Origin of the sequence: Bacillus sp. AFS031507 (assembly GCF_002584635.1) — a bacterium.
Taxonomy (GTDB): domain Bacteria; phylum Bacillota; class Bacilli; order Bacillales; family Cytobacillaceae; genus Neobacillus.
In genome coordinates this window covers 288358-346028 of the sequence record NZ_NUOW01000003.1, presented here as the reverse complement: position 1 = coordinate 346028, position 57671 = coordinate 288358, and the positions used below count along the sequence as shown (strand labels likewise).

At 37.3% G+C, this 57671-nt stretch carries 57 protein-coding genes, 1 other RNA gene and 1 pseudogene (1 of these 59 running past the window's edge); 17 read left to right on the top strand and 42 right to left on the bottom strand.

Going from position 1 to position 57671, the window contains the following annotated elements; all coding sequences use genetic code 11:
* Positions 1-885, bottom strand: the 5' portion of a protein-coding gene (locus tag COE25_RS05640; RefSeq protein WP_098931744.1) for a YceG family protein. It extends 753 nt beyond the left edge of the window; only the first 885 of its 1638 coding nucleotides appear in the window; the start codon lies at positions 883-885; the stop codon falls past the left edge of the window.
* 241 nt (positions 886-1126) lie between these two features.
* Between COE25_RS05640 and COE25_RS05635 the strand changes: the two genes are divergently transcribed.
* Positions 1127-1339: a hypothetical protein gene (locus COE25_RS05635; protein WP_142292196.1), complete on the top strand. Its 213-nt coding sequence runs from the start codon at positions 1127-1129 to the stop codon at positions 1337-1339.
* Position 1340: 1 nt separating this feature from the next.
* Here COE25_RS05635 and COE25_RS05630 read toward each other — a convergent pair whose 3' ends face one another.
* From COE25_RS05630 to COE25_RS05565, 14 genes are all read right to left on the bottom strand, one after another.
* The gene (locus tag COE25_RS05630; RefSeq protein ID WP_098931742.1) at positions 1341-2141 is read right to left on the bottom strand and encodes an HAD family hydrolase; all 801 of its coding nucleotides are present in this window, start codon (positions 2139-2141) and stop codon (positions 1341-1343) included.
* The gene (locus COE25_RS05625; protein ID WP_256942449.1) at positions 2138-3259 is read right to left on the bottom strand and encodes a cysteine protease StiP family protein; all 1122 of its coding nucleotides are present in this window, start codon (positions 3257-3259) and stop codon (positions 2138-2140) included. Before COE25_RS05625 ends, COE25_RS05630 begins: the two co-directional genes overlap by 4 nt.
* Complete coding sequence (locus tag COE25_RS05620) at positions 3240-4616, bottom strand: phosphoribosyltransferase family protein (protein ID WP_179195907.1); 1377 nt, start codon at positions 4614-4616, stop codon at positions 3240-3242. Before COE25_RS05620 ends, COE25_RS05625 begins: the two co-directional genes overlap by 20 nt.
* Positions 4567-5754, bottom strand: a complete 1188-nt coding sequence (locus COE25_RS05615; RefSeq protein ID WP_098931740.1) for an HpcH/HpaI aldolase/citrate lyase family protein — start codon at positions 5752-5754, stop codon at positions 4567-4569. The genes COE25_RS05620 and COE25_RS05615 overlap by 50 nt, the downstream gene beginning before the upstream one ends.
* 76 nt (positions 5755-5830) lie before the next feature.
* Entirely contained in the window at positions 5831-6610 is a 780-nt protein-coding gene (locus COE25_RS05610) for a TerC family protein (RefSeq protein ID WP_088088707.1), read from the bottom strand.
* Between the two features lie 207 nt (positions 6611-6817).
* A complete protein-coding gene (locus COE25_RS05605) occupies positions 6818-7399 on the bottom strand; it encodes a TerD family protein (RefSeq protein ID WP_088088708.1) in 582 nt (193 codons plus the stop codon).
* A gap of 102 nt (positions 7400-7501) precedes the next feature.
* Positions 7502-8095, bottom strand: a complete 594-nt coding sequence (locus COE25_RS05600) for a YpjP family protein (RefSeq protein WP_098931738.1) — start codon at positions 8093-8095, stop codon at positions 7502-7504.
* A 162-nt stretch (positions 8096-8257) separates the two neighbouring features.
* Positions 8258-8692 carry a BrxA/BrxB family bacilliredoxin gene (locus tag COE25_RS05595; RefSeq protein WP_088088710.1) on the bottom strand — a complete coding sequence of 145 codons (435 nt, stop codon included), beginning with the start codon at positions 8690-8692 and terminating at the stop codon, positions 8258-8260.
* A 63-nt stretch (positions 8693-8755) separates the two neighbouring features.
* On the bottom strand, positions 8756-9889 hold the full coding sequence (locus COE25_RS05590; protein ID WP_098931736.1) for a conserved virulence factor C family protein: 1134 nt from the start codon (positions 9887-9889) through the stop codon (positions 8756-8758).
* Between the two features lie 107 nt (positions 9890-9996).
* Positions 9997-11886: an ABC-F family ATP-binding cassette domain-containing protein gene (locus tag COE25_RS05585; protein WP_098931734.1), complete on the bottom strand. Its 1890-nt coding sequence runs from the start codon at positions 11884-11886 to the stop codon at positions 9997-9999.
* Positions 11883-12530, bottom strand: a complete 648-nt coding sequence (locus tag COE25_RS05580; protein WP_088088713.1) for an HD domain-containing protein — start codon at positions 12528-12530, stop codon at positions 11883-11885. The genes COE25_RS05585 and COE25_RS05580 overlap by 4 nt, the downstream gene beginning before the upstream one ends.
* Positions 12531-12823: 293 nt before the next feature.
* Complete coding sequence (locus tag COE25_RS05575) at positions 12824-13672, bottom strand: DegV family protein (RefSeq protein ID WP_088088714.1); 849 nt, start codon at positions 13670-13672, stop codon at positions 12824-12826.
* A 134-nt stretch (positions 13673-13806) separates the two neighbouring features.
* Positions 13807-14325 (bottom strand): hypothetical protein, encoded by a 519-nt coding sequence (locus COE25_RS05570; RefSeq protein ID WP_098931732.1) that lies wholly within the window; start codon positions 14323-14325, stop codon positions 13807-13809.
* A 99-nt stretch (positions 14326-14424) separates the two neighbouring features.
* Positions 14425-16128 carry a formate--tetrahydrofolate ligase gene (locus COE25_RS05565; RefSeq protein WP_373605339.1) on the bottom strand — a complete coding sequence of 568 codons (1704 nt, stop codon included), beginning with the start codon at positions 16126-16128 and terminating at the stop codon, positions 14425-14427.
* Between the two features lie 225 nt (positions 16129-16353).
* On the opposite strand from COE25_RS05565, the gene metA reads away from it, so the two are divergent.
* On the top strand, positions 16354-17262 hold the full coding sequence (metA, locus tag COE25_RS05560) for a homoserine O-acetyltransferase MetA (protein WP_088088717.1): 909 nt from the start codon (positions 16354-16356) through the stop codon (positions 17260-17262).
* 128 nt (positions 17263-17390) lie between these two features.
* Positions 17391-17603 carry a DUF3892 domain-containing protein gene (locus COE25_RS05555; RefSeq protein WP_088088718.1) on the top strand — a complete coding sequence of 71 codons (213 nt, stop codon included), beginning with the start codon at positions 17391-17393 and terminating at the stop codon, positions 17601-17603.
* Positions 17604-17637: 34 nt separating this feature from the next.
* Here COE25_RS05555 and mntR read toward each other — a convergent pair whose 3' ends face one another.
* The 3 genes from mntR to COE25_RS05540 all read right to left on the bottom strand — a co-directional run bounded on the left by mntR (position 17638) and on the right by COE25_RS05540 (position 20966).
* Positions 17638-18060, bottom strand: a complete 423-nt coding sequence (gene mntR / locus COE25_RS05550) for a transcriptional regulator MntR (RefSeq protein ID WP_088088719.1) — start codon at positions 18058-18060, stop codon at positions 17638-17640.
* Between the two features lie 93 nt (positions 18061-18153).
* Positions 18154-20322 (bottom strand): DNA topoisomerase III, encoded by a 2169-nt coding sequence (locus COE25_RS05545; RefSeq protein ID WP_098931727.1) that lies wholly within the window; start codon positions 20320-20322, stop codon positions 18154-18156.
* Positions 20323-20681: 359 nt separating this feature from the next.
* Positions 20682-20966 carry a hypothetical protein gene (locus tag COE25_RS05540; RefSeq protein WP_088088721.1) on the bottom strand — a complete coding sequence of 95 codons (285 nt, stop codon included), beginning with the start codon at positions 20964-20966 and terminating at the stop codon, positions 20682-20684.
* A 274-nt stretch (positions 20967-21240) separates the two neighbouring features.
* On the opposite strand from COE25_RS05540, the gene cspD reads away from it, so the two are divergent.
* The gene (gene cspD, locus COE25_RS05535; RefSeq protein WP_026563856.1) at positions 21241-21441 is read left to right on the top strand and encodes a cold-shock protein CspD; all 201 of its coding nucleotides are present in this window, start codon (positions 21241-21243) and stop codon (positions 21439-21441) included.
* Positions 21442-21515: 74 nt separating this feature from the next.
* On the opposite strand, the gene COE25_RS05530 is transcribed toward cspD, so the two are convergent.
* Both COE25_RS05530 and COE25_RS05525 read right to left on the bottom strand, forming a co-directional pair.
* Entirely contained in the window at positions 21516-21701 is a 186-nt protein-coding gene (locus COE25_RS05530; RefSeq protein ID WP_088088722.1) for a zinc-finger domain-containing protein, read from the bottom strand.
* 20 nt (positions 21702-21721) lie between these two features.
* Positions 21722-22378 carry a reverse transcriptase-like protein gene (locus tag COE25_RS05525; RefSeq protein ID WP_088088723.1) on the bottom strand — a complete coding sequence of 219 codons (657 nt, stop codon included), beginning with the start codon at positions 22376-22378 and terminating at the stop codon, positions 21722-21724.
* 201 nt (positions 22379-22579) lie between these two features.
* On the opposite strand from COE25_RS05525, the gene COE25_RS05520 reads away from it, so the two are divergent.
* Complete coding sequence (locus tag COE25_RS05520) at positions 22580-22987, top strand: reverse transcriptase-like protein (protein WP_088088724.1); 408 nt, start codon at positions 22580-22582, stop codon at positions 22985-22987.
* 6 nt (positions 22988-22993) lie between these two features.
* Entirely contained in the window at positions 22994-23923 is a 930-nt protein-coding gene (locus COE25_RS05515; RefSeq protein WP_098931725.1) for a DMT family transporter, read from the top strand.
* 34 nt (positions 23924-23957) lie between these two features.
* Here the strand turns inward: COE25_RS05515 and COE25_RS05510 are convergent, their stop codons facing one another.
* Together COE25_RS05510 and COE25_RS05505 are read right to left on the bottom strand one after the other, a co-directional pair.
* Positions 23958-24239, bottom strand: a complete 282-nt coding sequence (locus COE25_RS05510; RefSeq protein ID WP_179195908.1) for a DUF6123 family protein — start codon at positions 24237-24239, stop codon at positions 23958-23960.
* A 28-nt stretch (positions 24240-24267) separates the two neighbouring features.
* On the bottom strand, positions 24268-24759 hold the full coding sequence (locus COE25_RS05505; RefSeq protein WP_088088726.1) for a divergent PAP2 family protein: 492 nt from the start codon (positions 24757-24759) through the stop codon (positions 24268-24270).
* An 84-nt stretch (positions 24760-24843) separates the two neighbouring features.
* On the opposite strand from COE25_RS05505, the gene sspL reads away from it, so the two are divergent.
* Positions 24844-24981, top strand: coding sequence for a small, acid-soluble spore protein L (gene sspL / locus COE25_RS05500; RefSeq protein ID WP_088088727.1), 138 nt, complete (start codon positions 24844-24846; stop codon positions 24979-24981).
* Positions 24982-25029: 48 nt separating this feature from the next.
* Here sspL and COE25_RS05495 read toward each other — a convergent pair whose 3' ends face one another.
* From COE25_RS05495 to COE25_RS05485, 3 genes are read right to left on the bottom strand one after another with little or no spacing between them, the layout of a single operon-like run.
* Positions 25030-26052, bottom strand: coding sequence for a YheC/YheD family endospore coat-associated protein (locus COE25_RS05495; RefSeq protein ID WP_180247418.1), 1023 nt, complete (start codon positions 26050-26052; stop codon positions 25030-25032).
* Positions 26053-26065: 13 nt separating this feature from the next.
* On the bottom strand, positions 26066-27289 hold the full coding sequence (locus COE25_RS05490) for an ATP-grasp domain-containing protein (RefSeq protein ID WP_098931721.1): 1224 nt from the start codon (positions 27287-27289) through the stop codon (positions 26066-26068).
* Between the two features lie 24 nt (positions 27290-27313).
* Positions 27314-28399, bottom strand: coding sequence for a YheC/YheD family protein (locus COE25_RS05485; protein ID WP_098931719.1), 1086 nt, complete (start codon positions 28397-28399; stop codon positions 27314-27316).
* A 175-nt stretch (positions 28400-28574) separates the two neighbouring features.
* On the opposite strand from COE25_RS05485, the gene COE25_RS05480 reads away from it, so the two are divergent.
* Positions 28575-29741, top strand: coding sequence for a glycosyltransferase family 4 protein (locus COE25_RS05480; RefSeq protein WP_098931716.1), 1167 nt, complete (start codon positions 28575-28577; stop codon positions 29739-29741).
* Between the two features lie 42 nt (positions 29742-29783).
* On the opposite strand, the gene COE25_RS05475 is transcribed toward COE25_RS05480, so the two are convergent.
* The 9 genes from COE25_RS05475 to COE25_RS05435 form a co-directional block, all read right to left on the bottom strand.
* Complete coding sequence (locus tag COE25_RS05475) at positions 29784-32117, bottom strand: YheC/YheD family endospore coat-associated protein (RefSeq protein WP_098931713.1); 2334 nt, start codon at positions 32115-32117, stop codon at positions 29784-29786.
* A gap of 94 nt (positions 32118-32211) precedes the next feature.
* Positions 32212-32796: an AarF/UbiB family protein gene (locus tag COE25_RS05470; RefSeq protein ID WP_098931710.1), complete on the bottom strand. Its 585-nt coding sequence runs from the start codon at positions 32794-32796 to the stop codon at positions 32212-32214.
* Positions 32797-32869: 73 nt separating this feature from the next.
* Positions 32870-33580 (bottom strand): serine/threonine-protein kinase, encoded by a 711-nt coding sequence (locus COE25_RS05465; protein WP_256942586.1) that lies wholly within the window; start codon positions 33578-33580, stop codon positions 32870-32872.
* Between the two features lie 145 nt (positions 33581-33725).
* Positions 33726-34619: a 5'-3' exonuclease gene (locus tag COE25_RS05460; protein WP_088088735.1), complete on the bottom strand. Its 894-nt coding sequence runs from the start codon at positions 34617-34619 to the stop codon at positions 33726-33728.
* 71 nt (positions 34620-34690) lie between these two features.
* The gene (locus tag COE25_RS05455) at positions 34691-35518 is read right to left on the bottom strand and encodes a sulfurtransferase (RefSeq protein WP_098931708.1); all 828 of its coding nucleotides are present in this window, start codon (positions 35516-35518) and stop codon (positions 34691-34693) included.
* A gap of 30 nt (positions 35519-35548) precedes the next feature.
* Positions 35549-39199, bottom strand: a complete 3651-nt coding sequence (locus COE25_RS05450) for a dynamin family protein (protein ID WP_098931706.1) — start codon at positions 39197-39199, stop codon at positions 35549-35551.
* A gap of 155 nt (positions 39200-39354) precedes the next feature.
* Positions 39355-39513 carry a hypothetical protein gene (locus COE25_RS30530; protein ID WP_180247417.1) on the bottom strand — a complete coding sequence of 53 codons (159 nt, stop codon included), beginning with the start codon at positions 39511-39513 and terminating at the stop codon, positions 39355-39357.
* Positions 39514-39542: 29 nt separating this feature from the next.
* On the bottom strand, positions 39543-40112 hold the full coding sequence (locus tag COE25_RS05440; RefSeq protein WP_098931701.1) for an isoprenylcysteine carboxyl methyltransferase family protein: 570 nt from the start codon (positions 40110-40112) through the stop codon (positions 39543-39545).
* A 1-nt stretch (position 40113) separates the two neighbouring features.
* The gene (locus COE25_RS05435; protein ID WP_098931698.1) at positions 40114-41202 is read right to left on the bottom strand and encodes a type III polyketide synthase; all 1089 of its coding nucleotides are present in this window, start codon (positions 41200-41202) and stop codon (positions 40114-40116) included.
* A gap of 734 nt (positions 41203-41936) precedes the next feature.
* Between COE25_RS05435 and COE25_RS05430 the strand changes: the two genes are divergently transcribed.
* From COE25_RS05430 to COE25_RS05420, 3 genes are read left to right on the top strand one after another with little or no spacing between them, the layout of a single operon-like run.
* A complete protein-coding gene (locus tag COE25_RS05430) occupies positions 41937-42086 on the top strand; it encodes a cytochrome c oxidase subunit 2A (protein ID WP_098931696.1) in 150 nt (49 codons plus the stop codon).
* A gap of 21 nt (positions 42087-42107) precedes the next feature.
* Positions 42108-42584: a cytochrome c oxidase subunit II gene (locus tag COE25_RS05425; RefSeq protein WP_088088742.1), complete on the top strand. Its 477-nt coding sequence runs from the start codon at positions 42108-42110 to the stop codon at positions 42582-42584.
* Positions 42584-44251, top strand: coding sequence for a b(o/a)3-type cytochrome-c oxidase subunit 1 (locus tag COE25_RS05420; protein WP_098931694.1), 1668 nt, complete (start codon positions 42584-42586; stop codon positions 44249-44251). The genes COE25_RS05425 and COE25_RS05420 overlap by 1 nt, the downstream gene beginning before the upstream one ends.
* 224 nt (positions 44252-44475) lie before the next feature.
* On the opposite strand, the gene COE25_RS05415 is transcribed toward COE25_RS05420, so the two are convergent.
* The 3 genes and pseudogenes from COE25_RS05415 to COE25_RS05405 form a co-directional block, all read right to left on the bottom strand.
* Entirely contained in the window at positions 44476-45993 is a 1518-nt protein-coding gene (locus tag COE25_RS05415; protein WP_373605338.1) for a carboxypeptidase M32, read from the bottom strand.
* A gap of 232 nt (positions 45994-46225) precedes the next feature.
* Positions 46226-47160 (bottom strand): annotated as a pseudogene (locus COE25_RS05410) (transposase).
* Between the two features lie 429 nt (positions 47161-47589).
* On the bottom strand, positions 47590-47823 hold the full coding sequence (locus COE25_RS05405) for a DUF2249 domain-containing protein (RefSeq protein WP_098931689.1): 234 nt from the start codon (positions 47821-47823) through the stop codon (positions 47590-47592).
* 117 nt (positions 47824-47940) lie between these two features.
* Here COE25_RS05405 and COE25_RS30525 point away from each other — a divergent pair, with 117 nt between their 5' ends.
* On the top strand, positions 47941-48093 hold the full coding sequence (locus COE25_RS30525; protein ID WP_179195911.1) for a hypothetical protein: 153 nt from the start codon (positions 47941-47943) through the stop codon (positions 48091-48093).
* Positions 48094-48111: 18 nt separating this feature from the next.
* Here COE25_RS30525 and COE25_RS05400 read toward each other — a convergent pair whose 3' ends face one another.
* Positions 48112-50475 carry a nitric-oxide reductase large subunit gene (locus tag COE25_RS05400; protein WP_098931687.1) on the bottom strand — a complete coding sequence of 788 codons (2364 nt, stop codon included), beginning with the start codon at positions 50473-50475 and terminating at the stop codon, positions 48112-48114.
* A gap of 225 nt (positions 50476-50700) precedes the next feature.
* Here COE25_RS05400 and COE25_RS05395 point away from each other — a divergent pair, with 225 nt between their 5' ends.
* Genes COE25_RS05395 through COE25_RS05375 form a run of 5 tightly spaced genes read left to right on the top strand, consistent with a single transcriptional unit; the run spans position 50701 to position 53473 of the window.
* On the top strand, positions 50701-51393 hold the full coding sequence (locus COE25_RS05395) for a Crp/Fnr family transcriptional regulator (protein ID WP_098931685.1): 693 nt from the start codon (positions 50701-50703) through the stop codon (positions 51391-51393).
* Between the two features lie 46 nt (positions 51394-51439).
* Complete coding sequence (locus COE25_RS05390) at positions 51440-51667, top strand: DUF2249 domain-containing protein (protein WP_098931683.1); 228 nt, start codon at positions 51440-51442, stop codon at positions 51665-51667.
* A gap of 27 nt (positions 51668-51694) precedes the next feature.
* Positions 51695-51901 (top strand): DUF2249 domain-containing protein, encoded by a 207-nt coding sequence (locus COE25_RS05385; protein WP_088088749.1) that lies wholly within the window; start codon positions 51695-51697, stop codon positions 51899-51901.
* A 14-nt stretch (positions 51902-51915) separates the two neighbouring features.
* Entirely contained in the window at positions 51916-53160 is a 1245-nt protein-coding gene (locus tag COE25_RS05380; protein ID WP_098931681.1) for a hypothetical protein, read from the top strand.
* Positions 53161-53173: 13 nt separating this feature from the next.
* Positions 53174-53473, top strand: a complete 300-nt coding sequence (locus COE25_RS05375) for a metal-sulfur cluster assembly factor (protein WP_088088751.1) — start codon at positions 53174-53176, stop codon at positions 53471-53473.
* A gap of 58 nt (positions 53474-53531) precedes the next feature.
* Here COE25_RS05375 and COE25_RS05370 read toward each other — a convergent pair whose 3' ends face one another.
* From COE25_RS05370 to gpsB, 4 genes are all read right to left on the bottom strand, one after another.
* On the bottom strand, positions 53532-55454 hold the full coding sequence (locus COE25_RS05370) for an ATP-dependent DNA helicase (RefSeq protein ID WP_088088752.1): 1923 nt from the start codon (positions 55452-55454) through the stop codon (positions 53532-53534).
* A 60-nt stretch (positions 55455-55514) separates the two neighbouring features.
* Positions 55515-56669 carry a THUMP domain-containing class I SAM-dependent RNA methyltransferase gene (locus tag COE25_RS05365; protein WP_088088753.1) on the bottom strand — a complete coding sequence of 385 codons (1155 nt, stop codon included), beginning with the start codon at positions 56667-56669 and terminating at the stop codon, positions 55515-55517.
* Between the two features lie 172 nt (positions 56670-56841).
* Positions 56842-57247, bottom strand: an RNA gene (gene rnpB / locus COE25_RS05360) — RNase P RNA component class B.
* A gap of 79 nt (positions 57248-57326) precedes the next feature.
* Positions 57327-57629: a cell division regulator GpsB gene (gpsB, locus tag COE25_RS05355; protein ID WP_088088754.1), complete on the bottom strand. Its 303-nt coding sequence runs from the start codon at positions 57627-57629 to the stop codon at positions 57327-57329.
* Between the last annotated feature and the right edge of the window lie 42 nt (positions 57630-57671).

The following is a 57671-nucleotide window of genomic DNA, read 5'->3' as shown; positions in this document are numbered from 1 at the left end:
AGTCGTTTTTAATGTAATCGAGGACGGAGTATAATCCCTTAATTGCCATGGTTTGTAAAGACCTGAACCCTCTTGGTTTAAAATCGTTTCAATTTCTTTTGAGGCCCTATATGCAACCGTTGCCTTACGACTGCGCTTTTCCTTAGGGAACGGTTCCGCAGGCAGCTTATTTTGAAATTGATGCGAGAAGATTGGGTCCTCCATCATACCTTCTAAAATATCCTTACCTTCTGGATGGAAAATAACAATATCACAGGCAAGCCTGCTTAAATAATATAAAAAATATTGGTGGCTTTTCTTAAATTCGCCGTACCACAAAAATTTAGGCATTTCGATTTGTGGATCAGCCATTTCCAAAACGGGCTGTAAATGATTGATGGACCATTTAACAATGTCAACAAGCACCCGCCTAAGCTCGTGGTTCTTTAGCCCGTCCCTTTCAAGTTTTGCGTACAACTCCAGTGTTGCGATCATCGCTTCTCTTATCTTCCTATGGATTACCGGTACCTTTGATTTCAACAATAACTGTTCCCCATCTAGAAAAGCCGTAAATCGGTTGATGGACAGCTTTTGTTCACGATTAATATTTATGACTTTTTGAATGGATTGAAAGTGAGTGTTGTTAATTGTTTTATCTAGTGATTCCTCACTTAGCAAATGAAGTCTCCATTCCTCATTATTAACATAATCAAAAAGCTGGTTATAATAGGTATCCGTATCGATTGGTATCCCAAGGAACTTTCCAAGTACTTGCCCAATGTGAATTTTTCCATTTTCTAATGAATAATTTGGCCGTTCAGGCAGCGGTTTTTTCAGCAAGGCGTGCCAATTTTCATATGAAAGGGATACTGGATGGGCGATTAGCTGATTTAATGATGGATGCATTCATAATCCCTTCCTCAAAAAAGAAGCTATTTTTCTAGCGCTAGAAAATTATGTAAGGTTTCCATAACATCATATCATAGTTATTTAATTGGTTCATTTGTTTATACGAATGTCATAAAAAAATGTTTCGTCTTTTTCACCATTTCCTCATTTTTCACCTTTTTCCTTGTCCTTACATACTATTTGAGTACTGACGTTAAAGTAGGTGACTCGAATGAGATTTTTATATAAGCGGCCTAGGATGGAACACATTCAGGAAGAATTAAATACCGTGATGGAAGTGATGGTTTCCGATGTTTTTATTTACCTAGATTTATTTGTGTTTAGCTTAATCTTTACGATGCTGCTTTCTTCAACATTGCATTCCCTAGCCATGTCGATTCTATTCTTTTTTGGATGCTATAGTTTATTTTCTTGCGTATACTTATTTGTTTTTAACCGAAAAGTGAAATAGATTAAACTATAAGTTGTTGCAGCTGTAAAAATTGTTGGGTAATCTCATCCCCTGCACTAATACCATAATTTTTTGTAAGTGTAAAATTACTAGTGCCTGACACCCTTGCAAGCTCACCGTGGGCTGGGACAAATCGATATTGGCAGTTTTTCAGAAAGTCCCAATCTAGTACGGAGTCCCCCGCACCCGCAATGACTTCCATACCTTCTCGCTTAGAGATAAATTCAAGTGCATCCCCTTTGCTGATCGCAAGAGGGATAAAGTAGAGCTTTCTCCCCTGTATGGAGATCCTCCAACCATTTGATACAGCCAAATCATTAATCGCTTTTCGATCTGAAGCAGGTGGAAGACTGTTTAAGATGAAATAGAAAAATAAATTCTCCGCCTGCTTTATTTGCCCATCAAATTGAAAGCCTTCTCTTTTTAAAATCGCAAGCAACTCATTTTGGAGAACCGATTCCGCGTTTATACGCTGAAAAATATAGGTCGACCAATCTTTCATTATTTCACCATTATTAATAATATTGGCCCCATTTGAAGTAATTGCATATTTTAGTTGTATGTCCTCCTTAAAAATGTAGAAACGGTTAAATTGCTCTGTTGTCCTCGTTGTAACCGGAACAAAAAGACTAGTTAGTGATAGCTCTTTTAAAGCAAAAAAGGATCGTTCTGTCATATAGGCAACCCAATTATTATCTTTTTTTTCAACGGGTTTTATGACTGTTTTATCTAGTTCTCCTAGTTCTTCTATAGCCCGTTTCGAATAAACCAATGTACGATCAAGGTCAGATGCAAAGATCATTTTTTAATCCCCTTAACCGACTTGATTAAGCCGCAGCATAAATACTTTAAATTTGGATATGGTACAACGTCTACACCCTTTTCTTCGGCAAGCATTAGAATATGTTTGACAAATGGACTTGACGGATCGCGCATTAGTATCTTCCATGGAACCCTGCGAAGCAAAACTCTTGTTGTTTCTCCGACTCCTGGTTTGATATAATGGGTACTTTCAATTTCAAACTCAGATTGAATTCGCTTGACGTCCTCCATCCCCAAGAATCCAGTTTCTATTTTCTCATTTTCCTTATGTGTAGCCATCTCCGCCGCTTCGCCTGCAATGTTTACAAATTCATTGCTAATCAAATCAATATATTCATTGGAAACATCAACAGGAATCAATTCCTCGTAATACTTAGCTCCATGGAATTCATCCTTCCCGATATATTGATCATTTAAAACCGTCCTGCTCACCAACCCAGATACAGTTGAGTTTAGACATGCACTAGGAATTAAAAAATCCTCGCGAGTTCCGAACAAAGTGGTACAATATCCTGGATCTGCGATGACTGCTAATGTGTCGTCGAGGTTTATCCCATATTTTTGTTGATAATCATGACAGGCTTTGGTCAATTCAAGCGAAATTGCCCCTTTACCTGTCCACCCATCAACAAATTGAATATCAGCCTCTGGATGTTGTCTAAGTATATATTGAAGTGCATTTTCGTCAATCCCTCTGTCGCGGATAATTGAAACACTGTAATGCGGCAATAATACATGGTAATTCATGTGAATATACCTTTTTATTAATATCCCCACAGGCGTTCCTGCACGCGCCAGAGAAACAAGTACGGCCCTATCACCCTTAGATTGATAGATTTGTTCAGCCACAACACCAATACATAGGGCAACTTTTTGTTTGTATTCCTGTAAGGTTTCCCAAAATAAATCCACATACGCCTTTGGCGGCTGGTACTCTATTGGCAGTGATTCGCTGTAGTGAACACCTGATTGAACCATCAATTCCCGATTTTCAGTCGAATCCTCTAGCTTAATATCACTTAAATCCTTTAATAGGAATTGGACATCCTCCGCATTATAGCTTCCGATTTTTGCCGGTTTATTGATTGTGGTTTTCAACTTGTTCACCTCGATATTCAGAAAAAAAGACGAGTCTAATCATCTTTATTTGTAATTTACTTAGTTCTTTCAGTAGTGGTTGAAGATTCTCTAACTTTACTGTTCTTTCAAAAAAGATAAATATTTCATCGTAGAATCCTGGTGGAATATTGTAAAAAAAGTGGGTAATATCTTGGTCTTCAGGATTAGGAAAAGACGCACCAAACCTCGCTCCGTATCCTACTTTGTCTTCAATAAAAATCGGGCTTCGGGTTGTTGATTGATAATAAACACCTTTACCCATTTCGGCAGCTAATTTCATCGGAAGATACATAAACTCTCCAGTGCCTAGGCAAAGCGTCCTTTTTCCAATCCTTTTATTGTATAAAACGGCCGCAGCTGCAGAGGCTTTCTGTTGAAGACTCCTATTTTCCGTACTGCTTAGGCCGAATCGACCTGTCTCTTTAATAAATGCTGACTTATTCATCGGGTTATTGGCTGAATAGAGGGTCATGGTAAAAAAAGGTGATAGGTCTATTCGTTCGACAGAGGACTCGACGCGCTTGTTCGATTCCACTTTTATTGACCAATTATTCATATCATTATGCTGTTTAACCTGTACTGTACCGGCCAAAAGGCTTACCACATTGATTTTTATCCCCAGGTCCTGTTCAAGACGGCTAAAGCCATATCGATTTTCTTCTGAACGCCAATCCAAAATGGAAACAACGGTATAAATACGTCTAGGGAATTTAGCATGGATCGATTGGATAATATTTAAAGCGGTTTTACCCGTTGTCAGTTCATCATCAACGAGGATGATTTCCCGTTCATTTTGTATCATTTCTAACGGAATAAAACAACGATGTGATGTAGCATGGGAATGCTCTTCTTCAAAGGTGATTTTTGGTTTTTCCTGTTCGAGTTCTTCTCTAGTGGTATGAAAGTATTCAGCTGATATAAAGCAATCAAAGAAAGCATGCCCAAGTGAGGTGGCGGTTTCAGCAAATCCTATCACTACAGGACGAATATTGTCAGGGATAAAGGCCTTACTCTGATATGATTCTCCATTTTTAAAGGAGGTTAATAGACTCTCAGTTTCTAAACATTTTATCTTCTTTACCGTTTCAAGGAATCTCGCACCAAGAAGTGCTCCAGTTTGCAGTCCCTTATTAGGATCAATTGGTAAGTGTTTACCGAGCACTTTACTTACAAACAAAAACGACCGTTTCTTATTTATTCTGGCTGCCATTGTAAATAACTCTTCTAGTGGCAAATCATACGGATTTTCAGAAACTTCTATCTCTGTTTCAATCGAGTCTAAGATATTATACATATACTTCTTTTTTGATAAGGTCAATGGTTGTGAATTCTTCATGTAACACCCCGTACAGCTGTGATTTTAAAATGGTTTTCTTTGCCCAGTAATAATGAGGTTTTATCTCATTCATTTTATTAGCAAAATTACTTTTCAAAACGCCAATATCCCCATTTGCCGCATTTATGATATTGCTTGCATCCATGAACTCCTCGTAGGAAACGACATTTAGGGCTTGCACTACTTTGATATGTGAAGGATGAATAATCGTTTTTCCTGTTATTCCGTTTGCAATATCCATTAAGATTTCCTGGATTAAACCATCCAAATGTTCATTGATTAATTTTGCTCTCCATTTCAACCCTTCATCCCCGTACCGTTCGCGGAACGGTGTTTGCCTAAGCTGCGGCTTTAACATTCTCTTTTTCGCAGAAAAATACTCCCAAACTGGACCAGATACAACGTAGGAACTATCAAAGCGTTGAAAGACATTGATAATATCTGAAATGCAATCTCTTAAGACAGCGATATCATAAACGGTAGTATCCGCACTACGGCGAATTCCATATAATCCACAAAAATCAGTAGCCCCAATCCGAACATTAAGAATAATGTCCTTGTAGCGATCAAGAAGATTCTTTATACTCATTAATTCGTCCATTCTCGTTTCTTTTTGAATGACCTTTGCTGTCTCCAAAATCGGCATAGCATAAAATGGGTGCTCCTTTGTATGTAATCGGTTTACTTCCATTAATAGTTCTTCACCAATTTCAGCACTGAATTTTGGAAGCACCACCCCAGTAAGCAGACTTATTGCATCCCCTAATTGTTCGGTAACCCGTTTTAACTGCTCTAGGTTTCGGATTCGGATAAACATAAGTGGTAGATCCGTATAGCTCAAAAAGCCCTTATTTAATTCAAAAAATAACTTTAATAATTCACTGATAAGCATTGCCTCAGCATCAGTTACCTCGTTATCACCAACAGCATCTTCTAAGTCGATGACAAGGGACGTTAAACCTTCATGCTTCTTAGAGAGGATTTCTTGATGAATATTAGGGCGTGTGGCAGGCATATAAAGCGTGGCGCCTAAACCATAGGACAGTAGTTCACGGTGAGAATATTTTGTATAAGCCTGCGGTTTTTGAAAGAAGAATCGTTTAATTTCATTTTCGTAAAAGTATGTAAAAAATTCCATAACTATTTACTCCTCTTTAAAGGTAAAAAATAGAGGAGACGGACTCTCGTCAGCTCCCCTTTTAAGTCAACAATTTTTAGTTTTCTTTGCTAGTTTCCTTTTTCTTATTCATGAAGTGAACAATAAAGGTTGCTCCAAATGTTACGGCTAGAATAATAAAGAAATGTAATGATTCAATATGGATGTTGAATAACGGTAAGGTAAGTGCCATCTTAATAGAAATGATTAGGATTAAGATATAAGCGGTAGTTTCAAGTTCAGGAATCCTATCAATTAGTGTAAGAAAAACTCCGGCAACGCCACGCATCATTAAAACGCCAAGGATCCCACCTACAAATAAAATCCATACCTGATTGCTGACCCCAAATGCCGCAAGAACGCTGTCAACCGAGAAAGCAATATCCATTAATTCAACGGCAGCTACCGTTCCCCAAAAGGTACCAAATAAGCGTATTAGCAAGCCGCCTTGGTTAATTCCTTCTGCTTCCTCTTCATCGTGACCAGCATCACCTTTATACTTATCGATGAAATACTTAATCGCTAACCACGCAAGATACGCGGCACCAAGGGCTTTAATGACCCAAAACTTGATTAAATATACTCCGATGCCAATCGCAATAAATCGGAATATATATGCTCCTAATAAACCATAGAACAAGGCTCTCTTACGCTTTTTAGGTTCCAAATGTTTAACCATAACGGCTAAAACAAGCGCATTATCGGCAGAAAGTAATCCTTCTAAAATAATAAGTGTCCCAATAAGTCCCCAGCTGACTGGATCGGCCAATATTTGACCCCACATATTCAAATCAAAAAATTGCGCATAGGTGTCCAAGATATGATTCAAAACTGACATTAAAGTAATTCCTCCTAGAATAGAAAAGCGGAAGCGCCTTGTTCAGGGGCGACAAGCATAAGTCGAGCCGGCGTGAAGGTTGTTCTTTAACCTTCATGACGGATTGGCTATAGACCATAGAGCCCCTAGGCGCAGCAGCTAGACATGTTGTTAACAAAGCTTTTGTAAAAAGACCCATTATTGATTGGGTCTCTTCATTTTGAAATATTAACCTATAGATAGTCCAAAGTCAGTTGCAAGTGCAGCTAATCCGCCTTGATAACCACTACCGATGGCACTAAATTTCCATTCACCATTGTGGCGATACAATTCACCAACAACAATTGCTGTTTCAATCGAGAAGTCCTCACCTAAATCATAGCGAATCAATTCTTCACCGTTTGCCTCATTGTAAATGCGGGCATAGGCATTTGAAACCTGTCCAAAGTTTTGATTTCTGCTTTCTGCATCATGAATTGTAATTGTAAACGCAATCCGCTGAATATTGGCTGGAATAGTAGTAAGACTTACTTTAATGCCTTCATCATCACCATCACCAGCACCTGTGCGATTATCTCCGGTATGTACCACAGCTCCATTTGCTCCTTGTGGATTATTATAGAAAATAAAGTCACTTTCATTCGTAACTTTTCCATTTTCTCCTAATAGGAAAACAGATGAATCTAAATCAAAGTCATTTCCACCGTCATATTTGTTTGTGTCCCATCCTAATCCAACCACAACATTTGTTAAACCAGGATTGGTTTTTGTTAAATCAACTTTTTGACCTTTTGATAAACTTACTGCCATTTTTCATTCCTCCAATTTAGGTAATAGTCTATTTACGAGTTTGTCATAAAAAGGTTTCATTTATTATAATAAAATTTTTTCCTGCCAATAAGCAAATTCACATTAACTCATCCATTTAGGTGGTGTATTTTTAGCCCAAAAAATGGCCCCTAACTCATGATGGCTCTGGTAATTATCATGGTAGGTGTGGTAATGAAAATTGAACCAGTAGCCTGCTTGCGGTGGATTATCTCGTCTTACATGAAATCGAAGTATATCTTTACCGATAGCGCGATTGTTAATATTAAAGATTTTTTCAGAAAGGCCGGTACCAGGATGTTCGGTTATGGTGAGATTTTTCAAATCTTCTTCAGGAAATTGGACAGCAATTTCTTCAAGTGCAGTTTCGATATTTGGTAAAATAATTTCTCGGAATTCATTTTCAATGACTGGTTTAATCTTTGGACCAAATTTTTGATATGACTGGAATTCTGCTTGCTTTTTTAATTCTTCAATAAACTTTTCTTTATCAAACTCTGATTCTTCAATAAACGTATTTATTTGTCCAAAGTGACTTTCGGTCGATGGCGCTTCGAAGGCATCACGATCGGCGAGATTCTCTGCATTTACCGTATTGATTAATTGAGTGGGGGTAACAAGTCCAAAAGTTAAAACAGATACTAATACAAATAACGTTTTACGAAGCCAATTGCTCATTTTTCATTTCACCTTATTCTTAGCAAGATTTTGTATCATCTATTTTTTTCTAAAATTAGTTATTATACAAAATATTATACTTCTTTTTTCTTGTAAATGGAAAAAAACAGTTTAAATATCACAATTTAATCATAGAAAAAAGGATGTCGGCTGACATCCTAATTAGCAGTGGGCTTCAAATGCCCCAAGTAAATTATGCATAACTGTTTCCATCGGCATTCCTTCAATATCGTGTCTAGGAATGAAATGAACGACTTTTTTATCTTTTAATAATGCCATTGATGGTGATGATGGTTCAATTCCTTCGAAATACTCACGCATTTTCGCAGTGGCTTCTTTATCCTGTCCAGCAAAAACTGTTACTAGGTGGTTTGGTTTTTTTTCGCTATTTAGCACCGCTTGCGTTGCAGCAGGACGAGCCAATCCAGCAGCACATCCGCACACAGAATTTACGACAACAAGCGTGGTTCCGCTGACATTTTCCAAAAATTGTTCTACATCTTGAGCAGTAGGTAGCTCTTCGAAGCCAGCTCTTATTAATTCTTCGCGCATCGGTAAAACCATTTGTTTCATATATTCATCATAAGCATTTGACATTTTAAATCACTCCGTTTCGGTTCATCCATTTTAGAATACCTAATCTATTAGCTCTTTGCAATTTTATTCGCTCGCTTTCCTTGCTTCGGTCATTTGCTTCCAAACAGAACCTTTAGCTGCTTCACCGCCTTCAATTCTTTCAATCGCCATTTTTATTTGCAAACTGACTTCAAATTCCGAATCATTTTCGGCAGCTTTTAACGCTGGAAGGGCCTTTTCATCGCCTGCTTCATATAAAAACATCGCTGCCCGCCAGCGAACTAACTTGCTCTTATCCTGCAATGCTTCCATCATCTCGTCGGCTGCTTCTGGAAACCCTAAATCTGATAGACAATCTCCCGCGGTTCTTCGAACGGTCACAGTTTTATCTTTCAGTGCCTGGTATAAAAGCGGAAGTACCTCATTTTCTTTGATCATGCCGAGGTACACTGTTGCAAGCCTTCGAATCGAAGCCTTTTCATCAGATAATGCTTTTTCAAGCACGGGTAAATCCTCTAGTTCCGGATCATCCATTTGCTCGAGGAGTTGATAGCGAATCTGCCAATCGGGATTCTGTAAATCTTCCAATGCTACCTTTTTGCGAGACAGATTAATTTTTGGTTCTGAAGTAGATTCTGCTGATTGAGCATTTGTAACTAATTCTTCTAATCGTTCCAGTGGATACGCGGCAATGAGTTCATCGACTACCTCCTTGCCAATTTGGTCAAAATCTCCATAGCGGACGCCCTGGTTTTGCCACTTTCGCAAGTAGATATAGTTCTCTTCAGGAAGCTGTGCACTTTCTCTTGCTTTTAAAAAGTGTTCCGGCAATCCAAACCGTCTTTCAGTTACGCCATCGGTAAGCTTTACTTGGAGTGGAATATCCTTAAACATTTGGATTTCAACCTTAATTTCCCCAAAATGTTCAACTAATTTTGCAGTGTTTGCAGTTTCATTCGCTTTTTCTCCAAATGCCTGGCGAACTTGAGGTAATAATTCCTTCCAATCATATCTTGCATTCCGCTCGACAGCAAGAAAGTCTGCGACATGGTACACGCCTTTGATGCCTTCAATTTGAAGGATGGATTGGACAACGGCTGGCGCATCTGTTGCTGTTTCTTTTTTATAATTATGGCTTTTCCCCATAGGAAGTTCTTCATCTAAATTAATTTTCATTGTATTCGGACTTGGCGTTGGTTCAATCGCCTTAATTTTCAACAAGATCACCTAATTCTTATGATTTCTTTTTCAAGTTTATCATATTGGATAAGTTTCAATCACTGGATATGCTTGAAGAAAAATAGAGTACGTCCATGGACGCACTCTTATTCCTTTTCAGCCAGCTCTGCCAGATATGACCAGCGTTCGATTAAGTACTCAAGCTTTTCGTTTAATTCGGTTTCCTGCTTCATCAAATCCTGTGCTTTCGTAAAATCACTGCCTGTTTTCGCCATTTCAACACCTATTTCTTCAATACGGGTCTCTGTTTTCGCAATGTCTTCATCAATTGATTCCCATTCTTTTTTCTCTAAATAGGTCATTTTTTTCTTTTTTTCTTTCTCAACCGGTTTAGTTGGCTTGGCCGAAACAGCGACTGTTTTTTGTGCTTCAAGGGCTGATTCCTTCTCAAGATACTCTGTATAATTCCCAAAGAATGAATCTATTGTACCTTCCCCTTGTAGGACGAGAAGCTGTTCAGCCACCTTATCTAAGAAATAGCGGTCATGAGAAACTGTGATTACCACTCCCGGGAAATCTTCCAAATAATCTTCAAGAACCGTCAGAGTCTGGGTATCGAGATCATTGGTTGGTTCGTCCAACAATAACACATTTGGTGCAGTCATCAATATTTTCAACAAATATAAACGTCGTTTTTCCCCGCCCGATAGTTTTCGAATCGGGGTACCGTGCGAAAATGGAGGAAATAGAAAGCGTTCAAGCATTTGAGCAGCAGAGATCGTTTTCCCGTCCGATGTTTCGACAATCTCGGCTGTCTCTTTAATGTATTCAATCATCCGCTTATTTTCATCCATATCTTCACTTTCCTGTGTATAATAAGCGATTTTTACCGTTTGCCCCATGATAAACTCACCCTCATCAAGGGGGATATGTTTTGCGAGGATATTTAATAAGGTTGATTTCCCGGTTCCGTTTTTCCCGATAATACCTATCCGATCCCCCGGCTTCACAAGTAAATCAAAATGATATAAAATCGTTTTTGCTCCGTATCGCTTGGAAGCATCTTTCAGTTCAAATACCTGCTTGCCAAGCCGACTGCCATTTAACGAGATATCCATCTTTTCAGAAGATGACTTCCCACTCGAAACCTTTTCATCGAGCTCATCAAATCGTTGAATCCTCGCCTTTTGTTTTGTAGACCTGGCTTTTGCACCACGCCTAATCCATTCGAGCTCCCTGCGGAACAGATTCTTACTTTTTTCAAAGGTAGCTGCCTCATTTTCTTCACGAATCGCTTTTGCTTCTAAAAAGGCGGCATAGTTCCCTTTATAACTGTATAATTGACCACTATCGAGCTCAAACATCCGATTCGCAACCCGATCTAAAAAGTAGCGATCATGGGTGACAAGCAAGATCGAGCCATTGTATCTACTTAAATAATCCTCTAACCATTTTACCGAATCAAAATCGAGATGGTTCGTAGGTTCGTCTAAAATAAGTAAATCCGGCTCGGCAATTAATACTTGAGCTAATGCGACGCGCTTTTTCTGTCCGCCCGAAAGTTCACTGATTCTTTTTGTAAATTCCTCAATCCCTAATTTCATTAAAATCGACTTTGCATTGGTACTGGCATCCCAGGCATTTAAAGCATCCATTTGCTTTTGTAATTCAAAAAGGTCTTCTTGGACTTTTGTGTCATTTGGAGAAAGATTCAGTTCTAATAAAGTTTTTTCATAAGCACGCATTAGTTTTAGGATGGGAGCATCGCCATGGAAGACTTGTTCAAGGACCGTTTTGTCACCGTCTAACTCCGGCTGTTGGTCTAAAAATGTAATGGAATAGTCTTTACTTGTGATGATTTTTCCTTCGTCAGGAGTATCCAGTCCTGCAATAATTTTTAATAATGATGTTTTACCGGTCCCGTTGATCCCGATTAATCCCACACGCTCTTTTTCTTTAATCGTGAACGAGATATTGTTAAAGAGCTGTTTTTCCCCATACGTTTTCGAAACATTTTCTCCTGTGAGCATTTTCATTCTTGTCCATCCCATTCTTGGTAAAATTGTTCTAAAAATGTTTCCATCATTTGTTGACGGCTTTCTGCCATTTCTCGGGCAGACTCTGTATTTAGTAAATCTTTTAATTTAAGCAACTTTTCATAAAAGTGGTGAATACTTGTTGATTTACCTTTTCGATACTCTTCTAAGCTCATTTCGTTTCGAACCTTAATGCCGGGGTTATAAATTGGTTGTCCTTTTTTACCGCCATAGGCAAACGCCCTCGCAATCCCGATGGCTCCAATCGCATCTAATCGGTCTGCATCCTGGACGATTTTGGCTTCAATCGTTGAGAGCTCACTGTTTATGCCGCCTTTATAGGAAATCGTTGCGATAATTTGTTTTATATGTTTTTTTTCATTATCTGTTAGCGGAATGGTTTGCAAAAAGGTTTCCAGTTTTTCTTCACCTTTTTCGATACTTTCATTCAACTTTTCATCTGGGATGTCATGGAGTAATGCAGCCATTTCAATAATGAACACCTCTCCTATCTTTTCTTCCCTGCAAATATGTAAGGCATTCCGTCGAACGCGGTCGACATGGAACCAATCATGGCCTGTCGCATCTTCAGCCAATTCATTACGGACAAATTCTTCTGTTAGCACAATTATCGGATTCTTCATTGCTTGAAAGCACCTACCTTTATCCTTGCTATTTTAACATGAAAAACAAACAAAAAATAACCCCGAATGTTCGGGATTATTTTTTGTTTGCTTGGCGTCCACTTTTTTTCTGACTTTGCGACTTGCTATTACCAATTTGAAACTCGCTTCCGAGTTCAATATCATTTCGTTTGTCTTGCTTTTCAATTTGTTCTCTCGTTTGGTTCGGATTTTGTCTCCCTTGCTTACTAATGGCGCATCTCCCTCTCATCTAAGATTTAATGCAATTTTAGTATGCTCAGTTTGGGAGTAAGTTATTTCAACTCATTATGCCAACTGATGCCAAGGGTATTTTCACCTGCATGCACGCCGATTACCGCTCCTAATGGACAACAGTTGATTTCTAGTTGAGGAAATTCCTTTCTTAATTCATCCATCCAAATAGCTGCGTGACCCTCGTGCAAACCAAATAAAATATATACCTCTTTAAAATGATGCTGCTCGTAGGATGACCTTAAGTAATCCAATATTTTTTCCTTCGCCTTTTTCTCACTTCTTGCTTTTTCTTTCACACTCAGCGCACCATCTTCGATCGAAATAATTGGTTTAACGTTAAGCATGCTGCCGAGAAAGAATTTCAAGCCTGACATTCTGCCGCTTCGGTGGAGCTGTTCTAAACTGCCAACAAGAACATAGGTCTCGTTGGTTTTCTTAATTCTTTCGAGTTGACTGATTACTGATTCAAGACTAGCGCCTGCTTCAAGAAGCCTTATTCCTTCTTTAAGTAATGCCGTCATTGGATAGGTTAGGATATTGGAATCAATGGTGGTTACTGGAATCTCAACAAGCATTGCAGCTTGCTCACTCGAGGATACCGTGCCACTTAATTTTCCTGATAAAAGAACGGCGACAACTTGGTCGTAATCCTTAGACAGTTGTTCGTATAATGCTTGAAAAGCTCCAATGGAAGGTTGTGATGTTTTAGGTGGATATTTAAGTTCCTTTAATCTTTCGAATAATTGAGCAGGGGTTAAGTCAATCCCATCAGAAAATTCCTCACCATCAAGTAAAATCGTTAATGGAATGGTATATAAATCTGGATGATTTTTTAATTCTTCGTCTAAATAGGCTGTACTATCTGTGACCCAAGCCGTTTTGACCAACGTCATCTCCCCTTTTTTATAAAAAAATGAACAGATATGTAAATTAATCGTACATAAAAACTTGAATATTGTAAATATTTTAAAAACCTAATTAAAACCAGCTTTGGTTAAAAAGCTGGTTTCGCTTCATATTGCTAAATTTCCCTGTTCAGTTGCTTAAGAGTTGTCATGATAAACTCAGTCATTTCAACCAAATCATCCACTTGGTCTTCCCGAATCAATCGATCAAAATCAACATTAATCACATGAGTATGCTTTCGTTTGATTTCAAGTGGTGGATACTGAACAATTTGAGTTATCTTTCTCGTGGGCCCCCATACGTTTAGTAGGATGTTTTCAACCGCTTGAAAGTCTATTTCCATGTCATTATGTTCAATTAAAAATTGGAGCCTTAAATGACACCCTGCCTTCTGTTCTGATTGTAAGGCCGGTAAAAGCTCTGCTGCTAGATTAACCAGGTTTGATGCCATTTCAATATTCGCTATTACACTGCTTTTAGGTAAACGGAAAGATACATCAAATTTCCGAGACATCTTAGCCATGTTGATTAAATCGTTTCGGTCTGTAATAACAATCTCACCGATAATATCTAAATCATAAAGAGCACCTTCAATCACCACTTTCATGTTATCAAAGGCTGTCGGATCAAACATATCCCATCTACTCTCCTCTTAAGAAAAGCGCAAGCGCCCGCTCGGCCGCTTGCGCTAGACAGTTATCTAAGTTCAAATTTTATTACTTTCTTTATTGAATTAGAAAAGCCCAACTGCATTCCCGTTTTCATCCACATCCATATTTAAGGCAGCAGGTTTTTTCGGGAGGCCTGGCATGGTCATAACATCTCCAGTTAACGCGACGATAAATCCTGCTCCAATCGAAGGTTTAAACTCCCTGACCGTCACGCTGAAATCCGTCGGTCTACCTAACTTTCCAGGATCATCAGACAAGGAATATTGAGATTTCGCCATACAAACAGCTAAATTAGACCAGCCGAATTTTTCAAAATCAATCAATTGTTTTTTAGCCTTTGAAGAAAATTCTACATCTTTTCCACCATATACCTTTTGGACAATAGTTCTAACTTTCTGTTCAATCGGATCAGATAGGTCGTATAAAGGCTTAAAATTGTTTTCATTCTTGTCAATGACAGCCAATAGTGTTTCAGCTAGCTCGATGCCTCCTGCTCCGCCTTTTTCCCACACTTCTGTTAAGGCAACTGGAACATTCTCTCTTTCACACCATCCAAGTAATGTTGTTACTTCAAGTTCTGTATCAGTGATGAATTTGTTAACTGCAACAACTACTGGTAATCCAAAGCTATTGATTGTCTCGATGTGTTTTTTTAGATTTGCAAAACCAAGTGTTAGTGAAGGAATATTCTCTTTTGCTAATTCACTTTTTGCTACTCCCCCATGCATTTTTAAGGCACGAATAGTCGCAACAATAACAACTGCTTCTGGTTGGATCCTCGCACTTCTTGATTTAATATGTAAAAACTTTTCTGCACCTAAATCTGCTCCAAAGCCAGCTTCAGTGATAACATAATCCGCTAACTGAGCCGCAGCTTTAGTTGCTATGACGCTATTACACCCATGGGCAATATTTGCAAACGGACCGCCGTGAATAAGAGCTGGCGTATGTTCAATCGTCTGAACAAGATTTGGTTTGACCGCATCTTTTAACAATAACGTTAATGCGCCTTCCACACCTAAGTCACCGACCGTTACCGGCTCCTTATGATAATTATAGGCAACAACCATCCGTGATAATCGTAATTTTAAATCCTTTAGATCTGTTGCTAAACATAAAACCGCCATAATTTCCGAAGCGACCGTAATGTCAAAGCCATCTTCCCTTGGAACACCTTGAAGGGGCCCACCAAGACCGATAATAACTTTTCTTAATGCACGGTCATTTAAATCAAGGGACCGTTTCCAGACTATTCTCCGTTGATCTATGTTAAGTTCATTTCCTTGTTGGAGATGATTATCGATTAACGCTGCGAGGGCATTATTTGCAGTCGTAATCGCATGCAAATCTCCAGTAAAATGTAAGTTGATGTCTTCCATTGGCAGGACTTGCGAGTATCCACCGCCAGTCGCCCCACCCTTAATACCCATAGTTGGGCCTAATGAAGGCTCTCTGATTGCGATCATCGTTTTTTTACCTAACCGATTAAAAGCATCTGCCAGTCCAACTGTCACAGTCGATTTACCTTCGCCTGCTGGTGTTGGATTAATGGAAGTGACAAGGATAATTTTTCCGCTATCCTTCGTTTTGAGTTTAGCAAGAGCTTCATTTGAGATTTTAGCTTTGTATTTACCAAAAAGTTCTAGATCATCCTCTTCTAAACCAATTTTTTCGGCGATTTCAACAATTGGCTTCATCTTTGATTCTTGTGCAATATCAATGTCTGATTTCACTTCAGTTTTCAATACCACCTTTATCCCCCGCATTCAGCATTTAGAATTGGACTTACGGTTTCATTGTATCAAATAAGCGCTTTCAATCCGATAATTAATTATGACAAATTAATTAATACTTTTCTGAATTTACAATAATGTTTATAATATAAATATCAAATATTTAAAATATTCATTGACTCCTTATCGTAGGTAGTTATATAAATGGATGTAGTATTTAGAAATAATCCTAATTAACCTGAAAAAGGGGCTGATCACTTGCCAATTAACATTCCAAAACTCCTTCCAGCGAGGGAAATTCTCGAACACGAAAATATTTTCATTATGGATAATGAACGTGCTATTGCTCAGGACATCAGACCATTAAATATCCTTATTCTGAATTTAATGCCTGAAAAAGAAAAAGCAGAAACACAGCTTTTAAGATTATTAGGAAACTCGCCTTTACAAGTAAATGTCAATTTTCTAAAAACCAACTCCTATGAATCCACCCATACGAGTAAACAGCATCTCGAACAGTTTTACACCACCTTTTCCCAAGTGAAAAACTTAAAATTTGATGGGATGATTATTACTGGTGCCCCAGTAGAGCTATTAGAATTTGATCAAGTTAAATATTGGTCGGAATTAACTGAGATTATGGACTGGGCCAATCAAAATGTCACTTCGACGTTACATATTTGCTGGGGTGCGCAGGCTGCTCTTAACTACCATTATCGGATTGGTAAATTTGAGTTACAGCGAAAATGCTCAGGTATTTATCCTCACCGGATTTTCGAACCTAATGACACTTTGCTACGCGGGTTTGACGACCAGTTTTATGCTCCCCATTCTCGCTATACTGATGTATCGATTGAAGCAATTAACAAGAATCCAGAATTAACACTATTAGCCGCCTCTGAAGATGCAGGTGCCTTATTAATTGCCTCTCGGGATAGAAAGCATGTCATGATTACCGGACATTTGGAGTATGAATCAGATTCGCTGGCCCAAGAGTATGAAAGAGACTTGAATAAAGGTCTTGAAATCCATATACCGGAGAACTATTTTCCAAACAATGATCCAACCCAGCCTCCAATTAATCGCTGGCGTTCTCATGGTCATTTATTCTTTTCAAACTGGCTTAATTATTATGTATACCAGGAGACCCCTTTTTTTTGGGGTTAACACTAAGCATCGGGTAAATTCCGATGTTTTTTTATTATAATTGTTTGTTTATTATTTGTAAAAATAGAAAGAATATAGGAAAAAAGCAAGGTATTGCTTTTAATAATTATCTTAAGAGGAGAATTTTCATGGAATCAATTGTGGCACTTCACCGTAATTCCTTTGGGGAAATTATCAACTTTGTCACTTCTGAGGGACGAATCATTTCTTATCGAAAGGCAATACTAGAGGCAGAAAATGGTTTAATTCAAGGGGTTCAGGCTATTGAGGAAGAGCATGGTAGAATGTCTTTAATCCCAGAGAGCGACCAATCTTTTGATCAATACCCAGATTTATATTAAAAGCACCTAGCAATTGCTGCTAGGTGCTTCTTTATTACTCACTTTCATTCTGTTTTTGTATTTCATTTAATGCCTCAATACGCTTTTGGTCTTCTTCAAAAAACTGAACCAAGTCACCAATTCGATCAATTGAATCCCAGCTTAAATGGTGTTCAATCCCTTCGACATCGTTATATATATTTTCATTTTTTACACCGATGATTTTGAGGAACTGTTCTAATAAATCATGTCTGAAGACCAGGCGCTTGCCAATCTTTTTCCCCTTGGCTGTTAACACAAGTCCTCTATATTTTTCGTAGACTAAATATTCATCTTTATCAAGTTTTTGCACCATTTTCGTTACTGAGGAGGGATGTACTGACAGCGCTTCAGCAATATCTGAGACTCGAGCGTATCCTTTTTCTTCAATCAATATATATATTTGTTCAATATAATCTTCCATACTTGGTGTTGGCATCCCATACCCTCCAAAAAATTACTCAACTAAAAGTTTACTATATAAAAAAAATAGTGACAAGGCACTTTATCACATATATAAATTAACATTTCTTTATTTTGCTGCCGTTTCTTCGAATAAAAATTTTACCTTTTTTTCAGTTTGGTCTATAAAAAGCCTGGCATTAAAGGTTTTTTCTTTATTGGTAAAACCTTCAATCAGCTCGGTTTTTCCTTCTGATAAAAGCAGCTTTAGGTTCTTCTGGGTAATATTCTTACCTAATATTTTCTTTGAAATAGTGAAATCGCATTGATTTTTTTGGTAATTTGAACAACCGTAAAAGCTGCCTTTATCTACGACTGAACCATCACATTTTTTACAAGGACCCAGCTTGGTAAAAGTCTGCTTCCTCCCTTTTTGCTTCCCAGGTGCAAAATTTTCGCGAATCTCCTCCGAGAAAGACCAGTTAGTAGCTTGACCAATACTTGACGAAATTAAATGAATGACCATCTTCTTTGTTTGCTCCATAAATTGCTTTGGTGCAGCAGACCCCTCAGATATTTCCTTTAGTTTCTGCTCCCACTTTGCGGTCATTTCAGGTGAAGCTAAAATTTCTTTCCCAATGGCCTCAATGAGGATTTTGGCTTTCGCTGTAGCATAAACTAAATTCTTAGTAACCTCAATATATAGACGGTCCTTTAGCATTGTAATGATGCCTGCTCTGGTTGCTTCTGTTCCAAGGCCCTCGGTCTTTGTCAGAATTTTTTCGAGTTCTTTATCATCTATATGCTTACCGGCCGTTTTCATTAACGTAATCAATTGACCTTCAGTATAGCGTTTTGGAGGCTGAGTTTTGCTTTCTTTAACTTCCACTTTATCCGACCAACCCTGCTCACCTTCTGCTAGCATTGGTAGTGCAGGTTCATCTTCGTTATCTTTTGGATTCAGTACTTTACGCCAGCCTTCTTCAATTTGAACCTTCCCTTTCGAGATAAACGTTGCCCTTCCATCCACCAATGTTGTCACAGTAGTATATTCAGCTATGGCCTTATTGTAGTGTGCGGCGATCAAACTTGTTACAACTAAATCGTAGATTTTTTTCTCATCTGGGGTGAGCCGCTCCACATTTGGGATTTGTTCCGTCGGAATAATCGCATAGTGGTCTGTGACCTTCTTTTCATTCACATAGCGTTTGTTTTCTGAAATCGAAGCAAATGGTAACGGGAAGAAACTTTCGTAATCTTTAATATGACTTAATTTGTTTAAGACTTCCGGGAAAGTATTCGCTTCTTCTTTTGTAACGTACCGTGAATCTGAACGAGGGTACGAGACATTTCCCTTTTGATAGAGCTTTTGCATAACATCGAGAGTTTTCTTCGGTGAGAATTTAAAGCGTTTATTTGCCTCGGCTTGGAGGGCGGAAAGATTATACAAGAGTGGAGGAAGGAACTCTTTCCTTTCTGATAGAACCTCGCTGACTTCGGCAGGTTTATCCTTGCAAAAAGCAGCAACTTTTTCGGCTAACTCTTTTGTATTCACTCGGGTTTCCCCATCGTTCTGCCATTTTCCAGTATATTTTTTTCCATTCATTAAAAAATGTGCGAGAACCTCCCAAAAGGGTTCCGACTTAAAGTTCTCTATTTCTATTTCTCTTTTAACAATAAGTGCTAAGGTTGGTGTTTGTACTCTACCAACTGAAAAGACATCAGAAAATCCTTGTTTTTGTAAAAGTAAGCTATACAAACGTGAAGCATTCATACCAACCACCCAGTCAGCACAAGCCCTTGTGTAGGCTTCAAAAAATAAACTCCGTGTTTCTTGCTCGTCCAACAGCTTTTTAAAACCCTCTCTAATGCTATTAGCTGTTAACGACGAGATCCACAACCTTTTCATGGGTTTGTGACATTTTGTTAACCTGAGGATATTGCGGATAATCAGTTCACCTTCGCGCCCCGCATCACCTGCATGAATAATTTCAGTCACATTAGAATCAGACACTAACTTTTTGATGACTGCAAATTGTTTTGCCTTATCTTTCGTTACTTCGTATTCAAACTGTTCAGGGATAATTGGTAAATTATCTAACGACCATTTTTTCCAGCCTTGCTGATATTTTTCGGGCGAGACTAATTGGCATACATGACCAATTGCCCAAGTCACATAGGCTCCCTTAGGAAAAATATCATTTGGATAAATTTCGATAAAACCATTTTGTTTTTTATGTTTAAAGATTGATGCTAAGGTTGACCCTTGATCCGGCTTTTCGGCAATAATTAATTTCATTATGATTGCTCCCTTTTTACAAAGCATCCCGAAATCCATTTTACCCATTAAATCCTGTGTACGTAAAGACTAAATAATCACCATATCCACTAATTCCTCTACAATTTTATGATAGTGGTCGATCGAGACAATATAATTGACTGTATCATTCTTCACTTTTCAGTAATTGTAGATTCATTCAATTTCTAAGTACAGTGGTAATAATGATAATAATTATTTTTAGAATTACTCTCCATGTTCTTACTATTAAAATAGCAGACTACGTCACGAAATCACCTTAGTATTTTGTCTGTTATTTGACAAATAGACTAAATAATAAAAAAGAGTGATCAAATGATCACCCATAATGCTTGCTATTGTTAACTCAACGGCTTTATTGAAGGAAGATCCTGACTATACCAATTACCCTCGGGGATAATATTCGAAACTGTTAAAATTAAGGATGGAATTCTCTCCACATTGAACACAATTGCACCAATTTTCTTTGTAAAAATGATAAAGGCATTTCCATGTGAATAATTATCTAGGTCTAATCCCATATGGAGCAGTGCAAATAAAATGGTCTGCTTTTCATCAGAATCAATATAAACTTGGGGTGAAAATCTTAATATCCATTCATCACCTTCAATGGAAAATCGGTACATCCTATCCCCGCCTCTGTAAATAAATTGATTAATTTAAGATATGTTGCAGAGGTAATTTTCATGTTAGGGGTACGGACAAAATCAGACACTTAAATATTTTCATAGAAACTACCATAATTCCAATGTAAGAGACAAGTCATTCCTTGACTGTAAATTCTCATTATTGTATATTTAAAGCATCATGTAACTATATATGCATAGCAAGTGGCTGCATGATAATATTTATCTTTGGCACCAATAAGGGTGGCTTGAAAGGCTTAGGAGGAAGAAGTAAATGCAAAACGGTAAAGTAAAATGGTTTAACAATGAAAAAGGTTTTGGTTTTATTGAAGTAGAAGGCGGCGACGATGTATTCGTACACTTCAGCGCTATCACTGGCGAAGGCTTCAAATCTTTAGAAGAAGGCCAAGAAGTTTCTTTTGAAATCGTTGAAGGAAACCGTGGACCACAAGCAGCTAACGTTGTAAAACTATAATCTAAAATAATCAATCAAGGGCTGACGTTTTCGTCAGCCTTTTTTATAGGCGCTAACAGGACTTAGGTGAATTTTCAACTCAGTTTCTTCCCATACTCCTGAAGTTGTTCTCCCACTGTACACTTTGAAATGCAAAACCGATGTGCTGCTCTCCGCCCACCTTCTTTTTTCAAATGCTGGTGTAAAAAGCAGCCTTCACAGTATTGAATCATTAAGGATTCTACATGAACCAATAATTGCCTTTTGTTTAAGTCCTTCACAAGAGTTTCACACCCATTTCCTAAAGAATCAATGTTTTTGCAAAAATTTCTTTTCCCTCTAATGCTTGTGTCGCCAATTTATCTGCTTCTTTGTTATCTTTTCTAGCAATGGACGTATATTTAGGGACTAAACCAAGCGTTTTAATTTTTTCCTCAATTCTGTCAAGCCAGCTATTAAGCGTATCTTCATAACAAGGCCAATCCCCTTCCAGCTGTTTTAAAACCACTTGGGAGTCACCTTTAAATTCACAAGATAAATGATGAACTCCTAAATCCTCTAAAATATTTAGTGCATAATAAAAAGCAGCATACTCTGCTTCATTATTTGTTTCCAATTCATCAATCCGTTCATTGGCTCGGATACGGTATTTCTTCTTTCCCTGCTTAAAAAAGATTACAGCCCCAAGACCTGCTTGATTTGTTTCCTTTTGAAACCCTCCATCAAAGTAAACAGTTATTTCATGAGGATCATCTTCAATTTCGGTCATCAACTTTTTCATTTCCTTTAAGATCCATGATGTTCCCTTTTCATCATAAAAAAACAAATCAGATACTTTCCCAGTCATTTCAAGCTCTTCACCAATTTGTATAGCCGTTTCACCTGATACCATTTCAGAGGAAAATTGTACCTTTTCATTACTTTTTATTTTATACATCCACTCTAACCTATAGTTCAATGTCCTCAACCTTTCTAAAAAGAATTCAAGGGCTTTTTAAATAACATATTCCATGCCACTATATCGACCACATCATTCTAACCTATTCTGATATATATTCTTATCATACCCACTTCTTCATAGTAGTTATAAGAATAAATATTTTCTGACTTAAAAGAAATATGATAAACTTTCACTATTACGTTTATGGAGGAAACAGAATTGATTGAGGTTTATATTGACGGGGCTAGTGCCGGAAACCCTGGACCAAGTGGTGCCGGGATATTTATTAAAGGAAACGGCATTACAGAAAAATATTCAATTCCATTAGGAAAAATGACGAATCATGAAGCAGAATATCATGCATTTATTAAGGCTTTGGAAATATGTTTAGAAAAGGGATTTGAAAATTCCGTTGTGTCTTTTCGGACCGACTCTCAATTAGTTAACAATGCAATAGAAAAAGAATTTGTAAAAAACAAACTATACTTACCATTATTTGAACAGGCATTACACTTATCAAAGAAGTTTCAATTATTTTTTATGAAATGGATCCCAAGTGCTGAAAATAAGGCGGCGGATGAACTAGCAAGGCAGGCAATAAGAAAAAATATTCCCGAGGAGCAATGATACATCATGAAAAAACCTATTTTTGCCGATTTAAGTTTGCTCCTTGTAACGATCATCTGGGGTAGCACTTTTGTGTTAGTCCAAAATGCAATTGATTTTCTTGAACCGTTTTCCTTTAATAGCATTCGCTTTCTGGCGGCAGCGATTTTATTGATTTTCTGCCTTGTGATATTTGAAAAAAAACAGTTAAAACAATTGAATTTAAAGCTGCTTTTATCAGGTGTATTTATCGGATTTTGGCTTTTCCTTGGTTATGCTACCCAAACAATCGGCCTGTTATATACAACCTCTTCCAAAGCCGGCTTTATTACAGGGTTAAATGTTGTCCTTGTTCCAATATTTTCAATGATGTTATTAAAGCAGTTTCCGAACAGGAATGCTGTCTTGGGCGTGTTAACTGCGACCATTGGCTTATTCCTATTGACGGTGACTGATGTTACTTCATTAAATAGAGGTGATGGTTTCGTTTTCATTTGCGCCATCAGTTTCGCGCTTCAGATCATCTATACAGGTAAGTTCAGTAATAAATATCCAACCTTGCTGTTAACAGTCATTCAAATTTCAACAGTCGCGATATTATCGATTTTATCCTCTTTCCTATTTGAAGATTGGAAAAAGTCATTTAATCCACATATATTACTCAAGCAAGATGTTCTGGCTGCCCTTGTCATTACAAGCATATTTGCAACAGCGCTGGCATTTATGATTCAAACAAATTTTCAAAAATACACCTCTGCAACTCGAGTTGCGTTAATTTTTGCAATGGAGCCGGTATTTGCCGCGATTACAGGTTTTTATTGGGCAAATGAACGACTTTCCTATAGTGCCTTAGTTGGGTGCTGCCTCATTTTTGCAGGAATGATTTTTGCTGAAATGCCAACAAACAAAATCCCTTTACTAAGAAAAACAAAATCCCTAGAGGATAAGGTCTCATAAAAAAACTCCCTTTTAGTGAAGGGAGTTAATCTAATTATATCGCTAACAGTTCCTTTTCTTTAACGAATCTAATGGCCTCTTTCCTTGAGTTGATCCTGTTCGAAATTAATGTTTCCAGTAACGATACATAAAAACTGCCATCAAAACTTTTTTGCGCTTTTAATGTCAGTTCAATGGCTGTAATACTCATTTCATCAGAAGCATTTGTGTAGTGTTTCCCAAAAAATATAAAGCCAATTGCATCCTCTTGGAATTGAAATCCTTTTCCTTCCAAGTGGTGCAAATAATCTTCGACTGTTCCCAATAACTTTGCCATCCCTCTCCCAACAAAATGTGAACATCCCTTAGAATCTTAACTTAAATTTTGATAATTTTCTATTCTTTTTTGTACATAGGTGACCTATGACTCCCACCAAAACACCTAGAATTGCCCCTCCTACAACTTCTTCAGGCTCATGGCCTAACATTTCTTTTAGCTTTTTTGGAGAGTCCTGTTTAAATTCAACACTTTCCTCTTTATGAATTTTTTCAATTAATTCATTCATTGAATTTACCTTTAAGGTAAGCTCCCCAGTTTGCCTTCTTACCCCTTGCGCATCATACATGACAATTAATCCGTAAATCAGTGAAAGGGCAAAATCAAAGGTTGGCAGTCCACGCTGCATTGCAATGTATGTTGTTAATGTAGAAACCCCAGCTGAATGTGAGCTAGGCATCCCACCGGTACCAAAAAACAGCTCTGGACGCCATTCTTTCTTTTTATAATAATGAATAGGAATTTTCATCCCTTGTGCTAGTCCCATGCTGAAAAGTGCTAAATAAACACCCTTGTTCATCATATCACCCCTGCTAATATTGTTCGAAAGCCCGTGTTTTATTATTCCACATGGAAATACTAAAAAAGTGGGAGGTGAACATAGATGGGTAAAAATGGTCAAACTAATCGAGGTGTCAAAGCTCCAGGGGTTAATCCTCAAGGATATGGTCAAGATGCGGAGTTCGCTGAAGAACCAAAAAGTAAACTAGAAAATGCAGCAAAGAAAAAAAACACTAAATAGACGCAAACATAAAAACTGGCTGTCCCTTGTCGAGACAGCTAGTTCTATTTAAAGCTTTTGCCTATTCGCAAGATAGGTGCAATATGGAATAAGCCGCCTGGCCACTTCAAATTCCCTATGCTTACAACCTGGCCTCCAATTGACTTCAAATAACCATAGCCTTTGCAGTTGATCCATTCCAACATCAATACCCAGTTCATCAAAGGAATGTTCGTATAATGTGTCGAAATGAGCAGAAAATGTTAATGCAAATTGCTCTAGAACTGTTTTTATTCGATCTGACTCTTCCTCAAATTCATCTAAAAGAAAAGTTTCTAAGTCACCGCGGTACCCTCCGCTGCTAATATTGCTAATCAATTGGGCGTTACCGCTGATCCTGGGATAAATTAAGGTAATTTCCCAAAAACCGCGTCCATTTTTTTGAACATGCAAGCGAAAATCATAGGTTAATCCGGCTTTTGTTTTACATTCAATAAAAGGCTGAAGCAAATATTTTTTCTCAAGGACCAGCCCTTCAATTAGAACCTCCATTTCCTTTTGATTAAGTACGCTAACTTTCTGACCGTCGGTTAATTTGAACAGTTGCTTTTCATTAAGTTTTTCGATAAATAATATTTTTTTACCTTGATTACCGGTTAATGGTTTGATTACAACTCGAGAATGTTCCTGGCAAAAAGAGATAAATTTTTGTGGATGATTTAATTTTGTGGAAGGAATCAAATAACTGGAGAATTCTTTCGCATTAAAGATTTTTTTGTACACTTTGAACTTATTTCCAACAGGATAACTTGTAAAAATAGCATATTCCTTTAATTTTTTCAAAATGGCGGATTCTCTTTTAGATTTAGGGTTGCAGCTGTTAATGATGACTGTTGGAAAGTCGATAACTTTTTGTGTCCATTCACCATGTTGATACACCCAGCCATTAATTTTCAAATGATTAAAATCAACATTGTTGTACGAAAAATAAAAAAAGGGAATTCCTTCCATTTTTGCGACAGCAGCAAAGGGATATGCTTTTTTAACTTCTCGCGGATTTTTTCGATAGTGAAGCATCCCAATCGACTTCAAAATCATCACATCCTTAAAATGGCTCTAAGTAAAACTTGATTTCCTTCGAAGCTATTAATGCAATCTCCTTGGCCTGTTCAGGTGTATCAGCGCTGGCAATCACATAGGCATAGCGATCACCGAGTGAATACGGCTTTGTTAAGATCGCCCCTTTTCTTGGTTTCACATAAACTTCCTTTACACCATCATAATTTAAGGCTTTAGTTTTTCCGGTCACTTTTATGAGTCGGCCCCGTGAACTAACAGTGAGAAATTTTGCATAGACATGTGTCCTTTTCGTTGCTTCTAGATAAGGGTCTTGCCCTAAGTATAGTTTAAGTGTTTCTTTAATTAAATTGATTCCTGTACCCTCTTGAATAATTCTATTCATTGCACCTCCAGACATTCTTGGATTTATTTCTATTAACTTCCACTTCCCTTCAATAAGCCTCATTTCTAAATGACAAGTACCATTTTCTAATTCAAGTGCTTGAATAATACTTTCAACGGCAATTTGTAATTCCTCTAAAGTCTCATTTTCTACTACGGCCGGATAACAATACCCAGTAATAATAAAGCGATCACCATTTAAGACCTCTTGTTCAATTACCGCCACAATAGATATCTGCCCCTCCTTAACGATAACTTCGATTAGGTATTGCGTTCCAATCAAGTATTCTTCAATTAATACCGGAATAGAAGGGAATTTTTTATTTAAGTAGTCCAATCCTTCTTTTAACTCAGAGTAGGTTTCAACCAGTAATACATCCTTTGACCCATTAGATATGGGGGACTTTAATATAAGTGGTAACTGACGTTGATTTTCCTCGACAAATTGTTGAATAGACTTTTCTCTTTGAAAAATAGTAAACTTTGGTGAAACAGGCAGCGTTTTAAGGTGCTCACGAAACCGAGTTTTCTCTTCTATGATTTCCAAAGCATCCGTGGACATTTGAAAAAGTCCTAATTTTTTCGAGATTCGCGCCGCAAAAGAGACAAATGGATCAATGAAACTAATAACAGCACAGATTTGTTTTCTATCTTCTTCAAGGTTATTAATTATTGAAAAAATCATCTCCTTATCCATTAAATTTTCGACATATACCATCTGATGAACTTCAGGGAATTCTTTCTCTTGCTTTATAAATTCTCTTCTGTTCGTTAACAAAACAGTATAATAACCCATAGTTGTTGAAATACTCAGAGCTTCTCGGCTCGTTCCTGATTTGTTACTTCCAATAAAGACAATTGTTTGCATACCAACCTACTTCCTCTTTGTTTTTTATTGGCCATTTCTTTTAGTCAACAAATATTTCCCATAGCATATTGGGGTGATGTAGGTTTCCCGCCATGTTTCGAACATTAAAGCATTACGAAATGCTAACCTTAGATCTCGGGCATTACATTCAATAAACATTGGAAAACCATCCATTGTAATTCCGACATCAAGTCCAATATCTGCAAAGTTAGGAGTTTGATCACCCAAATGTTTGGCAACCCTTAAGGATAAACGTTCAACGTCGGCGACTACCTGTCTTTCATTAAGGTGTGGGAGGTTTCTAAGAATATCTTCAAAAACAACGCTAGCACCACCACTAGCAACATTTGTAACGAAGTGGCCTGTTTTTGCTACTTTCCCCACCATCCCTGTCACTTGCCATTCTCCAAACCCATTTCGTTGGACGGTTACCCGAACGTCAAATGGATTATTATTATATTCTGCAAGTTGAATTCTCTCTTGGATAATATACATCCCGCTTGTTACCAAAGATTTTATTTTCAATGGTAATTGTTCCGCAGGGAGCATTTCTTCCAGCCACAAGTCATTTTGGGGATAGATTAACAAGCACTCTGTATCGTTAAGGCGTGTAGCTCTAATGTTACGTTTTCCAAATGTACCATTGCTTGGTTTTATGATTAACTCGCTATGTTTTCCCATCATTTCGACCATATTACCAAGATTGAAGCGAACGGTTTCTGGGAGATGTGGTCTAATATCTACACATTCCATTAATAACTTATGAGTTTTGTATTTCCCATATTGATTCCATTCATTAAAAATGATTAAGCCTTCAGCTAGTAACATTTTAATCTGTTTCTTTGCATCCTTCGAACAATGATACCCTCTATTATGAATCACCAATGGTTTAGGAATAGTGTTCTTCAGATACACACCGTTACTATTCATCACATAACCCGTTATCTCTGGTTCGCCAGGCAGTAACTCCTCCAAACGAAGATACACAGGAATTAAATTATTTATATTCCCCCCTTCCTCATAGAAAGCCAGGATTTCTGGTTGTTTTCCGCGGTCAAGTTCTCTATATAATTGCGAGCTGATTATAATTCCAATATATTGCTGTTCCAAGCTATTTCCCCGCCTTATTTATAAGGTTTAGGTTCAGTTAACATAAATAAACTGCTTTCTTACTATTAAATGCAAAAGTTAGGTATTTGGAGAGATAAAAACCCAAATTATTTTGAAACATTCATTAAATACGTGAATACACTAACTTACATTAATCTAAGAGGTGTTTTGCTTCATGAGATCTAAACCAAAGGTAGCCTTTATTACCCCTGGCTCCTTCCCAATACCATGCTCCCGTTCAAGTTCAGTAGAAACAGTTGTAGAAATGCAAACAAACATTCTTCAAAACGATGTTGATTTTATGATATTTGGAAAAAAGGCTAAAGGAATGGCCTCTACTGAAAAACAAGGAAATATTTCTTTTATCCGGTTTCCTTATCAAAATTGGACAAGGTATCTCACAAAGGTTATTACTAAGTTATCTAAACTCAATCCTGATATCATCCAAATTGAAAATCGCCCTAAATATATTCCTATCATTCGGAAAAAGTTTCAAAAAGTTCCAATTTGGTTGTCACTGCACTCGACGATGTTTATTTCAAGTCCACATATTGAAAAGGAAAAGTTAATTAGTTGTCTTCATCAAGCTGATAAGATCATTGTTAACAGCCATTTTCTTAAAAACTATTTAATTGTTCAAACCAGTTGTGAGGCAAATAAAGTCATTGTAAATTATTTAGGTGTGGATATAAGACAATTTCAATCGAAATGGTCCATTGATCAAAAAAGTAAAATAGAGAATTTTATTAAACAATTGAACCTCGAAGGTAGGAAAATCATCTTATTTGTCGGGCGTTTAAGAAAAATAAAGGGCATTCATAAAATACTTCAAGCCATGCCTTCTATTATTCAAGCGGTGCCTGACACCATATTAATTATTGCTGGAAGCGCATTTTATGGTTCAGATAGAAGAACGAGCTATGTTGATAAATTGTATGGGTTAGCAAAGGATTTCCCAGAGCATGTCAAGTTTATGTCGTTTATTCCACATGCGGAAATCCACGTTTGGTTTGAGGCTGCAGAGATTGTATTAGTACCCTCAATTGGACCTGAAGCATTTGGATTAGTGAATGTGGAGGCAATGGCATGTGGTGTCCCCGTAATCGCAACGAATATCGGGGGAATGCCAGAGGTTATTGAACATGGCAGGACGGGGTATTTGATCAATACACAAAACATTGAAGTGGAACTATCCAATTGTGTTATTCAGCTCTTAAACAACCCCAAAAGAATTAAAAGGTTAGGTCTTAACAGTATAGATCGAGTGAAGGAAAATTTCACATGGGAAAATAGTGCTAACCGTATCCTCCAATTGTATAACCAAATTGTATCTGAAAAATAATAGAACGTCCCTTTTTGGATGAATCAAAAGGGACGTGAAGGACTATAAATATGCTCTTTCTTGGAAGTGAAGAGTATTTCCAAATGCATCTTCATCAAGAATTTGAAACCCTTGAATTTGAACTGCATAAAACATTGGTTGATTACGAATTTTTAAATACTTATCATAATCCAATTTCTTAAAGCCTTTGAAGCTAGGATATATATTTGCTTCAAGAATCCACGGGAAGCCAACTTCATCTAAGGCAATATCTATACCAAATTCGGAGAAATGTTCATTTCTTTGATCCATGATGAGGCAAAATCTTTGACAAAGGTTTACTATATTCCGATAAACAAGCGAATAGCTGAGGCCCTGGGAAGTCTTCTTGATAACTGTTTCTAACGTCATCGCTTCTCCACCCCGAGCAATATTAGTTAGATCCTCATCTTCTCGAGCAACCCTGCATTCAATTCCAGTGCATTGCCACTTCCCTTTGTTATATTTCTGCATCACAACCCTGACATCAAGGGCTCGATTATTTACCTTTAAAAGCGGAATGTAGGTTTGAAATATATACTCCTGTTTAAAAATTCCAAACTCCTTTAATAATACTTGTAAACCTTCTTTATCCTTCAATCTGTGTTGTACCTTTGTCATATTCCGATAATCGTATAAACTAAAACCTTCTGTTTCGTCATTTAATTCTAGTATGAAAATTCCGCGTCCTCTTGATAAGCTAACAGGCTTTAAAATAATTTTCTTATTTTCTATTAAAAAGTCAATTAATTCTTCCATGTTATTTAAAAGGAAAGTTGCAGGTAAGTGATGTTTAATTTCTGGGGTATTTTTTAATAAATATAGATCCGATTTTTTAAAGTGGTAGGAGTTAAATAAATTATTATTGGTTATATCCACTAGTTGTCTAATATTATCTTTCTTTTGATGGAAATTTCTACGGTATATGGTAGAGGGAATCGGAGTAGAATCATAGCGCCAATGTTTTTTTACTGGGTCATAGATCATCCCATATGCAATTCTCTTTTCCCAATCGACTGACCTTGCTGAAAAGGCGATCGTTACTCCGCCATAGCGATGAAATTCACCAAAACGGTCATTGAATTTCTCCATATAATCCAAATGATAAACGTGATTTTTTTCACCCAATAGTAAGCCAATTGTTGGACCGATAATTGCCTTTCTCTCTGAAAATTGGATTTGATAAACTAGGTCAACAGGAAGATGCATGGATTCTACTAGCGTGTCGGAAACAAAAAGCTCTATGGGATTTTGAAAGGAATTATGTCTTAGAGGAATTGCGTCTTCATAATTTACAAAGTGACATGGCTGCTCATTTACCCCAAATTTTACAAATTCAGGTTGTTCCCTCCAGCTTTCTGTAATTCGGTTAGATAATTTCATTTTCATTTCATGGTCTTGAAAAACTTTAAATTTCACCCAAACATTCTCAAAAAGCTGACTTGATTTCCTGATAAACGGCGTAATATTATTGTCGTGTAATTCTCCACTGCTTACATGAACGGTTGCCTCAGTTTCTCCACTATACGTTTGCAATGTCTTATCATCGTTTTTCAATTCCCTGATTTCTTTTGCTAGATCAATCGGCCACCTAAGAATCCTACCCGCTACTTTTTTGTTGCTATAACTTATGTCTTTCACAATGGTAAGGATAGGACAAGTGGAATGAATTCGAATTTCACCAGTTTCCATCCCCACAAATTGAAGACCAATTTCATAAATTCTTGGATAATAATAGTGAATAATTTCTAAAATTCGATGGCTTACTTCATAAAGGTATTCTTGTGTCTCTTCTTGCATTTGGTAATCACCGGTAAGTAGCAGATAGGCTTCCTTAAAGGTTAACACTTGGTCATTATTCTTGGCATAAATAATCGGAGTCGTCCATTGATGATGACAATCTTTTTGCCCTAAAACGTAAAAACTAAATGAAGTCGGAATTTGATTTTCCGCTATTAAATTAATATCCTTTAGTTTAGGATGTGTTGCTATCAATTCTAGGAAATGCTTATTCTTAATATTATTCTTTTCATTTATGAGAGTTACACCTGTTTGCTGTGCAAGTTTAAAGATTGTCCGATTGTTTTTCTTACGATGATAATTTGTGGGATTATAGATTATTGACGGAATATCAACGAAACCTAGTAAAACGATCTCCTCATCCTTTATCATAATTGCATTTCCCTTACGCTCGTTTACAAGCAATCCTTCGATATTAATAAATAGTACGTCAAAATTTAACTCATCGCCCGCTTTTGCATATTGTAAAACATAGGAATCATCATTGTTTAATTCCTCTTGGGCCAGCCTATTCCATTGCCGCATAGATAAAATAATTCCAATAGACTTTTCATCCATTACTCAGTCACCTTCAATCATTTCAGGTCATTTATAATATTTCTATTCATGATTCTATGAAACTGTATAGGCATATGGGAGTAACACGCTGATATTAGTCTTTTATTTTCAACGATTTCTTCCATTGTTCATAGAGGTAAGGCTCTTGATTATTTACATGGTCTAAAAACGTTACCAATAAACCCAATTGTTTTAAGTCTTTGAAAAGTCGTTTTGGAAACGACCTTTGAATTTTAAAAGAATTAACATGATCTATGATTTTCAACTTTCCATTCTTATCATAGATTGAGTGTCGCAAGGAGAAATCAATTCTCATAAACTGTAAACTTCTGAGTTCTTTTATTAAATTGATAATTTCAATTGTTAAATCCTCGGAAATTGTCTTGGATTTTTCAAGAAATTCTTGTAAGGAAGGTCCAGTAAGGTATTCCATAATAATATAATTTTCTCCCGTTTCATAAACCTTTGGTAAAATAGCTGTTTTTTCACCGGTTTGTTGTAGTACCTGCTTTTCTCGAAGGCAATATATTTGTTTTGAATAAATTTTCACACAGCGGTCTTCGGATAGTTTAAACACTGCACCTTGTAATCCTTTTCCAATGATTGGATAGTCGGTTGGATTGGCTTGAACCTGAACTGGTTTTCCCGGCGTAACGACAATTTGGGTAAAATCATTCAACTTGCATTATCTCCTTTATTGGAAATTATTATTGTGTTGTGCTTCTTGTTAAAGCATATCCAGAGACTACTTTTTATGAAAATGGTAGAAGTGCATCAATAAATTCTTGTGCCGATTGATACCGTTTGAGTTTATACTTTCTTGTTGCTTTTCTCAGAACCTTTTGTAATTTCTGATTGGGAATCTGTTTGCACGCCTGTTTTTTTCGATACGGTGCAAAACCAGTTAACAGGTACAAGCATACACATGCAGCACTATATATATCTGAGCAGTAGTTTATATTAGCAGTAAAGAAATGATTTTGTTTCTTAAGTTCCGGTGGTCGATACCATCTCGTTGCCCCTCGATGATTTCCAATATATTCACCAGAGTCATTGGTGCGGACAGCAGAGCCGAAATCGATGATTTTTACTGTTTGGGGGTCATCATTACAAATTAAAATGTTATGTGGAGTAATATCGCAATGGAGAATGCCATGTTGGTGGATCACCTTTAACCCTTTAAGGATGTTAATTGTTATTTGAACGGCTAATTCTTGATCATGGATGATCCCTTTTTTGTAATGCCCAAGCCTTCCCCCTTCGTGATATTCTAAAACAATATACCCTTTATGTTCATCCACAAAAAAATCTAGACAGGTGATGATATGTTTATGAACCGGTAAGCTTCTTAGTATATCGCTCTCTTGTTCTGCTTCTCTTCTGCTATCAACCTTTTTTATTACTACCCTTTCATTTCGTTGATTCAGACCAAAAAAGACAAGGCTTGTCGCACCCTTACCTATAGTTTGATGATCCAGTGTATACTTTTCGAATGTAGCTCCCCCTTTGTGACCCCTGTTTTTTATATCTTATTATTAGTAAGACAAGAATTCCTGTATGTTTATCCATAAAAAAATAAGGTTGTCTCTAGTGGACAACCTTATTTTTTCAGGAAACATACGCTTCGTCTATTGGCAAGAGCCGTTGCAATCCACGAAGTTCTAATTCCATTAACTTATTCAATGCTTTTTCTTTTTCAATACGAAGTCCTGCATCATCCAATGAACAGCTCACTGGAACATCGCATTTTATTTCGGCAAGCAGTCTCGACAAATGGAGCATGTCTAAATCCTGCTCAATTTTAGTCTTATTTGACTTTGATAATCGATCTAAATTAGAGATTATGCCCTCAATATGTTCAAACTCCTGTAAGAGCTTAAGAGCTGTCTTCTCTCCTATTCCTTTTACACCAGGATAATTATCGCTAGGGTCCCCCATGAGGGCTTTTAAATCAATCATCTGCCGAGGAGTAATTCCTTTTTCTTCAAAGAAGGAATCTGGTGTATGAACCAGGTAATTTCCATAACCTTTTTTCAACAAAATAACAGAAATACTATCATCAAGCAGTTGCAGCATATCCTGGTCACCGGTTAGGATGGACACATGGGCAAAGTCCTTTGATTGATTAGCGATTGTTCCAATGCAGTCATCTGCTTCATAGCCTGCTAATCCAATATTGGGGATATCAAAGGAAGCAACCACTTCTTTTACTAAATCAAATTGTGGGATAAGCTCTATCGGAGCTTCACCGCGATTACCTTTATAATCTGAGAATAATTCAGTACGAAAGGTCTTACTACCCATATCCCAACAAACAGCGAGATGGGAAGGTTTAAATGATGAAACTGCCGTGAATAAATGCTTAACAAAGCCATGAATTCCATTGGTCGGTGTTCCATTTGAATTTATCATAAATTGTCCTGTAACTGCCGTAGCGTAAAAAGCTCGGAATAGCAACGCCATTCCATCAACAAGCATAAGTGAAGGCTTCTGATTAGTCATATTGGACCTCCTTATTTGGTGTCGTTTAAAAACAACACGCTATCCATTATAACATAAGTTGGCCTGAAAGATTATTCTATTTTATGATCAGCATAAGAGATCCAATCACTAAAGCTTCCAACATAAAGCTTTACTTTATTAAAACCAGCCTCCTTTAATGCCAGGTAATTAGGTGTGGCCGTGACCCCAGATCCACAGTAAACAATAATATCCATATTAGGTTCGATATCTGAAAACCTTTGTCTCTGTTCCTCAGCTTGTTTATATCGCCCGCCACGAATCCCCTCCATCCACGGCTTATTTATGGCACCAGGGATATGCCCGGCTTTTTTATCAATCGGTTCTTCTAGCCCTAGATATCTTTTTGATTCCCTTGAATCGATTAATATCTTGTTTTCCAGCTGTTTTTCGACTACTTCTTTTACTTCTTCGGTAGTTGCTAGTAATTCCGGCTTTAGGTTGTAATGGAATTTTACCTTTTCAAATGCAGGAATATCTTTTGTTACTGGATAATTTGCTGCTGCCCATCCATTAAATCCCTCATCAAGTACATAAACATTTTCATGACCAAGGTATTGAAGCAGCCACCAAAAGCGGGCTGCATACGCCCCTTCACCGGTATCATAGGCGACAACGACTGTGTTTTCATTAATCCCCTCTTTCTCAAGTTTCATGATAAATTCCTCAAGTCTAGGCAAAGGATGCCGTCCGCCATAGACTTGAACTGGATTTGATAAATCTTTTTCTAAATCAAAGAAAACTGCGCTAGGTAAATGACCTTTTAAATATTCCTGTCTCCCTTTTTCTGGTTCAGCTAATGAAAACCGGCAATCGACAACCCTTACATTGCTCTCGGTTAAGCTTTTCAATAACCATTCTTTGTCTTTAACAAATTTCACGCAGCTTCCTCCTCGTCATTGATTAATACTTTATAAGTTTTTTTGTATTTCCCTTAAATATTCAATAGAAATTCCGCCATCTAAGGCTGAAAGATAACTCAAATAAAAATCATTTACTTGTTCGTTCATTTGTTCTAATAGGCGATTGAATTCCTTTGTTATTTCATCTGAATAATGTGTTTTTAAACGGTGAGCTCCATGCGATAGATATTCATCCGCAGGCAAATTCAGCACTTGATACAGTTCATCACTCATGAATTTTTTTTCATTTTTTTCAAAAAATGATTTTGGATTTTTAAAGTACGACAAGGCTTTAGAAAATAATTGTTTATTCATATCTTTAAAAGCGATAGGAAATTCGATTGCTTGTTGATGCTTCACTTCAAATGCTGAAAAGGAAAGGTCTTGATTGATTTCTTGTAAATTTCGGATGAGACCTGATTGGTAATCAGCCAATTGCTTTTCGGCAAATCTTTCCAGGCGGACTGTCGTTGCTCGCAATTCCTGAGCAAAATCAAAGCCTAGACTTTCGAGAAATTCATCCAGTGCAGCTAGTAATACTTTTTTCAAATGACGACCATCATCCTTTAGTATGGCGGGATTAAATGACTCCCTAAAGAAATCTCCAAAGCGGAGGAAGACTCTTTGTTTAATGTAATAAACTAACTCTTCTGCTTCCTGGTACAAACGATTTTGCAAGTTTTCAATCGTTTGGTTTTTCAATAACACTAAGATAACTGCTTTTTGTTTTTCAATAGTCCCGCGTTTTCTCTCTTTTACAGTTTGGTCTTCCTGTGAACTTTTGATAAGTTTATCAATTAAATCATGAACCCGGGTTATTTCTTTTTCTGCAGAGGAAATAGCCATTTCCGTTAGTTCATTAGTAATAAAATGATAAAAGGCCTGCTCAAAGTTAGCCATTCCAGAATCCGAAATAGGATTTGAAATCTCCTTTTCTTTTAATGCCAGCAAGCTTGATACAGGATAGAGATGAGGATTTCTTATTCCATATTTGCTAAGCTGCTCCTCGACATATTCAATAACGGTTTCCTTTTCTTCTTCATTCTCAGCAAGATCAATGGCATTAATAATAAAGAACATTTTATCCATTTGAAAGGATTCCTTTACACGTCCAAGCTGGATTAAAAATTCACGATCTGCTTTCGAAAATGCATGATTGTAATAGGTAACAAAAAAACATGCATCCGAATTTTTAATGTAATCAAAAGCGACACCTGTATGGCGGGCATTGATAGAATCCGCTCCTGGTGTATCAACCAGAGTAATTCCTTTATTAGTTAACTCGCATTCGTAGTAGAGCTCAATCCATTCTACGAAGCAGGATTTTTCTTCATTAGCAACGAAATCGGTAAATTCACTTAAGTCTGTTTCAAGAACGATTCCCAAATAATTACCAAATGATTGATAACCTTTAGTAAATGCCTGTAAGAAAGCAATATGTGTCTTCTCCAAGACACCGCCTTCTTGCTGTTTTTGAAGCATAACCTGGTCAATTTTTTTGACCGCACCATCAAAATCATCTGCTTGGAGTTCAAAAACCCTTAATGAGCGATTTACATCTTCAAGCATGGCTGATGCTTCCTTAAACTTAACAAGCACGGTGCCATGCGGATGTCTTTCCGTAACAGGTTTAATTTTGTTAATGGCTGCAGTCGTTGGATTTGGTGAAACAGGCAGGATCTTAGCACCCATAAGTGCATTGGCAAAAGAAGATTTGCCTGCACTAAATGCTCCAAATAATGCTACGGTAAATCCCTTGTTTTCGAGTCTTTCCGCTTTTTCGGATAATTCTTTAGAAAGCTTATAAAAACCAGGGAGGTCTTTAATTAAGGATGAAGTCTTTAATAGACGTTCGACGGTTCTCTCCAAATGATTGCCTGATGGAAGTACCTTTGGATCATTTTTCGCACCCTCAATCACTTTGCCTTTCAAATCGTTCTTCTTGTTGCTACTTCCGTTTTCAGGCCTTAGCTGTGTTTTGACCACTTCATATTCTTCTTCGTCCTGACTAAAAAGATGATAAATATCTTCTTGTAAAATATCATCTTGTGTTAATAACTCTTCGATCTTTGTTTCCTTCAACTTAGCATTCTGCTTAACCTTTTCTAGTTCTGACAAGGCATTTAGGTATCGATCGTTTTTGCTTAGTTCCTGTTCATACTGTCCTATTAATTTAGCTGTTTGTTGCTTTACTGCTTTTAGGAACTCTTCCTTAAAAATAGCCAGTTTTTGTCGTGCGATTTTTTTAATTTCATTACCCACGTCTTCTGTGTAATGTAAGACATATTCTCCTGATACTCGTGCCCCAGTTTTAACAGTATCGGATAAAAGGTTTGCCTGCACATCGATTGAATAAGACTGCGCCAAGCCCTGTAAATCTCCCCCGTCAAGACCCATTTCCTTTAAGGTGCGTAGTAAATATTCGCGTACGTGCCACTCGAGCTGAGATTTTGTTTTATCATAAATATCATGATGAAAGCGTTCAAGCCTCACATTCTTCTCATCCAACGTCTTTTGCTTGGAAAATATGAATCCAACTTTGAATTCCGGTTGACATGATTCCAAATAACTCTCCGCTAACTCTCTGGTTTGAAATGGCATGAGGTATGCGTTTTTTAGTATTTGGGCAATTTGATGATCAAATTCCTTCTCTGTTCCGATTACCCCCTCTTTTAAAGTCCGGAGGTTTCCTTCCATTTCTCGAGAACTATTAGATAATTCACTTATTTCGTCCTCAGTTAATTCATTCAAAACCTCAACGATAGGTCTTAGCTCACGCTCATCTAATTTACTAAATTGAGCAATATGATCTTGGGTAATTTTTTTTAAGGAATGAAAAACCGATGGTATTAATAATTGGTCTTTAGAGGCCAATTTTTCTGTAATAAATTTCTGAAGATCATTGAATTCATTGAAGGCATGGTTTTTATTTTTCAAAGAAGTATAAAAAATTCTTGCTGGTTTCACTCCCCACGATGCAAACGAATCAACCACACTGTTTTGAAACTCATCGAAGCTCAATTCTTCATCCTTGTGTTTATCAATTTGGTTAATTACTAAATAAACTTCTTTTCCAGCTTGGGTTAATTCCTTTGTAAATAAAAAATTCAACTCTGCTTGGACGTGGTTAAAATCCATGACATATAGAACGATATCGGCAAGATGAATTGCTGATTCGGTTGCAATCCGGTGGGCATCATCAGCAGAATCAATACCAGGTGTATCCATGATTACCGTATTATCAGGTAAGCCTGAGTGACTGTGACTAATTTCAATTTCTTCAATTTGATCGCCGTCTTTGCAATAATTTTTAACTAATTCATAATCATACGGAGCTAAATAGATGCGAGGCTTTTCATTTTTGAAAAAGACCTTTGCATATTCTTCTCCAGCTTTTACTTTCACTAAGTTTGCACTAGTCGGAATTGGACTAGATGGAAGTAAATTCTCTCCAACGAGTTGATTGATCATTGTCGATTTTCCTGCAGAGAAATGACCACAAAATGCAATCATAAACTCTTTGTTCTTCAGCTTCTTTGCTAGTTGTTTTATTTTTTCCGCATTTTCATAATCTTCTTGTTCGTTTATATATTCAAATACTGAAACGATTTTAGTTTTTAGTGTTTGGATGACTTCTTCTTGATGGGCTATTTTCACCATTTACTTATTCCCCTTAGCAACTTTGTAATATTTTTTATTTTATACGATAATTCAAACTTTTCCTATCTTGACACTTCTTTTACATAAAACAAATTTTTTCCAAAAACGACAAAAGCCAAGGTGTAAGACCCTGGCTCCCAAAATACACTATTAATTTAATGTGTAACGTTTTTTAAGACGTGCTTCATGACATATGCATAAATAATAACCGTTCCACCAACTAAAGCAAAAGTCATTTGTAACACCTTCCTTATCAGACTTTCATTGAGAATGATTTTCATCGATAACCAAAGTTTAACATAGGTGATAATCATTTTCAATAGCCCATTTTTAACTGTCACAATTATTTAACAACTTTAGGTAGAAAACGATTACAATCCTGAAATGTCCCTTCATATTCCGTCAGCTCCCTAAGCGCCTTTTCCTCCTCAGGTATACGAATCCTAAGCACGATGATATTTAATATCGTAAATAAACTAGCTGTAAAATAAGCGTTGAACAACAATGGAATAACAGCCAGTTCAACCGCAACAACAAAATAATTGGGATGTCTGATAAAACGGTATGGTCCCTTTCTAATCACATTCGCATTTCTTAAGACAATAATTTTTGTATTCCAAAACCTTCCTAATGACGCGATCGCCCATATTCTAAATAGCTGGGCTATAAGAAAAACAATTATTAGGATGCCCCATAAAGGAGATAGACCCAAATTCATGAAAATTTTTTCACAACTTAAGAAAATAAAAAACAGTGCATGCATCGTCACCATATAACGATAATGCTTTTCGCCAAATTCAATGGCCCCACGTTTCTTCATCCACTTTTCATTGCTTTTTGCTATTCTTAGCTCAACAATCCGCTGAAGGCCGATGAATCCTACTAATATCAGAAATGAGATAATATCTTTCATTTTACTCCCACCTAAATAAAAGCAGTTCGGAACTGAAACCAGGTCCAAGCGCGGTACCAAGTCCTAAAGCATCCTGAGGAATATCCATCTCCATGTAACGTTTCAGCACATAAAATATCGTTGTTGAAGACATATTCCCAAATTGTTTTAACACTTCAAGTGAAACGTCAGTCATGGATGGAGGTAACTCTAATGATTTTACATAGGCATCTATCACTTTTTTTCCACCCGGATGAGCAATAAAATAGTCTATTTGTTCAAGGTTGATTTGATGTTCACCTAAAAATCCACTTACATTCGGCTTTAACCACTCCTCTATGATCTGGGGGATATCCCGAGAAAATACGACAAACAGCCCCGTGCTCTTAATAGCCCAGCCCATTACATCTAAAGAGTTCGGCATAAGAGTGGACTGTGTAGCAATGATGGAGGGGGATGTCGGCTTCTTCCTGAAATCTGAAAAGTATGAATCATCACCGCAAACCAAGGCACAGGCTACACCATCGGCAAACAAAGAAGTTCCGATTAAATTACTTTTCGAAAGATCGTTGCGCTGAAACGTTAGGCTGCAAAGCTCAACTGAGAGTACTAGGGCCTTTGCTTTTGGAAAGGCAAGACAATATTCATAGGCTCTCGATAGACCAGCAGCACCGCCTGCACAGCCAAGTCCCCAAATAGGCATCCTCTTTGTGTGTGAATTAAACGGGAGGAGATTCATGATTCTCGCTTCGATACTAGGTGTGGCCATCCCCGTGGTTGAGATAAAAAAAATGATATCAATTTCTTGATAATTAATATTTCGCTTTAAGTAATCCTTATTATTTAAACACTTCTCGATTGCTTCTTTTCCAAGTATCACCGCAGATTCAATATATGCAGAATTTTTTTCTTCAAAAGTATGTTCTTCTTTAAACCAATCGAGATTTTTAACAAAATGTCTTTTTTCAATTTGTCCATTTTGAAAAGCTCGTAAAAGTCTTTCAATATCCTTAAAGGAATCTGAGAAAAGCTCTCGTGCAAACTCCAAAGCTTGATTTTGATTAACTTCAAAAGGGGGAGTAACCTCTGCAACTGAAATAATTGTAGGCATGTTTTTTCTCCTTCAATCTATGTAAGGGTATTTTTTCCAGTTTAAAGGTTTTTATTCAAGAGTTTCAGAAAGCAAAAAAAAAGCTTCCCTATATAAAGAGGAAACCAAAAGTTTCCACTCTGGGAAGCAAACGTTTTGAAGGTTGTTGCTGTGCTCTTAAATTATATAATGGATATTGATTTCATTCATTAACTAATGATTTCCAGTTCCGAATTTCTAAATAAACAGCAAGAAAAATGCTTATTAATGTTTTTTCACCTTATTTTTTATCGGGTTGTTTTTGAACTTCAATTTTAATTTTATTTTTTACTAATGTTCCGCAGATTTTACAGATTTCTACCTGGTCATACAAAAGGCGGCAATTATCACAATAATATTTTTCCACAAAAACACACTCTTTTCTGAAGGAAAATATGAATTTCTTAATATCATATTTATAGGATTCCAAAGTGTGACATTCATTTCAAAAAGGGTGGTTAATTTCGTGTGTGAATGATTATTCAATTACTTTTATCACAGGTAAAGTGTGATAGTTCACATTTTAGTCACAAATAACCCCTGGCAATTGTGATATAAATCACTGTTACATCAATTTTATAATATTAACATAGTAGATATCTAAGGAATGAACATTTTGTGAACTGCTAATTTTGTTATTTTTTCTTCACAATTGTTTTGTATTATGAAAGAGAACTAATCATTTATTTTAACTACTCTGAAGGGAGTGCAGGGGGATGGCGAATGCGGAACTTAAAACAAACAAAAAAACAGAAATAGAAGACAGCTCTTCTCTTAAAGGGACATTAGCGTCCGTTTTCTTATTGGGAGCTTTTATTGTTGTCACTTGGGTAAGTGTCTATTACCTATTTGTTGAACGCTTTTAATAATTGAAGGGGGAAAGAATTATGCATATGCATAAGTTCGAGAAGATTTGGCTAACTTTCGGAATTAGTGCACTGGTAGTATTTTTGACAGTTGTGGGTGTAAGCGCATTCTATCTTGGCAACAAGCCGCCAAGTTGTTTAACTACGATTAATGTGGATAAGGTCGATCAAACAAAACCATTTGATAAACCAGGATTACATAAGGTTGAAGGTAAGGATTGGGACTATGAATTAGTATATGTAGCTGCAGCGTTCTCCTATAATCCAGTGAAAGTGGAAGTACCAGTTGGGGCTAAGGTAAAAGTTATTGCTACAACCAAAGATGTTGTCCACGGGTTTGAAGTAGCTGGCACAAATATTAACATGATGCTTGAACCTGGTTATGTCAGCGAATATACAACCACGTTTGATAAAGCTGGTGAATATTTAATTGTTTGTAATGAATATTGTGGTGCTGGTCACCATTTAATGAGTTCGATGATTGAGGTGGTAAAATAATGGCTAACTCGACAGCAGCAAAAGTAAAAGTTGATCCTCGTGATGCAAAGCTTTCAATGGCCCACTTTTTTGTTGCCTTCTCTGCACTTGCACTTGGTGGTTTAATGGGGCTTTTACAAACCCTTGTCCGTTCCGGTAAATGGGAGCTTCCATGGGGTATTGATTACTACCAAATCTTAACCGTCCATGGTGTTTTAATGGGATTGGTTTTAACGACATTTTTTATTATGGGATTTCAGTATGCTGCCGTAAGCAGAACCACTGGCGGTCATTCAAATGCTGCCCGCCGCACTGGCTGGATCGGTTTTTGGATCATGTTAGTCGGTACCTTAATGGCAGCTACCATGGTTTTACTTAAGGAAGCATCCGTACTTTACACTTTTTATGCACCTCTTAAAGCCCATTGGATATTTTACTTAGGCTTAACCTTCGTCGTTATAGGAAGCTGGATTGATGGTGCTTCACAAATCATGACCTATGCAAAATGGAGGAAGAATAATCCCGGGCAGCCAAGTCCGTTATTAAGCTTTATGGCTGTTATAAATACAGTCATGTGGATTATTGCTACTCTTGGAGTTGCAGCAACCGTATTGTTCCAATTACTTCCTTGGTCGCTTGGATTAGTTGATACTGTTGATGTGTTAGTAAGTCGGACTTTATTCTGGTATTTTGGGCATCCACTTGTTTATTTCTGGTTATTGCCTGCATATATGTGTTGGTATGCGATTATCCCGAAAATTATTGGTGGGAAAATTTTTTCTGATTCATTAGCACGTTTGTCATTTATTTTGTTCCTGCTATTCTCGATTCCGGTTGGTTTTCACCATCAATTAACAGAGCCAGGTATTGACCCTGCCTGGAAGTACTTACAGGTTATCCTAACATTCATGGTTATTATTCCATCGTTAATGACTGCCTTCTCTCTTTTCGCAACCTTCGAGAGATATGGTCGCTCAAAAGGAGCAAAAGGCCTGTTTGGCTGGTTTAAGGTTCTGCCATGGGGAGATGCTCGTTTCACAGTTCCATTTATTGGTATGGCATCATTTATTCCTGCTGGAGCTGGTGGTATTATCAATGCATCCAATCAAATGGACCAGGTAGTTCATAATACTATTTGGGTGACAGGACACTTCCATTTAACTGCTGCAACTTCGGTTGTATTAACGTTCTTTGGGATCTCCTATTGGTTGGTACCACATTTAACTGGACGTAAATTGACAAAAGCAATGAATAAATTAGGAATAATCCAAGCATGGGTTTGGTTTATTGGAATGGCATTCATGTCAGGTGCAATGCACTTTCAAGGTCTCCTTGGCGGTCCAAGACGTTCCGCTTTCTCTACCTACGGCGGGGCAAAGCAAGCAGCAGAATGGATTCCTTATCAAATCGCTCAAGCAGTTGGCGGGACCATTTTATTCCTAGGGATTATTCTGGTTATTATCATATTTATCAATCTTGCCTTCTTTGCTCCAAAAGGGGAAGAGGAATTCCCTGTTGCTGTTGCAGAAAATCTTGATGAAAAAGCACCAATGGTATTTGAAAACTGGAAACTGTGGCTTGGAATTGCAGCAGCCCTTATTCTTTTTGCTTACACGATTCCGTTTATCGATATTATTCAAAATGCCCCTCCAGGTTCAAAAGGATTTCAGACTTGGAGTAAATGGTAATAAGAAAAGCGGAAGCGCCTTGTTTAGGGGCGACCGGCATAAGACGAGCCGGCGTGAAGGTTGCTTTTTAACCTTCAGGACGGATTGGCTTATGACCCCGAGCCCCTAGGCGCTGGAGCTAGACAGTTATCTAAGTTCAAAAACTTATATTTTCTTATCTTGTAAGAAAAGGGCTTCAATCTCATCGATTGAAGCCCTTTTGTTTCATTGTTACATTGCTTTAATCACAATGAGCCTTTTTCATTTAACAAATAAATCTTTCTATATTTCTCATAAAGATAATCAATTAAATATTTAGGACTTAGGCCTTCTCCTGTAACATCCTGTAAGATTTCAAGCGGTTTTTTCATTTTTCCATATTGGTGGATATTTTCGGTCAGCCATTCTTTTATCGGCAAAATGGTACCGTCTTCGACTAATTGATCAAAGTTCGGAAGATCATCCATCATTTTATGCTTAAATTGTGCTGCATACATATAGCCTAAGGCATAAGATGGGAAATAACCAAAGCTGCCTCCTGCCCAATGGACATCTTGAAGAACTCCCTGTGCATCATTTTCAGGGCAAATTCCTAAGTATTCTTCGTACTTGTCATTCCAAATAGTCGGTAAATCCTTTACATCGATCTCATCATTGAATAAGCCTTTTTCAATTTCATAGCGGATAATAACATGGAGCGGGTATGTTAATTCATCTGCTTCAATTCTAATGAATGACGGTTTAGATTCGTTTATAGCGCGATAGAATTCTTCAATTTCCACTTGGTCAAATTGACCATTTGCATATTCTTTTAAAAGATCGTAGTTATTTTTCCAAAATGGTAAACTTCGTCCAAGGATGTTCTCATAAAAAAGAGACTGAGATTCGTGAATTCCAGTTGATGTTCCTGAACAAAGAGGAGTCCCAATCAAGTCTTTAGAAACATTCTGTTCATATAAAGCATGACCGCCTTCATGAATCGTACCAAAAACTGCTGTCCGAAAGTCGTTTTCGTCATATTTGGTGGTAACGCGGACATCGCCAGGATTTAACCCAATTGCAAAAGGATGAACGGTTTCATCCAGTCTTCCTGCTTGAAAGTTATAACCTATTTTGCCAAGGATCTTCAAACTAAATTCACGTTGTTTTTCCTTTGGAAATTTTTCATATAGAAAATCCGTTTTTGGTTTATGTGGAGATTTTGAAATTTGTTTAACCAAAGGAACTATTTTATCTCTTAATTCACCAAATACTTGATCTAAAACTTTCATTGTGATGCCAGGTTCGTACATATCTAATAACACATCATATTTATTAACTTCATGACCCCAATATGTGATAAACTTTTTTGTCATCGCGACAAGCTTTTCTAAGTAAGGACTAAATAAGGCAAAATCCGAATTTTCCTTCGCTTCCTCCCACACACTCTCTGCCTTTGACTGGAGAATCACAAATTCCTTGTATTCTTCAGCTGGGATTTTTTTATTTCTTTCATATTCTTTTTTACATTCTTCGAGGATTTTGCGAGTCTTTTCTGACAGTGATTGTTTTGATAAATTAGCTATGTATGCTGCCATCTCTTCAGAAGTAGACATTTTAAATACTTCGGATGATAACATCCCAATTACTTCGGACCGTTGTTCCACCCCTTGCTTCGGGGCCCCAGTTCTTAGATCCCAATAAACTAATCCAAGTGCTTCGTTGTAGGCAGACATCTTTTTCACATAATCTAGAAATTCTTTTTCTAATAGTTCATAATTCAATGCAATCCCCCCTTTTAATTCCCATTAAATTTTAACACATTATTCTGAAAAGTATGCAAAATACTGTTCACAAGTTAATAAAAAAACAACAGAAAGAAGTTCTGTTGTCAGAAAGGGTATTTTTCTCGGCAATTTTTTATTCTCAGCATTTAATTATTCATTGTACCCGCTAATGGGCCTGTTGATTTGCGCTCCAGGCACTTCGCTTTCCGCGGGCGTGCCGGGGAGGTAATCAACCTAAAGAATTGCAACACACTTTTTCTAGCCTTGCTAATTGTGTTGCAATCTTTTTCATATTTTGGCAGGCTGCCGTAAGAAGCCTGTTCGCTTGCTTTCTTCAATCCCTAACCGGCAATAGCGAAGCCCGTGCAACTCTTTTGAGTTTGCGAAGCTTTGCTCAATTTTTTCCTTTCTAAATTTATAAAGCATTTTTCCAGATTTAGATAAGCGATTTTCCCTTACCTTTTCCTTGTGCTCTTCCCAAACATGACGTGTCACTACTTTTATCTTATTTTTGGAGCGTGTACATTGGGAAAGAAGTGAGCAGTTTTCACGAGACATAAATCCACATTCAGGATCAGTTGTACTAACCCGAATTTCTTTAGTTTCCTTCACTTCTTTCCTTTCCTTTAACGGCTTTTTTTCGTGAGCTAATCATCTGTACTCTTCTACGGCTTTATTCAATTCATCAAAATATTCACAAGTCTCTACTTCAATTTCTTGTTTTGTGAATTAATGTTTATTAGCGTTGCCTTTAAATGAGTAGAATCCGAAAATAAGACACGACCACCTACCATCTTGTGATTCATTGCCAGGAGAACAATCTCATCAAAAATTTCCTGAAAGATATCGGTACCTTTAAAACGATGTTGGCGTTTCCAACTAATCGTTGAGTGATGTGGAACAGGTTCCTTAAATTTCAGGCCTAAAAACCAGCGGCAGGCAACATTCATTTCAATTTCTCTTTGTAATTGTCGCTCGGATCGGATGAATAGCGGGATCGGAAGGGCGTCCGTTATCATCACTATAATAAGGACGTATCTTTTCAAGAAGGAATGAAAGATCAATATATTTATCGATTAAACGAAGAAGGTGATTGTCAGGAACCAATTCATCAATAGAAACAAATTCATATTCACTTTGGGTAGATACTCTTGGTTTAAACATAGATTTCCCCACTTAATTTTTTATTGATTGGTTGTGTTTAGAGCAGTGCATTATTGATTTTACAGCTCTGTTGATTTGCGCGGAAGGCACGTAGACTCCTGCGGGAGTACGGGGCAGGGGAGACCCCGCAGGCGCTTCAGCGCCGAGGAGGCTCCCCGGCACGCCCGCGGAAAGCGAAGTGCCTGGAGCGCAAATCAACAGACATGTTGCAAAGCCTATCTATCATAACAAATTAACGCGGTGAATTGTTAAAGTTATTGTAGAAAATAATAGACTGCCGAAAGTTTCTCGACTGCCTGACAACAGAAAGAAGTTCTGTTGTAAAATATATTTATAGGGAAAAGAGGATGCTAGATGAAAAATAACTAAATAAAGCACTACCAAATGGTTAAACAACTGGGATTGTTAAGAAGTCACTTTTTTCAACGATTACTTCTTAGCAATGGCTACTCTCCATGTTTCAGGACCTTCCTCAAGGTACTCCCAAGAGAATTGCTCAGGTCTTTCCATCATGAATTGATATAATAGTGGTCTAGGGTCATGGTCATTTACAATCATCATTGTCTCACCTGATACTAAACCGTCAAATCCGCCAAAGATTGTTGGATGTTTTTCACGTGGTGGAAAATCTGGAACATTAATGACTTTTGCGTAAGTTTGCATTATTTTCACTCCCATTAGTTTGTTAACTTCTTTTTTATTATAAGGAAACTTGGTCTAAAACTTAGTGAGTGGTATCACACCAATAAGATGATTTTGTTAATACAGGGGGTATGACCAATGAAGGAACTAATTGGAAAGTGTAAGTGCTGCAGTAAAGAAATTTATTGCTTAGATGGCTTTTTTAACGGTATCCATACCGAGGAGAAAGAGATTTATTGTTTTGAATGCCACGAAATATTGATTTTGAACAAAGAAAATCCGCAAAGCTGACCTTTGCGGATTTTTCTATTAATCCTCGTCAATTGAAAGATCTTTAACAGGGAGTTTTTCTCCTTCTTTGTGGGTTGGCTTCCGTAAATTAAAGATTGCTTTAATACAGAATAACAATAATACTACCACTCCGATTAAGAAAATGGTGTCAGGCACCGCACGCCATGTTAATAATGTTTCAACAATATCCTTTTGTAGGAATGATGCTGAACGAGAAGCAGCATAACCATGATTAAAAGCTTCTTTGATTTGAATGAAACCATCAGGAAGCAAGGATAGGAAAACCATTCCTGCAAGTCCAACGTTTAACATGATACAGCTAAATTTAATCCACTTATCATTCCATGCCTCTGGTTTTACAATGTTTCTCAATGAGTAAAGTAATACTGCACATGCAAACATTCCGTACACACCCATCATGGATCCATGACCGTGAGCAGGTGTTAAGAATTGTCCGTGTTCAAAATAGCTGACTGCCGGTAAGTTAATTAAGAATCCAAGCACACCTGCGCCAACTAAGTTCCAAATAGCAACAGAGATTAAGAACCAGAACGTTCCTTTGTATGGGAAATCTACCCCACCCTCACGCATCATCTTATATTGCTCATATGCTTCAAGGATTAACAATGTTAACGGAATTACTTCTAATGCTGAGAATACTGCTCCAAGAGCCAGCCAAACTTCTGCTGAACCATTATAGTAGTAGTGGTGACCAATTCCAATTACCCCACTGCCCAAGAGCAGGATCAATTGGAAATAAAGTTGTCTTACTGTAGATTTTTTCGTTACAAGACCGAGTTGAACCAATAAGTAACCAATAACAACAACCGCAAAAACCTCAAAAATACCTTCTACCCATAAGTGAATAATCCACCAGCGCCAGTAATCTGCAAATGTGAAGCTTGTACCTGGGTTGATAAACAAGGCAAATATATAGAATGCTGGCACCGCGATGGCTGAGTAGAATAACAGATGAATAAGTCCGCCTTTATCATTCTCTCTCTTCAGACCAGCCCTGACACCTCTATAAACGATAAACAGCCAAATTAGCATACCGACAATCAAAATAATCTGCCAGATACGTCCAAGCTCAATGTACTCCCAGCCAGTATGACCGAATAAGAACCAGTTGTTTCCTAAGTAGCCATTTGCACCTAGCCATTCTCCGACCATACTTCCGACAACAAGGACAACCAGTGCCCAGAATAAAATATCTACTAATAAACCTTGTTTCTTAGGCTCATAACCTCCAACTAGCGGCGCTACATATATTCCCATTCCAAGCCATGCCGTAGCGATCCAGAAGATAGCAAGCTGTAGGTGGTAACCTTTTGTAATATTAAATGGAAGAATATCGTGAATCCACTTCATACCGAAGAAACTATCAGGTTCGATATAATAGTGAGCTAGTAACGCCCCAAACATACACTGTACAAAGAATAATGCTGCCACAATGACGAAGTATTTTCCTGTTTTCACCTGAGAGCTCGTCACCGGCACTTTCCGTAAATCAATTCGAGGGAAATTACCTTCTTTATAGGCATCCTGCATACCAAATTGATAACGGTAGAAAACAAATAGGATAACTCCAACCATTAATACAAATAATGTTATGCTAGCACCACTCCACCAAATAGCAGAAAAGGATAATTGGTTTCCTGCGTCTTCATAGTAAGGCCAATTATTAGTATACGTGATTTTATCACCTTCACGGACTGTACTTGAAAGCCATGCAGTCCAGAAAAAGAAATCAGATATTTGGGTGATTTGATCCCCTTTTGCAACATAAGCTCGATCGTCTTTTGGCATATCCCCTTCTTTAATAAGGTTTGCCTTTAACCCCCAACCGTCGCCTTTAGTAAATATCTTTTTATAGTACTCTCTTACTTTTTCAAGTCCAAACGCTTGAGCATTTGTTAGTTTCATTGTATCGCTATTGCTATCATAACGATTTTTACGCATTTCTTTTATTACTTTATTTTTTATAACGGATTTTTGATCTTCATTTAATGAAGCATAATCTTTCCCGAATTCATCATTTGCTTTAAAATCTCGCACTCCTTCAGTATAGAGCTTTAAAGCTTCCGCTGTATAATCGGGACCCATATAAGAACCGTGACCTAAAACGGTACCATAATCCATTAAACCGTACTTTTGAAAAACGGCCTGTCCGCCCATAATTGTATCTTTTGTAAATAAAACGTCACCCTTTTCATTGGTAACCTCTACAGGTCTTGGTGCCTGCTCCTTAAAGATCCAATAGCCACCTACTAGTAATACAGTGAAGCTCAGTAAAATGGTTATAACTAATATTGATTTAAGCATTGCATTTTTATTCGTCTTCACCACTTTTTTGGTTGGTGTTCCCCGTTGTATTTCCATTCCAAATTCACCCTTTCATATTTTCTCACAAATCGTATTGTAACTTTCACAAGACCGTCACACAGTGAAGCAACTCATCGTACTCCTGTGATATTTCCCACACCACAGTTCCGACTGAGAATTATTTTCATAAAAACTAGTTATCTATGACGGAGGTCACATAATTACAGTGAAAACACTGCTACAATTTAGTCAAACAGAATTACTAATACGAAGGTGAGGTTAATGAAGCAAGAGGACATAGTAAAAAGATTGTCTGAGGTCCCAATCTTCAAAGAATTATCGGCAGAAGAATTAGAGCCCATCGTGAAGATTGCACAAACTCGTTTTTATAAACATAAGATGTATATTTTTATGCAGGACGATCCACTTGACCGAGTTTTCTTTATTCATAGTGGAAAAATAAAGATCTGTAAAACAGACCAATCAGGGAAAGAACAACTAATATCCGTGCTTGAACCTGGTGAAATGTTTCCACATGCAGGATTTTTCAGAAAAGGAAATTTCCCAGCTCATGCTGAAGTGATGGAAGATACAAATCTGATTGTTATTCCCATAGATAAGTTTGAAGAAATACTTATTTCCTATCCAGAGCTTTGCATCAAGTTATTCAAAGTATTAGGAGAAAAAATAGTAGATTTGCAGGGAAGATTAGAAGCACAAGTTCTCCATAACACTTTTGAACAAATAATATTACTACTTATTAGGCTCTGTAAATCAAATGGCGAGATGGTTGGCGAGCGCTATAAGCTAACAACGCAGTTCACCAATCGCGAATTAGCCAATATGATTGGCACTTCAAGAGAAACTGTCAGTAGGACGATCAATCATGTGAAAAAGAAAGACTATGTTGCCTTGGATGAGGATGGTTTTTACCTAATTGACAGGGAAGCTCTTCAGCGGGAATTATTCTATTAATTTAGCAGGCTTGGATTTATAAAATATAAGAGGAGTTGTAACTACGATGGAACAACGAATTATCGAACTTGATGTACGCGAGGATTTAAAGAATAAAATTGAACCCTTTCAAAAAATAATGGAGGCTATTAAGCAAGTAAAGGATAATGATATATTTATCCTTCATGCCCCCTTTAAACCAGTACCACTTTTCGCGGTATTAAAAGCAAAAGGCTTTACTCATGAAGAAGAAGAAATTGAGAGTAAACATTGGAAAGTAACTTTTACAAAGTAAGCTTAATGGAAGAAGGGGTGAATATTCATGATTTTGGATAATCGAGGTTTAGAACCGCCACAGCCAATGATGAGAACCTTAGCCGCCTTGGAAACCCTTGGGAAAAATGAGGTTTTGACAATAATTAATGACCGCAGGCCGATGTTCCTTTATGAGCAATTAGAAGAATTAGGCTATCAGCAGCGTACAGAACAACAAAATGACGGAAGTTTTAAAATTGAAATCTTCCGGTAAGAGGGTGAAATGTCATGCTTCCTCAAAATATGGGAAGTGAAACGAATATTAAGCTTCCATTTTCATTTATCTTGTTTAGTTTAATTGCCTTGGTGTTTTCACAAATTCTTCTTTTAGAAAATGGTCAATTGATGGGGGATGGGAGCTTTAGAATCCCAGTAATTTGGGCAACAGCCCATTTATTAATTATAGGCTGGGCATTAATGGCAGCAATGGGAGCGATGTATCAGCTTGTACCTGTTGCATTCCTAACTAAAATATGGAATGAAAGATTTGGTTTTATACAATTTTTTCTTACTGCGATCGGTATAACATCATTTTCAGCGATGTTATATTGGTCACCACAAAATGCAATGATTCCTGGTGTCCTTACTTTACTCGGCATCTTAATGTTTTTATTCCAAATGTTTATGACACTAAAAAAACAAGCAAAACCAACTATTCTTACAGCTTTCGTCGGTTCGTCCCTTGTTTGTTTATTTATTACGATTTCTTTAGGGATTACATTGATTTATTGCTTAAAAACAGGATTTGCCGGTGAATATTATCAATCGATTTTTAAAGCCCATTTATTAATGGGAGTTACTGGTTGGTTTACATTGTTAATTTTTGGATTTTCATATAAGATGGTGCCTATGTTTTCGCTAACTCATGGTTTTCCGATGATTCAGGCTAAATATGTTTATGTTTTTTATCTTTCAGGTCTTGTTGTATCGCTGGTTTCCTTCTTTACTAATAACAATACCCTTTTGAAAATTGGTTTCTTGCTGCTTTTAATAGGATTTTCCATTTTCAGCTGGCATATTAGAATAATCATCAAAAAAAGATTGAAGAAAACATTAGATAAACCTTTTACGATTGCACTAGTGGCTATTGGGTTTGGAAATGTCATTCATTTTGCAGCTTTTATTATGCTTTGGAATCATGATGTTAACACTTTTACTGGCCCGCTTATCTATGCCTATTTATTACTTTGGATTGTCTTAAGTATTGTTAGTTATTTATATAAAATAGTTCCATTCCTTTGGTGGACTTACAAATACAGTAAGGAAATCGGGAAAAATAAGGTCCCTTCATTAAAAGAGATGATGAATGAAAAAATGGTTATTCCGTTATTTTCTTTATTTATCGTCGCTATACTGATAGTTTTTTGTGCTCTAGCTTTTCATATTGCTATTCTCTTTAATGTTGGTCAGTCCGTACTTTCGATTGTTTTTATTATCATTGCAATTAATATCCTGAGCGTATTAAAAAAATAGTGAGGTGTTTATGATGAATATAAAAGAAAAGATCCTAACTGAGTTAAAGAGTGTTTACGATCCTGAATTAAATATAAATGTCGTTGACCTAGGCTTAATTTATAATGTAGAGGTAACAGAAACCACTGATGTTACTATTACCATGACGTTAACAACACCCGGCTGCCCACTCCATGACAGCATAACCAGCGGGGTACGTTATTGTGTGGAAGGAATGGATGAAACTAAAAAAGTTGAAGTAAATCTTGTCTGGGAGCCAGCCTGGTCACCAGACAAAATGACAGCTGAAGGCCTACGATTATTAGGTAGATAAAATACAAAGCGGAAGAGCCTTTAATAGGTCCTTCCGCTTTGTTTATTCTTCATGAATATCAATCTTTAGCCTCTGTTGGCAATACTTCTTTAATTTTCTGTAAGACATTTGTGTCGATATCTTCATCAACTAAAATATGAACCGTTCCTTGATCCTTTTCACTCCTGATCAAGCGGCCAACGCCTTGACGTAAGCGGAGAAGCATATACGGCAAGTCAACTTCCGTAAATGGGTTATCTACACCGGCCTTTTTTGCGGTAAAGACAGGGTCATTAGGTGGAAAAGGAAGTGAAAATATCAAGACATTTTCAAGTGATCTTCCCGGAATATCAAGACCTTCCCATAGATGAAGTGAACAAAGTATCGCATGTTCTTCATTCTGAAATTTAGAAACAAGTGTGCTTATTTCTTCATCGCCTTCAAAATAAACTGGATACGGGACTGCTCCTGATAGCTTTTTCTTTAGTTGAGCCAATTCCTCTTTATTATTTAAAAGAACTAATGCGCGTCCCTCTGATTTGCGAATTTCCTCTAAAATATATTCTAATTTCCCTTCAATATCAGCATCTTTAAATTTTGGAAGGTAAAGCTCCATCCTATCATCATAATCAAAAGGGGATGTCACTGAAAAAGATAAGTAGTCATCAACCCCGATACTAGAAGCAATATAGTCGAACGACTTTTGATTTGCTAGCGTCGCAGATGAGAAAATAAACGGCTTTTTCTGAGTGAAAACTTCTTCCCGCATTACTTCCTCGACCATTTTAGGCATAATAACCAGTGTGCGTTCTCCCCCTTTTTCCTCGAACCAAGTGATTCCGTTTAATTCCTGAAGAAAAAGTGATAACGAATAGGTGATTTGCTCCAAATATTCCTCGACAATTTTCAGATCGTACTCATTAATGACATATAACTCACTTTCAAACACTAATTCCTCCTCTAATCCTTGAAGGGTTGAAAGTAACTTTCTGCATGTTTTTAAAACTAATGGATGCTTCGTAATCATTTGTTTTTCAGAACCTTGTGAAAGAGAGGAGAATTGTGAAATCGCATCAAAAAATGCCTCGTTATCTAATAAAGCCTCATCAATCGTATACAAGGTCTTCTCACGTACTTCATTTTCCATTAACCTATTGAGCAGGGTTTCTAATGTATAATCAGTAAACCGGTAGCTCAATGCTTTTTGCGCTGCATATTCAAGCAGGTGTCCTTCATCAAAAACAACGGAAGAATGTTCAGGTAAAAGCGGAAGCTGCCCTTCTCGCTTTCTTGATTCCTTTGTCCAGATATGCTCCATATAAAAATCATGGGAACAGATAATTAAATCCTCTGAATGTCGATAATAATCACGGTGCAAAGTCAGCCCACAGCGATGACGCTTTTCACAAGAAAAACAATCTTGGACAGCATCCCAATTAACTTCACTCCATTTTTCATCTGATAAAGCTGGATAATCTCTTCTGTCACCATATTTTTCAAATGTTTGCATGGAGCCAACAGAATGAACAAAATCAGGCAGTTTTTCATAAATATCTGAAATCTCATCTGAAAAATCAGTATTCCTGGTCAGGTCTAGCTTTTTTAAACAAAGGTATTGATCTCGCGATTTTGCCAAACGGACATCGATATCCAGGCCAAGAATTTTCTCCAGCTTTGCGATATCTCCCTCTTTTTTAACCAACTGCTCAATTAAAGTCTCATCCGCACAAGCAATAACAGCCGGACGATTGGTATAACGTGCATACATTATCGCATAAAGCAAATATACGATGGTTTTCCCCGTTCCGACGCCTGCTTCAGCAAACATTACTTTTTTATCTTTGTAGGCATTTTCAAGTTGAAAAGCCATATATATCTGTTCATCTCTTAGTTCGAATCCAGCTTCAGGCAAAACATCATAAAATAAGTCACCAATCCATTCACCTAATTTATCATAAAAGGACTCAGTTTTTGCAATGTCAAATGGCATGCGTTTTTGCATAGTACCCTCCCCAAAAAACTTTCATGTGTTACCACAAACATAAGTATATTAATCGATTGATTATTCTAGATTCAGTTCATTTTGACGAGGAGGTTTCTTTCCCCAATATTGATAAAGGTCAGTACGAATAAAGCCATTAAATAGCTTTCTCTTCCTTGTCGCTGGCTTTCCATAAAATTGTTCGAACTGTTCATTAGAAGTCAGGATATAAATTGACCATGTATCAAGCGCATTGAATGCTTCACCCATTTCTTTATACATGTGTTCGACCGCTTTTTTATCCCCAAGTCTTTCACCATAAGGTGGATTTCCGACTATGACACCATACTGTTTATTGGTAGAAATATCTTTAACCTGCATTTGCTTGAAATGAATTAAGTCAGCGAATCCGGCTTCAAAGGCGTTTTCTTGGGCAATTTTCACCATTCTATGGTCGATATCAGTGCCTAATATGTCTAATGGTTGATCATAATTTGCAAGGTCCTCTGCTTCATTTCTAGCGTCCTCCCAAATCTTTGAAGAAAACCAATTCCAACGCTCAGAAACAAATTCTCTGTTAAAACCTGGAGCGATATTTTGCCCTATCATCGCCGCTTCAATGGGAATTGTCCCTGAGCCGCAGAAAGGATCCATAAAAGGACGGTCTGCCTTCCAATTGGTAAGTAAGACAAGTGCAGCAGCAAGTGTTTCCTTTAGGGGTGCCTCCCCCTGATCGAGACGATAGCCGCGTTTATGAAGCCCTTGACCACTAGTGTCAATGGTGATTGTAGCAACATCTTTTAATAGTGCCACTTCGATGCGAAAATAAGCACCGGTTTCCTCAAACCAGGTACTTCGTTTATAATGTTGTTTCATTCGTTCTACCACTGCTTTTTTAACAATTGCCTGGCAATCAGAAACACTAAAGAGCTTTGACTTTACAGATTTACCAACCACAGGAAATTCCGCGTCTTCAGGTAAGAATTTTTCCCACGGGAGTGCCTTGGTTTTCTCGAATAATTCATCAAAGGTATAAGCCTTAAATTCTCCGACCTTGATCTTAATTCTGTCCGCTGTTCGGAGCCATAAATTACTGCGGGCTATCGCATATTCATCACCAGTGTAGGTGACTTTGCCATTTTCAACTTCACAGTCATATCCTAATGATCGTACTTCTTTGGCAACTAAAGCTTCAAGTCCCATTGCCGCCGTAGCTATTAATTGATAATTTCCCATTTTTTCACCCTTAATTCATTTGTATGTATGTTTATGTTTAATAAAAATAATCTTAATTCGCTTTCATTATTGACAAAAAGTCGACAACGAATGCAATATGTCTATTAATAATAAAAAGCTCTCCTTATCAGGAGAGCCATTTAATATCCAGCATACTTTCCCATTAATAACGTTCTGTAAGCCATGTTCTGTACCAGTGTACTCCAAACGACACGGGTGTGTCTCGTACTTAGGTGGTAATCATCTATCTACAGGTTCAGATTTGAACCTGTCCTTCTCCTTGTTCAATTCCTCAGAGAAAGTGCCCCTACCATTATTTGGGTTTCTCGCTCGTGGGGTTTACCCGTTCCACCCTTTCCATTTCTGGAAAGGCTACGTCACTGTGGCACTTTTATAGGTATTCATACCATATCCCCAAAAGGACTTAGGTATTTTCCCGGCCGTCAACTGGATGCTAGCCCCAGCTGCCCTAGCTTATGAATTCACTAGGCACGAACACTACGAGCATCTCAGCTCGTGCGAGCATGGACTTTCCTCTGCAAGAATGCAAATGCTTCTCACAGCGATTACCCGAACGTTATTAATGAATACAATTTATTATATGTATTTCACGCTGGTAATTCAATGGTTATTTCTAGGAAATTGTAATACATTCTGTTAATCGTAGAGCTTGTTACCAAAAACATGTTTTTCAAGATTGGATAATCGCTTCAAGATATCAAAATTTGTGGTACCTGCAGGCTGTGCTGCGGGCTGTCTTTTTGAAGTTTCTTCAAGCTGTTTCCGAAGCCGAAGATTTTCCTGTTGAAGATCTTCAACCTCCTGATGAAATGTTGCATAATCTTTAATGATTAAATCCAAAAACTTATCAACGTCTTCTTGTTTATAGCCGCGTACGCCAGTCTTAAACTCTTTTTCTAAAATATCCTTAGCTGTTAATTTCACTTTATCTGACAGCATTCAATTCACCTCAGTATTCGCCAATCACTACCTATTATTTTT

Bases quoted from the DNA above. Each gene is read 5' to 3' on its own strand.
- COE25_RS05635 (WP_142292196.1), top strand. From the start codon at position 1,127: ATGGAACACATTCAGGAAGAATTAAATACCGTGATGGAAGTGATGGTT.
- COE25_RS05630 (WP_098931742.1), bottom strand. From the start codon at position 2,141: ATGATCTTTGCATCTGACCTTGATCGTACATTGGTTTATTCGAAACGG.
- COE25_RS05620 (WP_179195907.1), bottom strand. From the start codon at position 4,616: ATGAAGAATTCACAACCATTGACCTTATCAAAAAAGAAGTATATGTAT.
- COE25_RS05615 (WP_098931740.1), bottom strand. From the start codon at position 5,754: ATGGAATTTTTTACATACTTTTACGAAAATGAAATTAAACGATTCTTC.
- COE25_RS05610 (WP_088088707.1), bottom strand. From the start codon at position 6,610: ATGTCAGTTTTGAATCATATCTTGGACACCTATGCGCAATTTTTTGAT.
- COE25_RS05605 (WP_088088708.1), bottom strand. From the start codon at position 7,399: ATGGCAGTAAGTTTATCAAAAGGTCAAAAAGTTGATTTAACAAAAACC.
- COE25_RS05600 (WP_098931738.1), bottom strand. From the start codon at position 8,095: ATGAGCAATTGGCTTCGTAAAACGTTATTTGTATTAGTATCTGTTTTA.
- COE25_RS05595 (WP_088088710.1), bottom strand. From the start codon at position 8,692: ATGTCAAATGCTTATGATGAATATATGAAACAAATGGTTTTACCGATG.
- COE25_RS05585 (WP_098931734.1), bottom strand. From the start codon at position 11,886: ATGAAAATGCTCACAGGAGAAAATGTTTCGAAAACGTATGGGGAAAAA.
- COE25_RS05580 (WP_088088713.1), bottom strand. From the start codon at position 12,530: ATGAAGAATCCGATAATTGTGCTAACAGAAGAATTTGTCCGTAATGAA.
- COE25_RS05570 (WP_098931732.1), bottom strand. From the start codon at position 14,325: ATGTTTGATCCGACAGCCTTTGATAACATGAAAGTGGTGATTGAAGGT.
- COE25_RS05565 (WP_373605339.1), bottom strand. From the start codon at position 16,128: ATGCGGGGGATAAAGGTGGTATTGAAAACTGAAGTGAAATCAGACATT.
- COE25_RS05555 (WP_088088718.1), top strand. From the start codon at position 17,391: ATGGAATCAATTGTGGCACTTCACCGTAATTCCTTTGGGGAAATTATC.
- mntR (WP_088088719.1), bottom strand. From the start codon at position 18,060: ATGCCAACACCAAGTATGGAAGATTATATTGAACAAATATATATATTG.
- COE25_RS05545 (WP_098931727.1), bottom strand. From the start codon at position 20,322: ATGAAATTAATTATTGCCGAAAAGCCGGATCAAGGGTCAACCTTAGCA.
- COE25_RS05540 (WP_088088721.1), bottom strand. From the start codon at position 20,966: ATGTACCGATTTTCCATTGAAGGTGATGAATGGATATTAAGATTTTCA.
- cspD (WP_026563856.1), top strand. From the start codon at position 21,241: ATGCAAAACGGTAAAGTAAAATGGTTTAACAATGAAAAAGGTTTTGGT.
- COE25_RS05515 (WP_098931725.1), top strand. From the start codon at position 22,994: ATGAAAAAACCTATTTTTGCCGATTTAAGTTTGCTCCTTGTAACGATC.
- COE25_RS05510 (WP_179195908.1), bottom strand. From the start codon at position 24,239: ATGGCAAAGTTATTGGGAACAGTCGAAGATTATTTGCACCACTTGGAA.
- COE25_RS05505 (WP_088088726.1), bottom strand. From the start codon at position 24,759: ATGAACAAGGGTGTTTATTTAGCACTTTTCAGCATGGGACTAGCACAA.
- sspL (WP_088088727.1), top strand. From the start codon at position 24,844: ATGGGTAAAAATGGTCAAACTAATCGAGGTGTCAAAGCTCCAGGGGTT.
- COE25_RS05490 (WP_098931721.1), bottom strand. From the start codon at position 27,289: ATGCAAACAATTGTCTTTATTGGAAGTAACAAATCAGGAACGAGCCGA.
- COE25_RS05480 (WP_098931716.1), top strand. From the start codon at position 28,575: ATGAGATCTAAACCAAAGGTAGCCTTTATTACCCCTGGCTCCTTCCCA.
- COE25_RS05475 (WP_098931713.1), bottom strand. From the start codon at position 32,117: ATGGATGAAAAGTCTATTGGAATTATTTTATCTATGCGGCAATGGAAT.
- COE25_RS05460 (WP_088088735.1), bottom strand. From the start codon at position 34,619: ATGACTAATCAGAAGCCTTCACTTATGCTTGTTGATGGAATGGCGTTG.
- COE25_RS05450 (WP_098931706.1), bottom strand. From the start codon at position 39,199: ATGGTGAAAATAGCCCATCAAGAAGAAGTCATCCAAACACTAAAAACT.
- COE25_RS30530 (WP_180247417.1), bottom strand. From the start codon at position 39,513: ATGATTATCACCTATGTTAAACTTTGGTTATCGATGAAAATCATTCTC.
- COE25_RS05440 (WP_098931701.1), bottom strand. From the start codon at position 40,112: ATGAAAGATATTATCTCATTTCTGATATTAGTAGGATTCATCGGCCTT.
- COE25_RS05435 (WP_098931698.1), bottom strand. From the start codon at position 41,202: ATGCCTACAATTATTTCAGTTGCAGAGGTTACTCCCCCTTTTGAAGTT.
- COE25_RS05430 (WP_098931696.1), top strand. From the start codon at position 41,937: ATGGCGAATGCGGAACTTAAAACAAACAAAAAAACAGAAATAGAAGAC.
- COE25_RS05425 (WP_088088742.1), top strand. From the start codon at position 42,108: ATGCATATGCATAAGTTCGAGAAGATTTGGCTAACTTTCGGAATTAGT.
- COE25_RS05420 (WP_098931694.1), top strand. From the start codon at position 42,584: ATGGCTAACTCGACAGCAGCAAAAGTAAAAGTTGATCCTCGTGATGCA.
- COE25_RS05405 (WP_098931689.1), bottom strand. From the start codon at position 47,823: ATGCAAACTTACGCAAAAGTCATTAATGTTCCAGATTTTCCACCACGT.
- COE25_RS30525 (WP_179195911.1), top strand. From the start codon at position 47,941: ATGAAGGAACTAATTGGAAAGTGTAAGTGCTGCAGTAAAGAAATTTAT.
- COE25_RS05400 (WP_098931687.1), bottom strand. From the start codon at position 50,475: ATGGAAATACAACGGGGAACACCAACCAAAAAAGTGGTGAAGACGAAT.
- COE25_RS05395 (WP_098931685.1), top strand. From the start codon at position 50,701: ATGAAGCAAGAGGACATAGTAAAAAGATTGTCTGAGGTCCCAATCTTC.
- COE25_RS05390 (WP_098931683.1), top strand. From the start codon at position 51,440: ATGGAACAACGAATTATCGAACTTGATGTACGCGAGGATTTAAAGAAT.
- COE25_RS05385 (WP_088088749.1), top strand. From the start codon at position 51,695: ATGATTTTGGATAATCGAGGTTTAGAACCGCCACAGCCAATGATGAGA.
- COE25_RS05380 (WP_098931681.1), top strand. From the start codon at position 51,916: ATGCTTCCTCAAAATATGGGAAGTGAAACGAATATTAAGCTTCCATTT.
- COE25_RS05375 (WP_088088751.1), top strand. From the start codon at position 53,174: ATGAATATAAAAGAAAAGATCCTAACTGAGTTAAAGAGTGTTTACGAT.
- COE25_RS05370 (WP_088088752.1), bottom strand. From the start codon at position 55,454: ATGCAAAAACGCATGCCATTTGACATTGCAAAAACTGAGTCCTTTTAT.
- COE25_RS05365 (WP_088088753.1), bottom strand. From the start codon at position 56,669: ATGGGAAATTATCAATTAATAGCTACGGCGGCAATGGGACTTGAAGCT.
- gpsB (WP_088088754.1), bottom strand. From the start codon at position 57,629: ATGCTGTCAGATAAAGTGAAATTAACAGCTAAGGATATTTTAGAAAAA.